The organism is Variovorax boronicumulans, from assembly GCF_029892485.1.
Classification (GTDB): domain Bacteria; phylum Pseudomonadota; class Gammaproteobacteria; order Burkholderiales; family Burkholderiaceae_C; genus Variovorax; species Variovorax boronicumulans_B.
In genome coordinates, this window is the sequence record NZ_JARXVG010000022.1 from 1 (window position 1) to 57,386 (window position 57,386).

A 57,386-nucleotide genomic window follows, 5' to 3' on the forward strand; every position below is an offset into this window, starting at 1 on the left:
AGCGCCAGGTTGTTGCCGACGTTCAGGCGGCCCTGCTTGAGCGCGGTGCCGCCGGCGTAGCTGTTGGCGGCGGTGAGCGTCGTGGTGCCGGCGCCTTGTTTGACGAGCGAGCCGGTACCGCTGATCGTGCCCGACAGCACGAGCGCATCGGAGCGGTTGATGGCGAGGGTCGCGTTGTCGACGATGTCGCCCTTCACCGAACCGGCCGTGCCGCCGTTGCCCAGTTGCAGTACACCGGCGCTGATGGTGGTGAGGCCGGTGAAGGCCTGGTCCTGCGTGAGCGTGAGCGTGCCCGCGCCGGTCTTCTCGATGCCGCCCGTGCCGCTCACCAGGCCCGCGTAGCTTGCGTTGTCGGGCTGGGCGAAACGCACGAGTCCGTTGTCGGCGATCGCTGCTGGCGCGAACTGCGCGCTGCTCTGCAGCACACCGCCCGGGGCGACGGTCATGCTGCCCGTGTAGGCGCTGTTGTCGGCGCCCAGGACCAGCGTTCCGCCAGCCACCGTGGTGCTGGTGATGCCCGCCGTCGCCAGCGCGATATTGAAGTTCCAGGTCCCGCTGTTGTTGACCAGCGTCTCGAAGCCGGCGAGAGACAGCGGCGCGAAGGTGGCGCTTGCGTTGTCGTCGCTGTTGAGCGTGAGCAGGTCCGCGCCCGCACCGCCGGCGATGTTGCCGGTGATCGAGGCGCCCGTGTACCAGCGCAGCGCATTGCTCGCATTGGCGAAGACGAGCGAGCCGAAGAGGCTGCCCCGGTTGGTGAAGTCGACGGCCATGTCACCGCTGGCACCGATGACGGTCGCGGTGGTCGAGTTGGTGCCGGCGCCCGCGATGATCGTGCCGTTGTTCACCACGGTGTTGGCGCCACTGCTCGCCTGGAACCAGATCGCCGTGTGCGCGGAACTGATCGTGCCGTGGTTGGTGATGGTGTTGCCGCTGCCGACCGGATTGATGGCTTCGGTGTTGGTGCCCGCGCCGTTGGCGCTGACGGTCGCACCCGACTCGATGGTGACGGTGCTGTTGTTGTTCACCTCGATCGTGTTGGCGCCGATGCTTGGGTAGGGTGACGCACCGTTGTTGACGGCGTTGTTCTGCACCACCGCCCCGCTCTGCACGACGATGCTCGACGCGTTGCCGATGCTGATGCCCGAGCTGTTGCCGGTGCTGATCGTCGTACCGGACGCGACCGACACCGCCGTGCCTTCCGGCGTCGCCAGTCCGGCGCCCACGGTGGTGTTCTGATCGGTTCCCGTGCAACTGATCGTGTTGGCATTCGTGTCGGTCGTGCACGCGGCCGATGCGGGAAAGCTGGCCGTCGCCAGCGAGGCGACTGCGAGCAGCACGGCGCCCTGCGTCGTCGCGCTCGACCTGCCATGCCCGCGCCCGAATTCGGAAGCAACGGTCCAAAGCGCCAGTGCGCTGTTCCAGATAACGCGAAATATTCTGTTCATGACCTGCATTTGCAATTGATGGCGGCACCGGTTCGACCCGTGCTCTATGCCTCCCTGGCGAGCCGCGGACTTTAATGCAACCAATTGAAACCTCGACCGCTCCAATTGGTAGATTTGTGATGAAATTTGCATTTCCGCAACTATCACGGAGATATGTTGGTTTTTATTGGCATCAAATATGGAATTCACAAACTCATATGTCGATGCAATCCAATTCTTCCAATTCAATGGAGAAATCTTCAACGATGGCAAGCACTTACGTCGTTACGCATTTCAGAAAATCAAACGGATTGCCGCACCATCAAATTTGAAAAATAATTCCACTGCTTTCATCGACAAATAAAACATACTGCAAAAATTGACCAGTCAATCCGGGATGCATTGCCGGCTCGAAATGGCAGGAGGAATAAAAAAACGGCCCTGAAGGCCGTTTTTTCTTGTCGATCAATTGGCGCGTTCACGCGCTGCCCGTTCAACAGGCGGCGGGCTGGTGTTCCTCTTCATTCATTGCAGTGCACTTCGACAGCAGATAGCCCTGCCCATAGACGGCCCTCAACACGAAGCCGTTTTCTTCGCACAGTTCGAGCTTTCTTCGCACGTTGGCCGCGCACACGTCGAACACCCGCGAGTCGCGCCGGGCCGTGGGCCTGCACAGCGCCCGCCAGAGCCAGTCGCGCGTCATCACGCGGCCCATGTTGCGAAACAACTCCAGCGCAAAGTCGAACTGGCGCGGCTGCAGCGGAATCTCGCGATCCCGATGCAGCACGATGCGACGGCCTTCTAGGAACCGGTAGTCGCCCCAGGTGAGGTTGGGCGACTGGGCCGCCTGCGACGAAGCCTTTCTTCTCGCGATCAGCGCGCGCATCCGCCAATCCAGCTCTTCGTCGGTGGTTCTTGCGACGTCGAAGTCGATGGCGTCGCAGCCTTCGAAGTCCTCGTTGTGAAACGGCATCTGCCCCCACTGCGCCCGATCGACGAGCAGGAGCGCCGGCATGCCCACGTCCTCTTCGCCCGCGGCAAGAACCCGCTGGACCAGATCGTCCCGCAAGGGCGCCAGGAGCAAGTCGAATCGCTGGGGTTTTCCCAGCACGCCCAGCAGGTTGTCCATGTGGGTGAATACGACGGTCTGGTGCCCCATCGAACTCAGCTTGTTCTGCAGCGCCGCGCTGCGCATGACATCGTTGTCATACAGCGCGATGAACAGGTCTTGTCGTTCAATCATTCGTGTGTTCAAGCCAGCAGGAAAACCGTCGCCCGGACGATCGCAGGCGACGCGTGAGGTACGCACATCAGATCAGGCGTGAAGGCGCTCTTCGAGCACATAGCCCTCGCCTCGCACGGTGTGCAGCAGCTTCGTTTCGAACGGCGTGTCGAGCTTGTTGCGAAGGCGCAGGATGGCCACGTCCACCGCGTTGGTCCTGCCGTCGAATTCCGTGTTCCATACGCGCTGCGCGAGCAGTTGCCGAGAAAGCACCTCGCCGGGGCTGCGAAGCAGCACCAGCAGCAATGCGAACTCCATCCGGGTCAATTCGAGCTCGATGCCGTCGCGGAAACACCGCGCGGTGCGCTCGTCCAGTTCCAGGTCGCCCAGGCGCAGCACCGGCATGCGGCGCACGGTCGGATGCCGGGCCAGCGCCTTGACGCGCGCCAGCAGCTCGGGAAACGGGAACGGCTTGACCAGGTAGTCGCTTGCGCCCAGCTCCAGGCCCGCCATGCGCGCGGCAACGCTGTCGCGTTCGGTCAGCACCAGCAGGGGCGCATCGGTCTTGCGGCGCAGCGATTGAACCGCGTTGAACCCGGCCGGCCCAGGCCGCATCGAGTTCAGGAGGATGAGCGCGTAGTCCCCCGCGAGCGCCGCGTTCGCCGTGGCGTTGTCGCCGGTGGCGATGTCCACGGCAAAGCCGTTGCTCTCCAGCCCTTCGCTGAACGACCTGCACTGGGTCGACTGGTGGTCGATCAGCAGGACCCGCATCGGGTCCACCTCGTCGTCGAGGTGCGCCATGGCGCCGCCGCCGGCCTGGCCGGCACCGAGGAAGGAGCCGCTCAGCGCGGTCTCGAAGGGAAGCTGGGATACATACAGTCGCACGGGTTCTCCTGTTCCAGCGCCTGGAGGAGCTGTCGTGCTTTTATATGTTTATGACGGATCGTTGACCTAATCCATCATCTCCCCACGATGCGGTATTTCAGCCGCCGGGCATGCGCGGCGGGTGCAGTTCCACGGCCTTGGCGGCCTTCTTGCGCATGCGGATGTTGAGCATCTCCACGGCCAGCGAGAACGCCATCGCGAAGTACACGTAGCCCTTGGGCACATGGTGATCGAAGCCTTCGGCGACCAGCACCACGCCCACCACCACCAGGAAGGACAGCGCCAGCATCTTGATGGTCGGGTGGTTCGAGACGAAGCGGCCGATCGGGCTGGCGAACAGCATCATCAGCAGCACCGAGACGATCACCGCGGCGATCATGATCCGCACGTCGTCCACCATGCCGACGGCGGTGATGATCGAGTCCAGCGAGAACACCAGGTCGATGATGACGATCTGGAGCATGACCGACGCCAGGGTCGCCTTGACCGCGCTGGCCTTCTGCTCGTGCTCGCCCTCAAGCGACTGGTGGACCTCGGTCGTGCTCTTCCAGATCAGGAACAGGCCGCCCAGGATCAGGATCAGGTCGCGGCCCGAGATGCCCTTGCCGAACACCGAGAACAGCGGGGCCACCAGGCCCACGATCCAGGCAAGAACCAGCAGCAGGCCGACGCGCATGAACATGGCCAGGAACAGCCCCGTGCGCCGCGCGAATTCGCGCTGGGCCGCGGGCAGCTTGTCCACCAGGATCGAGATGAAGATGATGTTGTCGATGCCCAGCACCAGCTCGAGCGCCGTCAGTGTGGCGAAGGCGACCCAGGCCTGAGGATTCGTCACGAGTTCAAGCATTGAAGTTCTTTCGATCCGGCCGCGCCGGAGAAGGTTGATCGGATGGAAAGGGCGCGGACCCCGCCGCCCATCGCCCGCCGGCAGCGCGGGGCGTGACGATCCTATCGGAAGCGGACGGCCTGCTTCACTGCACTACCAGCGCGCACGCATGCCGCCGGACCCCTGCAGCGAAGACCGCGCGCGCAGGCCGCCGCCCGTGGCATGGAGACGGCCCAGTTCGCCGTAGACGTCGACGATTTCGGACAACGCAAGGGTGAAGCCGCCTGCCAGTTCCACGCCGCGGTAGCCGGTGGCGGCGGCGATGCGGGTGACGGCCGCCGCGTTGACGAACTGCGCCACGTCGGTGCCCGCGCCGGCGCTGTAGAAGTTCAGGCGCGCATAGGGCTGCAGCAGGCCGGCGGCCGTTGCAATCTCGCCGCGCATGCGCACGCCCAGCCGACCCAGCCAGCCGCCGCCGGTCTGCTGCGAGACGCGTGCGCCGCCGATGACCGTGTCGTCCAGGTCGAGCGTCTGGTGCACCACCTGGGCCTGCGGCTCGATGCGCCAGCCCGGCCAGCCCGGTGAGAGCGCGAACGCCTGCCCGATCTCCAGCGAGGCGACCAGGCTGCGGCCCCGGCCCGCATTGGCCGGATTGCCCATGGCCTCCACGCCGTAGCGGTGGCTGCCGGCCTGCAGCACGGCGTCGGCATAGCGTTCGCTCTCGCCCTTCCATGTGGCATAGGCGCCCAGGTAGCGCGAACGCAGGTCGTTGCTGCCCACTGCACCCTGCACGCCGCGCGCGAAGCCCTGCACGCCGAGCCGGCCCTCGAGCTGGCCGACGTACACGCCGGCGCGCCATGCCGAATCCGCCGGCGCGAACAGGTCCATGCCGGTCTGGAAGCCTCGCATACGCCCTTCGCTCGATGGCGTGACCGTGCCTTGCTGGCGCAGGTCGACGTCGGCATGAACCAGCCGGCCCCATGCGGCGTGCTGGCCCTGCACCGCGGCGCCATCGCCCGTGCGCCGATGGAGGTTGCCCAGCATCGCCAGATCGGCCTGGCGAAGCTGCGACGGCAGTGCGGAGAACAGCGGCACCTCGGCGCGGTAAGTCGCAACAAGAGGCACCGGGGTGGGCGGCGTGCCGGCCACCCCAGCTGCGTCGGATGTGGCCGGGGCCGGCGGACTCGCGACCGCGGGCGTGGTCGAGCGCAGATACCAGTTCTCGCCGTCGCCCGATGCATTCGCGCTGTAGAGCCGGTATTCGTAGGCGCCCGCATCCACATGGCCACCGGCGAGGGAGAAGCCGCTCTTCGTGGTCTGCGCCGTGGTCGTCGCGCCGTTGATCGCGCTCACGAGCATGATCCCGTCGCCCGTTGTCAATGCGCCGAGGCCGCCCGCGTTGCGCACCTGCAGCGTGGTGCTGCCGCTCACGGCGCCGCCGTCGATCACGATGCGGTCGGTCGATGAAGCAGAGTCTCCGAGCGCCGTGCGCAGGGCCACCACACCGCCCTGCCCCACCCAGTTGCCGTTGACGGTGAGCGTCTGCGGCACGAAGCCCGAACCCGGCGGCTGGAAGTCGATGCGCCCTGCCAGCGCAAGGCTGCTCAGCGAGGAGTTGCCCGTCATCGTCCAGTGGCTGGTGCCGTCGATGGCGAGTGCCACCGGGTCGATGCTGCCCGTCAGCGCAGAGCCGTTCAGGAGGCGCATGGAGACGGTGCTGGTGGCGTCCGTCACCACGTTGCCGGTCAACGTGCTGTTGTCGGCGGCGAAGGCCAGGCTGCTGCCGTTCACCGCGTGCAACAGGTTGCCGGTGCTGCTGGCCGTGGCACTCGAATTCTTCAGCGTGAGCGTCGCGCCGGTGGCCGCATCGACGCGCACGAGATCGCCCGATGCGCTGGCGATCGAGAAACCACCGAAGCTCGCGCTCTGGCCCGCGCCCGTGAAGAAGCCCAGCGCACTGCCGGCGGCGGCGATCGAGCCCGTGCCCGTGGCGCTGATCGACGGACTGTCCGCAAGCAACGCAGCGCCGTAGCTGCTCGCATCGGTGGTGGCGATGGCGAGCGAGCTGGTCGCATTGAGCGCACCACCGCCGGTGACCAGGAGGCCTGCTGCGTAGGACTCTTGCGTACCGGCCGGCGTGTTCGCCTGCGTGGCGCCGGTGACCCGTATGTTGGCCGGGCCCGCGAGGTTCACCTGCGATCCCGCATCGCGCACCGAGATGCCGATGCCGTTGATTCCGCTCGATTGGATCGACGTGGTCGACGACGCCGTGGCCGTGGCCACACCGCCCGTGACCGCGCGAATGCCCGAGCCGTTCAAGCCCGCGTTACGCAGGTCAGCCACGCCGGCATAGGTGATGGTTGCGGTGCTGCTGATCTTGAGCGTGGCGGCTTGCGTACCGGTCACGCCCAGGTTCAGGCGGCCATTCAGGCGCACGGTGCTGCCGTTGTCGGAGGTGATCGCATCGGAGCGCATGTCGCCGCCCGTGGTGACGGCCACCGCACCGTTGGCTTCGATGGTGGCGCCGGTGGTGGCGCGGATACCGGGTGCGAAGGCGCCCCCGGCGCCGATGGCGACGCCGACGCTACCGTTCAGCACGACGCGGGTGTTCGCACTCTCCGCATAGATGCCGTAGTTGCTCGATCCGTTGGACAGCGTCATCGACAACGGCCCGTTCACGTTGACCGTGGCACCGTTCGCTGCGCGCAAACCGCGAATGCCGCTACTGGCACCGGGACGAACCAGCGTCAGCCCGCCTTGCAGGTCGATCTGCGAGCCGGCGTCGGTGGCATGCACGCCGTTGATGCCGTTCTGCGACAACGACATGGAGACCAGGCTCGCCGCGTTGACCCCGCCTCCCGTCGACGCACCCAGCGCCGACTGGCCTGCGGGTATCCCGCTGCTGCCGTAGCTGCCGGCCGCGCTGCACACCGAACCCGCGGTGGCCTGCAATCTCGCTCCGGGCGAAGTGACGCAGGCCGCCATTGCATGGCCTCCCACCCACAGCAGCAGCACGCCCGGAAGGGAGTGCGCCAGGCGCAAGCCTCGTGTGCTGCAGCGTGAACCGGCGTTGGTCATTTGCGCTTGCTGTCGGCAATCCAGTCCATGACGGCGAACAGCACGCCCGACACGACGAGCGTGAGATGAATGCCGATGGCCCAGGCCATCTCCGTCGGATTCGACGTGCGCACGTTGAAGAAGTACTTCAACAGGTCGATGGCCGAGATGGCGACGATCGAGCCGATCAGCTTGATCTTCAGGTCCGACAGACCGACGCTGCCCATCCACTTCGGGCGGTCTTCACTCGGGCCGACATCGATCTTGGAGATGAAGTTCTCGTAGCCCGCAAAGATGATGATGAGCAGCAGGTTCGCCACCAGGGCGGCATCGACCAGACCGAGGATGGCGATCATGGCCTCGCCGCTGTTGCCATGGACGATGGGGGCATAGGAAGCCACCAGCGCGCCGGCGAACTTGATCAGCAGGAACCCGATCGCCACCACCAGTCCCAGGTAGAAAGGGACCAGCAGCCAGCGCGTGCGAAACAGCATCAGCTCCAGGAGCGATTCCGTTCTGCGCAGCAACCCCGACTTCGGCTCGTCTCTCATTCGATTCTTCTTGGTGTTGACGCCGCATCTCCGTGCCGGAAGTCGAGCTGGGATGAGCGGCGCAATTGAAACTGCTAGGCAATTTGTATTTTGTTTGTTTTATTGCCAGCAGGAATGAGATGCAGCCTCTCGTTTATCCGTGCAATCGAGCGTTCAGGCCGCCCGCGCCGTGAGCCACTTGTCCGAGGAAAGCGGCGCACCCACGATGCGGATCTCGCCCAGGCTCCCCAGGAAACCCGTGGACATGTTGCCGGCCCACTGGCCGCAGCCGATCGCGATTTGCTGCGTGGGGGCCACGTAGCGGATGCCTTTCATGTTCGTGTTGTTCCGCAGCACCGGAGCGCCTTCCACGTACATGGTCGTCGAATAGGAAGCGGCCGGATCATTGACGATGGCCACGTGCAGCCATTGGCCCGCCGACACGCCGCCGGACCAGCAGGTCAGATTGGTGTTCTGGTCCGTCGGGACGATTTCCCATTGGAATTCCATCAGATTCGAAAAAGCGAACATCAGGGCGCAATCGCCGTCGCCCGAATCGAATCCGGGCAAATTCGATCGCGCACCCAGGCGATACATGATCCCCATCCAGCCGTTGACAGTCGAGTCGAAGGCCGGATCGATATAGACGAAAGCCTCGATGGTGTAGCCATTGGGGAAAGTCTCCACATTCAGTGGCGAATTCTGGTCGGTGGTGAAATAGGACGATTTGCTTTGGGTCGCATTCCGGAAACGCAGGCTTCCGGGTGCCGACGACAATGGGTGATGGCTCTTGGACCACGTCAGATCGCCCGGATCTCCCATCCAGATATTCAATGAAATCGGGTTTTTGGCGTCGATCGATGAATCCGGAATTTGCTGCCCCGCCTGGTAAGGGAACAAATTTCCCTCGGCTGCCGCCGCATTGAAAAATCGCCAATGCGCAAGGGTGCCGGCAACCTTGGGATAATCCTCCGTGCCTGACGGCAGCTTGGCGGCCTTTTGCGGCGGCTGGCTGTAATTCGTCAAGATCAGCTGTTTGGCCGCATCTGTCAATGCCGCGCCGGCCGTTCCTTCGGAAACGGAGAAATTGGCATTGAAGGAAACGAATCTCCTGGCGAAATCGATGTCGATGGAAAACGATTGATTTGTATCCGTCAGCCAGGCCGCGTCGAAATCATTGAGCGCTTCCGCGGGCTTCAAAGGCACCCACGGAGAAAACAAGCTGGCAATGATTTTCTTGTTCGTGAGGTCGAATTCATACATCCGCATGAGGCCGTTGCCGCCCATGTAGGCCATTTGATAATCGACCACCATCAAATGGACGTCGTTGCCGAAAGAATTCTTCTTCACGCTGGCGCAAGAGCCATGGTAATGGCCGCTGACGGCCATGAAGATCTGGTCATTGTTACGGATGAGCTTGTCCCAGATGTAATTCGAATAAGCGGTGTCCGCAGCGGTTTTGCCGTCCGTTCCGATACCCATCAATTGGTGATTCACCAGGATGACCGGAACCGTCTTGTGCGTCTGTATGACCTGGTTCGCCCAGGCAATGGCGTCGTCCGACGCTCTCCACGACATGGAGAGCACGAGGAATTGATTTCCCTCTGCCTGGAAAATATGGTATTCGTGAAAACCGGATGAATGCCGGCCGCCGAAAGTCGACTGTTTCCTGGCGCGATCAGCCGGGAAAACCTGCAAATACGGCTCGAACAGATTTTCTCGATTTTTTCCGCCGTCCTGATAACCGTCGTCATTTGCAAAACCGGACACGCCCACACCCCAATCGGGTCCCCATTGCGTGACCTTTTTGACGGCTCCCACGTCGTGATTTCCGGCACAAATCGAATAGGGACATTTGGCTGCCTCGAGCACCTGCATGGCTTGGCTTGCAAGCTCCCATTCTTTCGTGACCTGGCCATTGCTCAATTGGCCGTTGCTTACAAGGTCGGTCGAATCGCTCCAGGGTGTCGATTTTTCATCCTCGAAATACCAGGACTGGTCCACGATATCCCCGAGATGGATCGTGAACGGCATTTTCAATTGCTGGGCATTTTGCGCAATCCACTGCGTCTGGCTTTTGAATGGATTGTCGTATTGCGGCTTGATCGTCGGATACAGCTTCTGGTAGAGCTCGCCCATTTTTTCCGACGCGTAGCGGGGATAGAACTGGGTGTCCGGCAATACGGAAATGGTGAAGCTGGATACTTTTTGGGCTGGAGGTGTCTGGCCGGGCGGATTCTGACTCCCGGGTGCAGATCCATTGTCTGAACCGCCCACGCCCGCGATTGGAAATGCCCCGGTGCCGCCGCCACCGCCGCCGCCGCAACCGGACAGGGTTGCAATTCCTGCGGCAGAACCGGCAAGCATGAATTTCAGCAATTCACGCCGCCGGTTTTCCGGCACGCGGGCCAGTTCGTTCAAATCAATTGAATTTTCTTTCGCATCTTTACGATTCGTCATTGCATCGAAACCCGTGGGCGTACTGTTATTTACGGGATGCTGGACGATCCCGAACGGCCACGACTCTATCCACGGAATATGATGCTTTGATGAATCCATTCCCGCGAAAAACTACGCATCCACGGGCTATTCACTCAAATTTTCACGAAATCCTTTGACGCACCGGGATTCTTGAAATCGACGAATTTCGCGTGCGTTGCTGCACGGGAAGGACCTAACGGTCCCTGAAAAATTGGAGATGACAGCCGTGAAGAGAATTTGCTGCGGCAGCGAATTTTCCTTCTTGCGTCGCGAAGTGTCAGGTCTTGCTCAGGGTGCAGCGTCCATGCGGAGCGCTGCGCAAGAAGATGCCGGCCGCGCCCGCACAACGGCATCCTGTGCCGCGGCGCGCATGCAGTTCAACCACGCGCTCGCAGGGGCGAACCTATGCTGGACAACGTCATGCCTTTTCATCACGTTGGAGTTTCTTCATGTCCCTGCAAGATTTCAAGGTCCTCACCTTCGACGTCGTCGGCACGCTGATCGACTTCGAGGGCGGCATGCTCGCGTACCTGCGCAGCGTGGCGCCCGACGCGCGCGTGAGCGACGACGACTTCCTGGCCGCCTACCGGCGTGCGCGCGCCGACGGCAATGCCGGCTGGTATCCCGACGACCTGGAGCGCTGCTGGCACGCGGTCGCGCCGGCGCTCGGCCTGCCCGACACCGACGCCGCTGCGCGCGGCCTGCGCGACTCGGTGGCGCAATGGCCCGCATTCCCCGATTCGGTCGAGGCGCTCAAGCGGCTCGGCAAGCGCTTCAAGCTGGTGACGATGACCAATGCGCAAGCCTGGGCGCTCGCGCATTTCAACAAGACATTGGGCTCGCCCTTCGACATGCTGCTCAGTTGCGACGACGCGCTGTGCGAGAAACCCGACGCGCGCTACTTCGCCTATGCACGCGGCCGCTTCGAAGGTGCCTGGGGCTACAGGCAGGCCGACAACCTGCACGTGGCGCAGAGCCAGTACCACGACATCGGCATCTCCATGCAGCTGGGCATCGCCACCTGCTGGATCGAACGCCGCCATGCGCAGAAGGGGTCGGGCGGCACCATCGAATCGAAGCACACGGTGCCCGACCACCACTTCCACACGCTGGCCAAACTGGCCGATGCGGTCGAGGCGGGACGCTGACCCTGCCCCGCTCACCGGCAGAAACGGCCGATGGAGAAGGCTCGGCTCGATCGGCGTCGAAGAGCGCCCCTCAGCGCTCGTGGGGAAACAGCCGTTCGATCGGACAGTGCGTCTTGATGAACGGCGACTTGATGACGATGTAGCTGAAGTACTTCGAGATGCCGATGTTGCGTTCGAGCAGCCCCTCGATCACTTCCTGGTAGTGGTTCACGCCGCGCGTCAGAAAACGCAGCAGGTAGTCGTAGCCGCCGCTGACCAGGTGGCATTCGAGCACTTCGTCCACCTCGCGGATCGCGGCCTCGAAGCGCACGAAGTCTTCGCGGTGATGGTCCTGCAGCGTGACCTCGGTGAACACGGTCAGCGTGTCGCCCAGCTTCTCGAGCCGGAGGTGCGCGCCGTAGCCGGCGATGTAGCCGGCCTGCTCCAGCCGCTTGACGCGGATCAGGCAGGGGCTGGGCGACAACCCGACCGCATCGGCCAGGTCGACGTTGGTCATGCGCCCGTTCTTCTGCAGTTGCGCCAGGATGCGCAGGTCGAGTCGGTCGATCTTGTTGGCTTCTGACATGGCGGTGCCCGATTGCGAGAGGAGTTCCGATTCTGCGTCGGCCGCAGGTTCTTGCGGGCTATTGCAGTGCTTGCGTGTGCGCGCCGGCCTCCCGGCCCCTCAGGCCGCCAGCGCGGCGCGCACGTCGGGCGCCTCGAGCACCTCGTCGAGCGTTTTCTTCAGCCGCGCGAACAGCTGGGCGAATTCGTCCTCGGTGAACGTGAGCGCGGGTGCGAAGCCCAGGATGTGGTCGCCGAAGGAGCGGAACACCAGGCCGTTGCGGTAGCCGGCGGTGAAGATGCGGTCAGCCAGTCCGAGCGCCGGGTCGAAGCGGCGCTTGCCGGCCTTGTCGCTCACCAGTTCCAGCGCCCCCAGCAGGCCGCGGTGGCGCGCGTCGCCCACCAGCGGATGCGCGCGCAGCGCCTCGAGCCCCGCCGCGAAGTGCGCCGCACCGCGCTGGCCGTTGGCGAGCACGCCGCCCTCTTCGTAGAGCCGCAGCACCTCCAGCGCGACCGCGGCGCCGACCGGGTGCGCCGAATAGGTCGCGCCGTGGCCGATGGGAGCGCCCTCGGGCGCGCCGTCGGCGATGCCGGCGTAGACCTTCTCGGACATCATGGTCGCGCCCATCGGCACGTAGCCGGCGGTGAGGCCCTTGGCCATGGTCATCAGGTCGGGCTCCACGCCTTCGGCCTCGCACGCGAACATGGGGCCGGTGCGGCCGAAGCCGGTGATGACCTCGTCCACCACGAAGAGGATGTCGAGCTCGCGCGCGGCCTCGCGCATGGCCTTCAGCCAGCCCTTGGGCGGCACGATGACGCCGCCCGAACCCTGGATCGGCTCGCAGAAGAAAGCGGCCACGTTGTCGGCGCCGAGCTCGGCCACCTTGGCGCGCAGGGCCGCGACCGACGCGGCGATCAGCGCCTCGGGATCGCCGCCCGCGGCATGGCGATAGGCGTAGGGCGATTCGATGTAGTGCTGCGTCGGCAGCGGCAGGTCGAAGCCGCGGTGAAAGGCCGGCAGCGCCGTGAGGCCCGCACCGGTGGACGAGGAGCCGTGGTAGCCGCGCTCCAGCGAAATGAACTGCTTCTTCGAAGGCCGGCCGGTCGCGTTGTAATACTGCACGATGAAGCGCACCGCGGCATCGATCGCCTCGGAGCCGCCCAGCGTGAGGTACACGCGGGTCAGCGACGCGGGCGTGATCTGCACCAGCTTCTCCGCCAGGCGGATGGCCGGCTCGCTGCTGAAGTGGAAGTAGCCGGTCGCGTATGGCAGCCGGCGCATCTGCTCGGCCGCGGCCTGCACCACGCTCTCCTGCCCGTAGCCGACGTTCACGCACCACAGGCCCGCGAAGGCATCGAGCAGTTCGTGACCCTTGCCGTCGGTCAGCCAGGCGCCGCGGCCCGAGGCCAGCACGGTGGGGCCGCGCTGCTCGTGCACGCGCCAGGGCGAGACGGGATGGATGAGGTGCGCGCGGTCGATCGCGTCGAGCGCGGCATGGTGGGGCAATGCGGTGGGATGCGTCATGACGGTGTGTGTGTGGTGCGAGAGCGAAGGAAGCTGTCGATGCCCTCAGCTTAGGCGCCGCACCGCACGACGTGGTGCTGCTTTGGGGGTGCCGCGCGAAGCAGGCTGCGGTTGTGTGCGGCGCGCGCAGCAGATCGTGCGGCGGGCCTTTTTCAGTAGCCGCGCGTGCGGTCGACGCGGCCGAGCATCGGCTCGCCGGCCTCGAAGCGCGCGAGGTTGTCGAGCACCACGTGCGCGGCGCTCGATGGCTGCGTCATGCTCGCGATGTGCGGCGTGAGCTGCACGCGCGGATGGCGCCAGAAGGCATGCGCGGGCGGCAGCGGCTCGGGGTCGGTCACGTCGAGCACCGCATCGCCGATCTGCCCGTCGGCGAGCGCGGCCAGCAGGTCGACCTCGACCAGTTGCGGGCCGCGGCCCACGTGCACCAGGCCCGCGCCACGGGGGAGCATCGAGAACAGCGCCGCATCGAGGATGCCGCGCGTCGCATCGGTGAGCGGCAGCAGGCACACGAGGATGTCGGTGCGCGCGAGGAAGGCCGGCAGTTCATCGGCACCCGCATGGCACTGCACGCCATCGACCGCATGCCGCGAGCGGCTCCATCCCGCGCAATCGAAGCCCAATGGGACCAGCGCCTCGAGCACTGCCTGGCCGAGCGAACCCAGCCCCAGCACGCCCACGCGCCGCTCGCCCGCGGGCCGCACCGGTAGCGGCCGCCACCGGCCTTCCTGCTGCTGGCGCCGGTATTGCGGCATGTCGCGATGCAGGCCGAGCACCGCATGCGTCACGTACTCGACCATGCCGCGCACGATGCCGGGCTCGATCATGCGGACCACCGGCAGCGCCGCCGGCAATGCGGCGAAATCGAACTGGTCGACACCCGCACCGGACGAGAACAGCACCTGCAGGTTCGGAAAGCGCGCGGCCAGGTCGTGCGGCGGCTCCCAGGCCGCGAGAAAGCGCACCTGCGCCGCATCGCCGATGTCGGGCCAGATGCGAAAGTCGATGTCCGGCCGGCGGCGGCCGAACACCTCGGCCCACTGGCGGCCGCGCACCGGGTCGGACTTGTAGAGAAAGGTGAAGGCTCCCACGAACGGCTCCTTCAGCCCACGGCCTGGGTCACGAGGGCGAACAGCGCCGGTGCGTCCGCGGACCGGGCCAGCGGCGCACCGCGCACCATCGTCGTGGGCGCATCCACGCGCAGCAGGCCGATGCTTTCGAGCCATTCGGCCAGGCCGCTGTCGAAGTCGATGTCGATGCGCGTGAAGTTGCCTGCATTCATGCCGGCGAGGTGCGCGATCAGCGCCTTCGCGCCCTCGGCATCGGGCGCGACCACCGGCCCGATGCAATGGCCCCTGCCGAAGCGGCGCAGCATGGCAAAGCCCTTGGGCGCGTTGTCGTGGTCGAGCACCACGCAGGCATCGGCGCTTTGCAGCAGCCCGTCGATGAGCGCGTCGCGCGGCATGCCTCGCGCCGCGGCATCGAGCGCCTGCAGCGCGGGCAGTTCGTTCAGGCCCGCGGGCCGCAGGCGCCAGCCGCGCTGCAACGCGATCAGCGGTGCCGGCTGCGCAAGGCCCTGGTGCTGGCGGACTTCACCGGTCCGCACGAAACCGAGCCGCTCGTACAGCCCCCGTCCTTCCGACGTGGCGTGCAGCAGCACGGTGTGGTCTTCCAGCCCTTCGAGCAGCGCGCTCATGAGCCGATGTCCGATGCGGCGGCCCTGGCATGCGGGCGTGACGATCACCAGGCCGATGGTGGCGTGGCGCTCGCCCCAGCGCCAGCGCAGGGCGGTGGCGACGATCTCGCCGTCGCGCTCGACCACGGTGCCTTCGGCATGTGCGAACACCTGCTGCCAATCGGCCAGCCGGTGCGGCCAGCGCAGTTCGGCGGACAACGCATGGGCATGCGGCAGGTCGGCGGATGTCATCGGTCTGAGCACCACGCCGTCCATGGCGGGTGCGTTCGCAGCGGGTTCGGGCATCGGGAATCTCTCTTGTTGCGGCGGGAATGGCATGTCCATCTTGGACGACATTGCGGCGCCGCACCAGACCGAATCGGCCCTTCGCCGCAACTCGCAAGCTTCGCCTGCCACGCACCCCGGTCTCGCAATTTGCTGCGGTGGCGAGCCCGCATACGCACACAAATGCCGCGTCGATCTGCCTAGCATCGGTCGGCCCATTCCCACATACCGCCGCCCTTCTTCACCACTCTTGCCATGCAAGTCTTCCATCCGCGACATGTGCAGTTGCCTGCGGGCCGCTCCGCTTCAAAAGCGTGCCCATCGACTTCGCCGCGCCGCACCGAGGTGCATGGCCGCACGCCGAAAGGGCAGACCGCACGGCATGCTGTCGCCGCCCCCGCAAACCGCAGCTTCGGTTCGGGCGGCACCGCTTTTCCCTACATCCCCGACGCGACTGCGTGCTGCAATCACTTCGTAATGAGCTTGTCGCAATTCCTCTCTGTTTGCCATCTTTGAAAAAGGACTCGAGACCATGACCTTCCGTCCCAAATACGTGACCTTCGACTGCTACGGCACCCTCACCCGGTTCCGCATGAAGGAGATGGCCGCCGACCTGTTCGCCGACCGCATCCCGGCCGAGCGCATGGCCGAGTTCCATGCCGACTTCACCGCCTATCGCTTCGACGAGGTGCTGGGCGACTGGAAGCCCTATGAGGTGGTGCTGAAGAACGCGGTGCGGCGCCTGTGCAGGAAATGGAAGATCCAGTACTTCGACCTGGACGCGCAGAAGATCTACGACGCGGTGCCCACCTGGACCCCGCACGACGATGTGGCGGCGGGCCTGGCCAAGGTCGCCAAGGAGATTCCGCTGGTGATCCTGTCGAACGCCTCGGACGACCAGATCCAGAAGAACGTGGCGATGCTCGGCGCGCCCTTCCACCGCGTCTACACCGCGCAGCAGGCCCAGGCCTACAAGCCGCGCCTGCAGGCCTTCGAATACATGCTCGACTCGCTGGGCTGCAACCCGGAAGATGTGCTGCACGTGTCGTCGAGCCTGCGCTACGACCTGATGTCGGCGGACGACATCGGCATCGTCAACAAGGTGTTCGTCAACCGCGGCCACGGCCCGGGCAACCCGGCCTACCGCTACACCGAAATCCAGGACATCGGCGGATTGCCCGGCGTTGTCGGCCTCTGATCTCCCGCACTCCATCCATCCGCACCACCACGCCATGAAGCTCGACTCCTACTGGACCGATTCGGCGCCGGCCTTCTCGCCCGCGGTGCATGCGCTGCCGGGCCAGGTCGACGTGGCCATCGTCGGCGGCGGCTTCACGGGCCTCTCGGCTGCGCTGGCCTTCGCAAGGCGCGGCGCCCGCGTCGCGGTGCTGGAGGCCGGCACGCGCGTGGCGGCCGAAGCGTCGGGGCGCAACGGCGGGCATGTCAACAACGGGCTGGCCGTGGACTACGCCGATGTGGCCGCCAAGGTCGGCATCGCCAAAGCCCGCGCCTGGTACCACGCCTACGACGCCGCGGTGGACACCGTGGCACGGCTGGTGCGCGAGGAAGCGATCGACTGCGACTTCATGCGCCACGGCAAGCTCAAGCTCGCCACGCGTGCGAACCAGATGGGCGCGCTCGAACGCAGCGCGCAGCGGCTGATCGACGACGGCGTGGACACCGAGGTCGAGATCCTCGACGCGGCAAGCGTGCGCGGCGAGGTGCAGAGCGAGCGCTTCCATGGCGGGCTGCTCTACAAGCGCAGCGGACAGATGCACATGGGCCGCTTCGCCCAGGGCCTGGCCACGGCCGCGCAGCGCCATGGCGCGCAGATCCACACCGGCACCGCCGTGGAACGCATCGAGCGCCTGGGCCAGGGCCACGCGCACAGGCTGCACACCGCGCGCGGCACCGTCACCGCGCAGCAGGTGCTGCTGGCCACCGGCGCCACGCGCCACGGCGGCTACGGCAGCTTCGGCTGGCTGCGCCGGCGCATCGTGCCGATCGGCAGCTTCATCGTGGTGACCGAGCCGCTCGGCGCAGAGCGTGCGCAAGCGCTGCTGGCGGCGCGGCGCACCTACACGACGGTGGCGAACATCCATCACTACTTCCGGCTCACGGCCGATCACCGGCTGGTGTTCGGCGGACGCGCGCGCTTCGCGATTTCCAGCCCGCAGTCGGATGCCGCGAGCGGCGAGATCCTGCGCGCGGGGCTGGCCGAAACCTTTCCGCAGCTCGGCGCCGTGCGGCTGGACTACTGCTGGGGCGGCCTCGTCGACATGACGCAGGACCGCCTGCCCCACGCCGGCGAGCGCGACGGCCTCTACTACGCCATGGGCTACAGCGGCCACGGCACGCAGATGTCGGTTCACATGGGCGAGCGCATGGCCGCCGTGATGAACGGCGATGCCAACGCGAACCCCTGGCAGGACCGCGCCTGGCCCGCCATTCCCGGCCACTTCGGCGCGCCGTGGTTCCTGCCGGCGGTGGGGCTTTATTACTCGCTCAAGGACAAGCTGGCCTGAGAGGCTGAGCACCCCCCGAGTCCGTCGATTTTCCGTTCCGTGTTTGTTTGTTCTTCAACCCTCAGTCACCGGTCCCACAGGAGTACCCCACCATGAGCGACAGCAGCAACAAGAGGTTCGAAAACCTCGTCGGTCCCGGCGAAAGCCTTCGCGTGATGGATTCGCTGAAACGCGGCGCCTCGCGGCGCGACATCCTGGCAATGCTGATGGCCGGGGGCATGCAGGCCACGCTGGCCGGCAGCCTGGCCGGCATGGCGGTGACCGCCCATGCGCAGACGCCGCGGCGCGGCGGCCGCATCCGGGTGGCGGGCGCCACCGCAGCCGCGACCGACACGCTCGATCCGGCCAAGCAGTCGAACCAGACCGACTACTCGCGCTGCAACATGGTCTACAACGGCCTGACCACGCTCGACGGCAGCCTCACGCCGCAGCCCGCGCTGGCCGAGTCGTTCAGCACCAAGGACGCGAAGACCTGGGTCTTCACGCTGCGCAAGGGCGTGACCTTCCACGACGGCAAGGCGCTCTCGCCCGCCGACGTGGTGTTCTCGGTGATGCGCCACAAGGACCCGGCCACCGCCTCCAAGGCCAAGGCGCTCGCCGACCAGATCGAGAGCGTGAAGGCCAGCGGCCCGAACGAAGTGACGGTGGTGCTCACCGCGCCGAACGCCGACCTGCCGGTGATCCTGGGCACCTTCCATTTCCACATCGTCAAGGACGGCACCACCGACTTCAACGCCGGCATCGGCACCGGCCCCTACAAGCTCAAGGAGTTCAAGCCCGGCATCCGCTCGGTGGTGGTGCGCAACGACGCCTACTGGAAACCGGGCAAGCCGTACCTGGACGAGATCGAGTTCGTGGGCATCGGCGACGAGAGCGCGCGGGTCAACGCGCTGCTGTCGGGCGGCATGGACCTGGTGGGCTCGGTCAATCCGCGCTCGGTGGACCGCGTGAAGGGCACGCCCGGCTTCGGCATCTTCGTCACCCAGTCGGGCCAGTACTCCGACCTGGTGATGCGCAAGGATGTGGGCCCCGGCGCCAACCCCGACTTCGTGCTCGGCATGAAGCACCTGTTCGACCGCGAGCAGATGAAGAAGACCATCGCGCTCGACTACGCGGTGATCGGCAACGACCAGCCGATCGACCCGACCAACCGCTTCCACTTCGCCGGCCTGCCGCAGCGCCCCTTCGACCTGGACAAGGCCAAGTTCCACCTGCAGAAGTCGGGCATCACCGGCAAGGTGCCGATGGTGGCATCGCCCGCAGCGCTGTACTCGGTGGAGATGTCCCTGTTGCTGCAGCAGACCGCGCAGCGCGCCGGGCTGGAGCTGGACATCAAGCGCATGCCGGCCGACGGCTACTGGTCGAACCACTGGCTCAACAGCCAGGTGGGCTTCGGCAACGTCAACCCACGGCCGAGCGCCGACGTGCTGCTCACGCAGTTCTTCCAGTCGGGTGCGGCGTGGAACGAATCGCGCTGGAAGAGCGACAAGTTCGACCAGCTGCTGCTCGCCTCGCGCGCCGAGACCGACCTGGCCAAGCGCAAGCAGATGTATGCCGACATGCAGACCATGATCCACCAGGACGCGGGCATCGGCATTCCGCTGTTCCTGGCCAGCATCGACGGGCACAGCGCCAAGCTCAAGGGCCTCGCGCCGATTCCGCTCGGCGGCCTCATGGGCTACAGCTTCGCGGAGAACGTATGGCTGGAAGCCTGAAGCCGCAGCCGGCGTACGGAAAGCCACGATGAACGGCGTCATTCTCAAGCTCCTGGGCCAGCGCATCGCGCTCGCGCTGCTGTCGCTGCTGGCGGTGTCGGTGATCGTGTTCTCGATCACCGCCGTGCTGCCGGGCGACGCGGCCGAGGAACAGCTCGGCCAGGACGCCACCCCCGAGGCGGTGGCCGCCCTGCGCGCACAAATGGGGCTGAACGTGCCCGCGCCCCAGCGCTATGCGCAATGGCTGCTGGGCATGACCCGGGGCGACCTGGGCCGCTCGGCCACGACGCAGATGCCTGTGTCGGAACTGGTGGCCAGCCGCCTGCCCAACTCGCTGCTGCTTGCGGCGGTGACGGCGCTGTTCTCGGTGCCGATCGCGCTCACGCTGGGCATCGCCTCGGCCGTGTGGCGCGGCTCCTGGTTCGACCGCGTGGCCTCGACCACGGCGGTGGGCGTGGTGTCGGTGCCGGAGTTCCTGGTCGCGACGCTCGCGGTGCTGGTGTTCGCGGTGAAGCTGCGATGGCTGCCCGCGCTGTCCTTCGTCAGCGACATCGATTCGCTGGGCCAGATGCTGCGCGCCTTCGCGATGCCGGTGCTCGTGCTGTGCTGCGTGATCGTGGCGCAGATGATGCGCATGACGCGCGCCGCGGTCATCGACCAGCTGGAGGCACCCTACATCGAGATGGTGCGCCTGAAGGGCGCCTCGCCGATGCGCATGGTGCTCGCGCATGCGCTGCCCAACGCGGTGGGGCCGATCGCCAACGCTGTGGCGCTGAGCCTGTCTTACCTGCTGGGCGGCGTGATCATCGTGGAGACCATCTTCAACTACCCAGGCATCGCCAAGCTGATGGTCGATGGCGTGTCGCAGCGCGACATGCCGCTGGTGCAGACCTGCGCCATGATCTTCTGCTGCGCCTACCTGATCCTGGTGACCACGGCCGACATCTGCGGCATTCTCGCGAACCCGCGGCTGCGGCACCGCTGACATGGAGGCTCTCATGACATCGTCCACGTCCACACCGGCCCTGCCGCCCGGGGCTTCCACAGCCTCCACAACTTCGATGGCGCCCGAGGAGCGGCCGCGCGGCAGGCTCGGCCGCAGCCTGGCCACCCTCGCCGGCTTCGGCGTCACCGGGCTCTTGGGCCTGGTGGTGCTGCTGTTCTGGGCCCTGGCGGCCCTGCTGGGCCCCTGGTTCCTGTCGCAAAGCGGAGCCGGCATGGGCAGCAGCGCGCAGGTGTTCGGCCCGATGAGCGCCGCCCACTGGCTGGGCACCGACTACCTGGGCCGCGACATGCTGGCGCTCATCGTCGAAGGTGCGCGCTACACGATCGGCGTTGCGCTCATGGCCACGCTGCTGGCCAGCGGCACCGGCACCACGCTGGCGCTGCTGGCGGCCACCAGCGGCCGCTGGATCGACACCGGCCTCAGCCGCGGCCTGGACACCCTGACCGCGATCCCGAGCAAGATGTTCGCGCTCATCATGGTGGCGGGCTTCGGCTCCTCGGTGCCGATGCTGGTGGTCACCGCGGCCATCATCTACGTGCCGGGCGCCTACCGCATCGCACGCTCGCTGGCCGTGAACATCAATGCGCTCGACTACGTGACCGTGGCGCGCACGCGCGGCGAAGGCACGCTCTACATCATGCTGCGCGAGATCCTGCCCAACATCGCCGGCCCGATGCTGGCCGACCTGGGGCTGCGCTTCGCCTACACCGTACTGCTGCTGGCGAGCCTGAGCTTCCTGGGCCTGGGCATACAGCCGCCGGCCGCCGACTGGGGTTCGCTGGTGCGCGAGAACATCGGCGCGCTGGCCATGGGCGGGGCCTCGGTGATCGTGCCGGCGCTGGCCATCGCCAGCCTGACCATCGCCGTGAACCTGGTGATCGACAACCTGCCGGGCCGCGCGGCCCGCGAACGAGGAGTCCGCTGATGGGTGCATCACTCACCGTCGAAGGCCTGCGCATCTGCGCCGGTGCCAGCACGCTGGTCGACAACCTGAGCTTCTCGGTGCGGCCCGGCGAGGTGCTGGCACTGATCGGCGAATCGGGCTCCGGCAAGACCACCACCGCGCTCGCGCTGATGGGCCATGCGCGCGAGGGCTGCCGCATCGCGGGCGGCCGGGTGCAGATCGGCGACACCGACGTGCTGGCGCTCGATGCCCGCGCACGGCGCGCGCTGCGCGGCCGCACCGTCGCCTACATCGCGCAGAGCGCGGCCGCATCGTTCAACCCCTCGCGCACGCTCATGGACCAGGTGGTCGAGCCGACCGTGATCCACGGCCTGTGCAAGCGGGCCGACGCCGAGGCGAAGGCGGTGCAGCTGTTCCGCGAACTGGCGCTGCCCGATCCGGAGGGCATCGGCGCGCGCTATCCGCATCAGGTCTCCGGCGGCCAGCTGCAGCGGCTGATGGCGGCGATGGCGCTGATCGGCGACCCCGACCTGGTGATCCTCGACGAGCCGACCACCGCGCTCGACGTGACCACGCAGATCGAGGTGCTGCGCGCCTTCCGCCGCGTGGTGCGCGAGCGCCGCGCCACTGCGGTGTACGTGAGCCACGACCTGGCGGTGGTGGCGCAGATGGCCGACCACATCCTGGTGCTGCGCAACGGCAGCATGCGCGAGCTGAACACGACCGGGCAGATCCTCGCGGCGCCGGCCGACGACTACACGAAGAGCCTGCTGGCCGCCGCGCGGCCGGTGGCGCGCGCCCCGGCACCGGCCGGGAACGACGAGCCCGAACTGCTGCTCGAGGTGCGCCAGCTCTCGGCCGGCTACGGGCCGGTGGATGCACAGGGGCGGCCGGCCAAGCCGATCCTGGAGGGCATCGACCTGAAGCTCTACCGCGGCCAGGCCATCGGCGTGATCGGCGAATCGGGCTCGGGCAAGACCACGCTCGCGCGGGCGGTGGCGGGCCTGCTCAAGCCCAGCAGCGGCAGCGTGCTGTTCCACGGCCGCGAGCTCAAGCCCACGCTGCAGCAGCGCGAGCGCGACGAGCTGCGCCGGATCCAGATCGTGTTCCAGATGGCCGACACGGCGCTGAATCCGTCGCAGACCATCGAACGCATCCTGGCGCGGCCGCTGGAGTTCTACAAGGGCCTGCGCGGCGAGCCGCTGCGCAAGCGCATCCGCGAACTGCTGGACCTGGTGAAGCTGCCGCAGACCGTGGCCGGCCGCCTGCCGGGCGGCCTCTCGGGCGGGCAGAAGCAGCGGGTGAACCTCGCGCGCGCACTCGCGGCCGAGCCGGACCTCATCCTCTGCGACGAAGTGACTTCGGCGCTCGACACGGTGGTCGGCGCGGCGGTGCTGGACCTCATGGCGGAGCTGCGGCGCGAGCTGGGCGTGTCGTACCTCTTCATCAGCCACGACCTGCACACGGTGCGCGCGGTGTGCGACGAGATCGTCGTGATGCAGCACGGCAGGAAGCTCGCGCAGGTGGCGCGCGCCGACTACGACCGCGGCCCGCACCACCCCTACTACGAGCTGCTCGCGCGCTCCGTGCCCGAACTGCGCTGCGGCTGGCTCGACGAAATGGACCGCACCGCGGCCCTCGCATCATCATGAGAAAGACCGAAATGACACCGACCTTCCGGATCGCGCTGATCGCCGGCGACGGCATCGGCAAGGAAGTGATGCCCGAGGGCCTGCGCGTGGTGCAGGCCGCCGCCGAGCGCTTCGGCTTCGAGCTCGACTGCCGCGTCATCGACTGGGCCAGCTGCGACTATTTCGCGCAGCACGGCCAGATGATGCCGGACGACTGGAAGGAGCAGCTCAAGGGCGTCGATGCGCTGTACTTCGGCGCCGTCGGCTGGCCCGCCACCGTGCCCGACCATGTGTCGCTCTGGGGGTCGCTGCTGAAATTCCGCCGCGAGTTCGACCAGTACATCAACCTGCGGCCGGTGCGCCTGTTCGAAGGCGTGCCCTGCCCGCTGGCCGGCCGCAAGCCCGGCGACATCGACTACTTCGTGGTGCGCGAGAACACCGAGGGCGAATACACCTCGCTCGGCGGCGTGATGTACGAAGGCACCGAGCGCGAGATCGTGATCCAGGAGTCGGTGTTCTCCCGCCACGGCACCGACCGCGTGCTGCGCTACGCGTACGAACTGGCCAACAGCCGCAAGCGCAAGCACCTCACGGTGGCCACCAAGAGCAACGGCATCGCGATCAGCATGCCGTGGTGGGACGGCCGCGCCGACACCATTGGCCGCGACTACCCCGAGGTGACGGTGGACAAGCAGCACATCGACATCCTGTCGGCGCGCTTCGTGCTGCAGCCCACGCGCTTCGACGTGGTGGTGGCGAGCAACCTGTTCGGCGACATCCTCTCGGACCTCGGCCCGGCCACCACCGGCACCATCGGCCTCGCGCCGTCGGCCAACCTCAATCCGGAGCGCAAGTTTCCGTCGCTGTTCGAGCCGGTGCACGGCTCGGCGCCCGACATCTACGGCCAGAACATCGCCAACCCGATCGCGATGATCTGGTCGGGTGCGCTGATGCTGGACTTCCTCACACAGGGCCAGGGCGCGGGCCGCGCGGCGCACGACGCCATCCTCGGCGCGATCGAGGCGGTGCTGCGCGAAGGGCCGCGCACGCGCGACCTGGGCGGCACGGCTTCCACGACGGAACTGGGCATCGCCATTGCCGAACGCGTGGCCGCGGCCTGACCTGCAACCATCCCTCATCAATCTTTCGACCATGCCACTCACCCTCCAACGCCAGGACCTGCTGCCGGGCCTTCATCTCATCGGCGCCGAATGGCGCGACGCCAGCGATGCCCGCCGCCTCGACGTGACCGACCCCGCCACCGACAGCGTTTTCGCGAGCGTGCCCGACGGCACGGCCGCCGATGCGCGCGCCGCGGTCGATGCCGCGCACGCGGCCTTCCCCGCCTGGCGCGCCGTGCCGGCCAAGCAGCGCGCGCAGATCCTCAAGCGCTGGAACGACCTGATGCTCACGCACCAGGAAGACCTGGGCCGCCTGATCTCGCGCGAACAGGGCAAGCCGCTGGCCGAGGGCCGCGGTGAAGTGGCCTATGCGGCCAGCTATGTCGAGTGGTTCGCCGAAGAGGCCACGCGCGCCAACGGCGAGGTGATTCCCGCACCCGTCACCGGCCGCCGCATGCTCGCGCTGAAGGAGCCCGTGGGCGTGGTCGCCGCGATCACGCCGTGGAATTTTCCGGCCGCGATGATCGCCCGCAAGATCGCGCCCGCGCTGGCCGCGGGCTGCACCGTGGTCTGCAAGCCGGCCGAGGACACGCCGCTGACTTCGCTTGCGCTCGTGAAGCTGGCGCAGGAAGCGGGCGTGCCGGCGGGCGTGCTCAACATCGTGACCGCCTCGCGCGAACGCACGCCCGAAGTGGTCGATGTGTGGCTGGCCGATGCGCGCGTGCGCAAGATCAGCTTCACCGGTTCCACGCCCGTCGGCAAGCACCTGGCGCGCGCCTCGGCCGATACGCTCAAGAAGCTGTCGCTCGAGCTCGGCGGCAACGCGCCCTTCATCGTGTTCGAGGACGCCGACATCGACGCCGCGGTGGAAGGCCTGATGGCCGCCAAGTTCCGCAACGGCGGCCAGACCTGCGTGTCCCCCAACCGCGTGTTCGTGCAGGCCAAGGTGTACGACGCCTTCGTCGACAAGCTGGCGGGGCGCGTGGGCGCGCTCCAGGTCGGCCCGGCCACCGAGCCCGACTCGCAGATCGGCCCGATGATCAACGCGCGTGCCGTCGACAAGATCGAGCGCCATGTGCGCGATGCCGTGTCCAGGGGTGCACGCATCGCTGTCGGCGGCGAGCGGCTGCGTTCCGCGCGCTGCGACGGGCCCAACTACTACGCGCCGACCGTGCTGGTGAATGCCGACGCCAGCATGGAATGCAGCTGCGAAGAAACCTTCGGGCCGGTGGTGCCGGTCACGCGTTTCGAGACCGAGGCCGAGGTGATCGCCGCCGCCAACGACACGCCCTTCGGCCTTGCCGCGTATTTCTATTCGACCGACGTGCGCCGCATCTGGCGCGTGGCGGAGGCGCTGGAGTCGGGCATCGTCGGCATCAACGAAGGCGCGCTGGCCGCCGAGGCGGCTCCCTTCGGCGGTGTGAAGGAGTCGGGCTACGGGCGCGAAGGTTCCGTGCATGGCCTGGACGACTACATGCACCTCAAGTACGTTTGCCAGGGGCAGCTGTAGCAGGGGCAGTTCCGGCAGCGGCCTTCGGGCCACGGATCACAATCGCAGGCTTGGCTCGCAATCGAGCATTTTCATGACCTGCAGGCAGGGTCCAGCGACCCTGCCTTTCAACTGCGCCCCATGCACGCCGGAAGCAATCATTTAGTGAACAGAGGATCGCCTGCCTCCCAGCACCAGCAACCCGCCCCGCTCCCCAAAGACACATTGGGCTGCACGTCGAGCCAACTTCAAAGAGATCAAAGCATCGGCGCGAGCGGGATCCGGATTCACCGCAAGTCGATGGATGTCCAGCAATCCCACCAGGTCGAGACCGAGGCTTGTGCGCGCGGTGTGCTCGTCGGCATCTCGATGCGCGATGGTCACCGCCGCCGCATCCTCGACGGGCGCCGCGCTGCATGCCACAGCTTCGACAAGGGGTCCGTCTACATCCGCGACTTCTCCGACCGGTACAGGGCGGACATCCAGCGCCCCTTCGACTTCGTGCTGCTCGAGATATCGCAGGCAAGCCTCGACCAGGCCATGGAAGAAAGACCAGGGAAACGCGCCGGCGACCTGGCCCGGATCGCGGGCGACCGCGACGATGTTCTTTTCCACCTCGCAGCCGCATTGACGCCCTCGCTCGCGCATCCGGCCAGCGCGAGCACGCTGTTCGTCGAACAGTTGGGCGTGGTTGTGACGGGCCACCTCGTCGAGACATACGGCGGTGCAGCGACAACGGCACCCCGCACGAACCGGATCCTTTCGCGCTCGCATGAAGCACGCGCGAAAGAGATGTTGCGCAGCAAGATGGACGGCAGCATCTCGATCGCCGACATCGCGGATTCCTGCGGTCTTTCGCGCAGCTATTTCATCCATGCCTTCCGGGAGACCACCGGGCTGACACCGCACCAATGGTTGATTGCGCAGCGGCTGGCGCATGCGCGCGCGCTGCTTGCAGACTTCGAGATGCCGCTGGCGGATGTGGCTGCAGCCTGCGGCTTTGCGGATCAAAGCCACTTCACGCGGGTTTTCTCCCAACATGCCGGCGCTCCGCCCGGCGTGTGGCGCCGTCGCATGCGTATCGAAAGCCAGGTTTGAAGCCCGGGGCGGCGGTCGCCCGCGGTCATGCGCGGGCTCCTCGTGCCCCCGGCTTCAAAGGCCGAGCAGCTTGCGGCCGTCGTCGGCCAGCAGGTCGTGCGTCTCGGGGTGCGCACGCATGTAGGCAGCGAACACCGGACACTGCGGGATCACGCGCAGCCCGCGCTCGCGCGCCGAGGCCAGGCCTGCCAGCACCAGCTGCTTCGCGATGCCCTGGCCTTGCAGCGCCTCGGGCACCAGGGTGTGGATGAAGGTGATGACATCGCCGTCCAGCGAATAGATGGCAACCGCGCGTTCGCCTTGCGACGCGTATTCGAAGCGGTGCTTCGCGGGATTGTCCTGAACCGATGGGGAAGAAGAATCTGTCATGAAAAGCTCTGGCTGCGGGGCGTTTCCATGCAGGCACGGCCGCCCCGGATTGTTCATTGCCTGGGCGACCGGGCCGGGGACACGCAGGCCCTGCGCGCCCCAGGCGAAGGCCGCGTCAGCCCTTGATGAACGCCAGCAGGTCGGCGTTGACCTGCTCGGCGTGCGTGTTGCAGGTCGCGTGCGGCGCACCGGCGTAGACCTTGAAGGTCGAGCCCTTGATCATTTCGGCCGCGAGCTTGCCGGTGGCCTCGATGGGCACCACCTGGTCGTCGTCGCCGTGGATCACCAGCGTGGGCACGTCGATCTTCGCCATGTCGGGGCGGAAGTCGGTCTCGGAGAACGCGGTCACGCAGTCGATGGTTGCCTTGATGGAGGCCTGCAGCGCGATCTGCAGCGTCTGCTTGAACACGCCCTGCGACACCTTGGCGCCCGGACGGTTGGTGCCGTAGAAGAGCGTGCTGAAGTCGTCCAGGAACTGCGGACGGTCGGCAGCCAGGCCGGCGCGAATGCCTGCGAACAGCGAGGCGTCGGGGCCCACGGGGTGGTCGGCCGTTTTCATGAACAGCGGCGTCACGGCGCTGATGAGCGCCAGCTTCGCGATGCGCGCCGTGCCCTTGCGCGCGATGTAGCGCGTCACGTCGCCGCCGCCCATCGAGAAGCCCACCAGGATCACGTCCTTCAGGTCGAGCTTCTCGACCAGCTCGGAGATGTCGTCGGCGAAAGTGTCGTAGTCGTAGCCGGTCCAGGGCTGGCTCGAGCGGCCGAAACCGCGGCGGTCGAAGGCGATGGTGCGGTAGCCGCGTTCCGCGAAGAACAGCATCTGGGCGTCCCACATGTCGGCGCTCAGCGGCCAGCCGTGGCTGAACAGGATGGGCTGGCCCGAGCCCCAGTCCTTGTAGTAGAGCTCGGTGCCGTCGCGCAGGGTGAGAGTGGTCATGGTGGTTTCCTTTTTGCAGTGGAGTGAAGGGAAAGAATGAAACGTGCCGCGGGCTCAGCCCTGGCGCACCGACTCGAACAGGAACCACGTGCGCCGCTCGGCCTCGTCGATCCAGTTCTCCAGCACGCTGGCGGTGGCCACGTCGCCGTGTTCGTCGCACACCGCATGCGTGGCGCGCATGAAGCCGGCCAGGCGCTGGTTGTCCTCGCGCAGCTCGGCCAGCATGCCGATGGGGGTCACGAAGTCGGCGTCGTTGTCCGACAGGCGCTGCAGCCGCGCGGCATGGCCGGTGGAACGCAGCGTGGTGCCGCCCACCTTGCGCACCCGCTCGGCAATGGGATCGACCGTGGCGAAGATCTGGTCGGCCTGCTCGTCGAGCAGCAGGTGGTAGTCGCGAAACGACGGGCCCGACATGTGCCAGTGGAAGTTCTTGGTCTTGAAGTACAGCGCGAACACGTCGGCGAGCAGCACATTGAGCGCCGCGGAGATGTCGCGCGTGGCGTCGGCGCCCAGGTCGCTGGGCGTGTGGAGCGACGCGGTGCGGCGCGCCTTGGTGCTGTCGGCGAGGGCCTTGAGGGACTTGCCTGGCTTTGCGGATTTGGCGGGTTTGGAAGTGGCCATGTTTTTCCTGGGTTGTCAGAGAGAAAGAAAGTGATGCACCGCAGGCTTTTCGGGCCCGATGTGAAAGCGCACGGCCTCGCTTTGCAGGTCGGCGTCGGCATGCGACACGCGGTGGTGCTGGCGCAGATGCTCGGCCCACGACTCGACGAGGAACCACTCCATCACGCGCTCGGCGTCGCCGGTGTGCTCGGTCACGCCCCAGGCGTAGGCGCCGTCGCGGCGGCGCTCCAGCGACAGCCGCTTCATCGCGTCGAGGAAGGCCGGGCGGTCTTCCTTGCGGATGCGGTATTCGACCTGCACCATCACCGGACCGCGGTCGTGCGCGATGGGCTCGGCCACCAGCGGCTCGGGCCAATGGTTCGAGGCCTGCAGGTCCGACTCGCCCGCGGGCAGCCGCGCCCGATGGAACAGCAGCGCCACGACCACGAGGCCGACGGCGCCGGCCACCAGCGTGGCGGGCACGCCGACCTCCTGCGCGATCAGGCCCCAGCCCAGGCTGCCGGCCGCCATCGCGCCGTTGAACACGGTGAGGTACACCGCCAGCCCGCGCCCGCGCACCCAGTTCGGCAGGATGGCCTGGGCCACGCCGTTGAGCGTGGTCAGCGCAATGATCCAGCCCAGGCCCAGCAGCAACAGCAGCAGCAAGGCCAGCCACTTGGGTGGCGCGAACACCAGCGCGCCCATCACGGCGGCGGTGATCAGCGAGGCCAGCAGCACCAGGCCGTCGGCATCGAGCCGCTCGCGCAGCCGCGGCATGACCAGCGCACCGGCAATGGCGCCCGCACCCACGGCGCCCAGCAGCACGCCGTAGAAGCCGGCGGTGCCGCCCAGCATCTGGCGCGCCACCAGCGGCAGCAGCGCCCACACCGAACTGGCGAACAGGAAGAACACGGCCGCGCGCAGCATCACGCGGTGCAGCTCCTTGCTGGCGCGCGTGTAGCGCAGGCCGGCGCGGAAGGCGCCCAGGAAGTTCTCCGACAGGCCGCTGTCCACGGCCGCCGGCCGCTTCCACCACAGCAGCGCCGCGATGACGAACACATAGCTCAGCACGTCGGCGCCGTAGGTCATGGCCGCGCCGAAGCTCGCCAGGAGCAGGCCGCCCGCGGCCGGGCCGATGGAACGTGCGATGTTGATGCCCAGCGAGTTCAGCGCCACAGCGCTCTTGAGGTCGCTGCGTGGCACCAGCTCCGGCACGATCGACTGCCAGGTCGGCCCCATCAGCGCCGCGCCGATACCGCCGACGAAGGTCAGGCCGATCAGGTACTCGACGGTGAGCGAACCGGTGTGCGAGAGCACCAGCAGCGTGCCGCTCACGCCGGCCAGCACCAGCTGCACGAAGATCAGGAAGCGCCGGCGGTCGAGGATGTCCGACAGCACGCCCGCGGGAATCGCGAGCAGGAAGATCGGCAGCGTGGCCGCGGTCTGGATCAGCGCCACCGCCGTCGGGCTGGCGGACAGGTCCGTCACCAGCCACGAACTGGCCACGTCGCGCATGAAGCTGCCGATGTTGCCCAGCACGGTGGCGGCCCACAGCACCGCGAAGACCGGCTGGCGCAGCGGCGCGAAGCTGCCGGCGGGTTTGGCGGTCTCAGCCATGCGCGCGCTCCTTCAGGTCGTGCCAGGCCACCAGCAGGAAGCCGCCGACCAGCCCGAGGTGCTCGAAGAACGAGTTCGCGGCCATGAAGCGCTCCTGCCCCACCGGCATCTCCTAGAAACGCAGCGCCACGAAGGTGGCGAACAGCGTGAACGCGCCCAGTGCCGCGGCGCCCAGCCAGCGGTAGAAGCCCGTGAGGATGAGCGCCGAGGCGCCCAGCTCCAGCACGATGACCGCCGCCGCCATCGGCGCCGCGGGGGACACGCCGAAGTGGTTCATCTCGGCGATGGCCGAGGCGAAGTCCGCGGCCTTGTTGAAGCCGCCCTGCAGGTAGGCGGCGCACAGCAGCAGCAAGGCGATCCAGCGCAGCGCGGGGGTGGTGGTCCAGCGCATCTTCATACCGCCCAGCATGCGCAGCCGAGCGCGCCCCAGAAGCTCTTCAGGTCGGCAATGGGCAGCTTGCTGCTCCAGGCCGTGGCGTGCTGGTGGCCGTGCACGTTGCAGTCGTTGGCGCAGGTGCAGGCCGCTGCGGCCTTGCGCATGGCCTTCTGCAGCGGTGCGCCTTCTTTGGTGTCGGCCCAGCCACCGTAGCCGCCGAAGGTGCGCGCGGGCGACCAGTCGGGCATGGCCACGGGCGGCGCGCCTTCGTCGAGCGGCGCGAAGGGACCGGCGCCGTAGACGACCTTGCCGCCCACCATCGTCAGCAGCGCGGTGGTGTCGGCGATGTCGGATTCGGCGCAGGCGAAGAAGTCGCGGTCGGGCACCATCAGGTCGGCCAGCTGGCCGGCCTCGATGCGGCCCTTCTTGCCGACCTCGTTGGAGAACCAGGTGACCTTTTCGGTCCACATGCGCAGCGCGGTCTCGCGGTCCACGCAGTTGCGCTGGGGGTAGAGCTGCATGCCGCCCACGGTCTTGCCGGTGACCAGCCACGACAGCGACACCCACGGGTTGTACGAAGCCACGCGCGTGGCGTCGGTGCCGGCGGAGACGTTCACGCCCTTCTCGAGCATGCGCTTGACGGGCGGCGTGGCCTCGGCCGCACCGGCGCCGTAGCGCTCCACGAAGTACTCGCCCTGGTAGGCCATGCGGTGCTGCACGGCAATGCCGCCGCCGAGCGCCGCGATGCGGTCGATCGACTTCTCGGAGATGGTCTCGCAGTGGTCGAAGAACCAGTTCAGGCCGGCCAGCGGCGTGTCGCGGTTGACCTTCTCGAACACGTCGAGCGCGCGATCGATGGTCTCGTCGTACGTGGCATGCAGGCGCCACGGCCAGCGGTTCTGCGCGAGCACGCGCACCACCTCTTCGAGCTCGCCTTCCATCTCGGGCGCCATGTCGGGGCGCGGCTGGCGGAAGTCCTCGAAGTCGGCGGCGGAGAACACCAGCATCTCGCCCGCGCCGTTGTGGCGGAAGTAGTCGTCGCCCTGCTTGTACTTGGAGGTCGAGGTCCAGTTCAGGAAGTCCTGCTTTTCCTGCTTGGGCTTCTGCGTGAACAGGTTGTAGGCCAGGCGGATGGTGAGCTGGCCGGCATCGGCCAGCTGCTGGATCACCTGGTAGTCCTCGGGGTAGTTCTGGAAGCCGCCGCCCGCGTCGATGGCGCCGGTCACGCCCAGGCGGTTCAGGTCGCGCATGAAGTGGCGCGTGGAGTTGACCTGGTAGTCCAGCGGCAGCTTCGGGCCCTTGGCCAGCGTGGCGTAGAGGATGGACGCGTTGGGCTTGGCCAGCAGCAGGCCGGTGGGGTTGCCGGCGCTGTCGCGCACGATCTCGCCGCCGGGCGGCGCGGGCGTGTCCCTGGTGTAGCCGACGGCGCGCAGCGCGGCGCCGTTGAGCAGCGCGCGGTCGTACAGGTGCAGGATGAACACCGGCGTGTCGGGCGCCACGGCATTCAGCTCCTCGATGGTCGGCAGGCGCTTTTCGGCGAACTGGTGCTCGGTGAAGCCGCCCACCACGCGCACCCATTGGGGCGCGGGCGTGATGGCGACCTGCCGCTTGAGCATGCCGATGGCATCGGCCAGGCTGCGCACGCCGTCCCAGCGCAGTTCGAGGTTGTAGTTGAGGCCACCGCGAATGATGTGCAGGTGGTTGTCGATCAGGCCCGGCAACACCGTCCTGCCCTGCAGGTCGACCACGCGGGTGCCGCTGCCGGCCAGCGGCAGCACGTCTTCGCCGCGGCCGACGCGCAGGAAGCGGCCGTCCTTGATGGCGACGGCGCTGGCCGTGGGGTTGGCGCGGTCCAGCGTGGTGAAGCGGCCGTTGTGCAGGATCAGGTCGGGGGCGGTGGTGCCGGCCATGTCGGGTTTCCTTTGGGTGGTTTGTGCGCCTGCCGTTCCGGCAAGGGCTGCGGCGCCGAGCGTGCCCAGGCACAGCCGGCGGCGTCGTTCGTCGAGCGGATCGTTCATGCGTCCTTGCGCGCAGCGGCGCCCGGTTCGGCCTTGGCGCATTGCGGCAGTTCGCCGAACACGTGCGGCTTGACCTGCTGGTGCAGCCACGACGTCGCGGTGGCCTGCGGCCTGATCACGCTCTTGACGAGCGGCGGGATCTGCTCGCCGAGCAGGATGCCCAGAAGCCCCACGAGGGCGATGACCGGCGGCGCCGGCGAGCGCACCTGGAACAGTGCATAGATCACACCGACCAGCAGGCCGAGCGCGAGCGACAGGATGTAGGGCTTCATCTTGTTCACCGCGGCGTTCAGCCTTCGTGCGCGCCGAACATGGTCTTGGCGTAGGTCACGCCCAGGCCGTAGGCGCCGCCGAACTTCTTCGCGATGCCGGTGGTCATTTCGTAGGTGTCGGTGCGGGCCCAGTCGCGCTGCAATTCGAGCAGGTACTGCAGCGAGGTCATGGGCTGCGCGCCGGCCTGCACCATGCGGTCCATCGCGCGGTTGTGCGCCTCGGCCGACACGTCGCCGCAGGCGTCGGCAATCACGAACACCTCGAAGCCCTGGTCGATGGCCGACAGTGCCGGGCCCACGATGCAGACGCCGGTCCACAGGCCCGACAGCACGATGCGCGGCTTGCCGATCTCGTTGATGCGCGCGATGACGGCGGCGTCTTCCCAGGTGTTCATCGAGGTGCGGTCCAGCATCTTGTGGCCCGGGAAGGCGTCGGTGATCTCGCTGAACATCGGGCCCGAGAAGCTCTTCTCGGCCACGGTGGTGAGCACGGTGGGCACGCCGAAGCCGGCGGCCGCATTGGCCACGAGGGCTGCGTTGTTGCGCAGCGTGATGGCTTCGATCGAGTGCGTGGCGAAGGCCATCTGCGACTGGAAGTCGATCATCACCAGCGTGTGGTCCTTGGGGGTGAGAAGCCTGGCGCCGGCGGTGGGGGTGGCCTGGATGGGCATGAATGACTCCGTATTGAGGGTGCGAAGAAGAAGAAGAAGAAGAAGAAGAAGGCTAGGGTTTACCCTTTGGCACGCATCCTCGTTGGAGCGAGGGTGCGTGTCTTGTCGATTAGTGAGGCCGTTTGGACATTTGCCTCCGCCCAGGGAGCGGGCGGCTCGTAGGGCCGCGCTCAGATGCGCTGCGAATGTCCGGCATGGTTCACTCCTCGGTACTGAATTCGATTGAATTCACAGTTGGCGTCGGAGGTATTTCCGAGCCATGGGATGAATCTTCGGACTTCCTGCACGGGGTGTTGGCGAAACCTTTTGCCCTTGACGATCGAATTTTTCGATCATCGATTCGAGCGGCACTTCTCGATGCGTCCACCCGCGGCAATCCACGGCCTGGCGCAACGCAAGATGTCACGCGGCTTTACCCGCTGCTTACCCCCTCGGGCGAATCCGGACACCGGTGCATTCTTCAATGCCGGAATGCGCCATGACCGATCCGAGCTGACCGAACAAGAGCTGGCTGCGATCACGGCCATCGCAGCGCACGAGATCGCGGAATCCAGAAGGCTGCGCAAGGCTGCGGCCGCAGCACGCGCCGAGTACGCCAGGATTCGCAGGAACAGATATCTCACGCATCCCGCAAGCATTCCCATGACGTCCGCGCGCGAAGAAGCAGCCCCGCGTCGATGAATAGCGGGGACGATGGGCGCGGCGCCCCAGGGCCGCCCCCGAATCGGGGTGCTACGGGGTGGCCGTCAAGCGCCAGGTCCGCTTGGCGCACCTCTTGAATCGGCACGCGCCGGACCGCCGCCATCGACGGAAGGCCGGCCGCCGCGGCCGGAATTCGCGAGCTGCTCCTGTCGCGCCTTTTCTGCAACGGCGGCGTCGCGCTTTGCCGCTGTTTCTTCAGCCGTGCCCTCCTCTTCGATCGCATCGCGCCGGGCGTCCGGATCGGCGACGAGGACGGGCCTGTTCCCAGGTGGCTTCACATAGTCGGTCATGCAAGGTGCTCCTTCGATGTGCCCGAAGGATCCGCGCTTGGGGACCGGCGGCGTTGTAGGAATGGGCCGCTGGTGTTCGCCCCACGATTCCGACCTCGCGGTCACACGGCGAAGATGTCGCGGCGGGGCATCGAGCCCACTACGGCTTGGAAACGAACAGCCCCAGTTCGGCAAGATCCGTGAGGGTTGCGTCGCCATTGTTGGCTGTGATGTTGAGCCGGTAGTAGCGATAAGAGGCAGGATTCGCGATCGCATAGGTCTTCAGTTCCAGGCGGATGTCGAACGCCTGGTCGTTTTGCGTGTCGAGCGTGGTCCAGGTGGCGCCGTCGTTGGAGGCCTGGAACTGCCAGTCCTTCGGATCGCGCGGGACCGGGTTGGTGGTGCTGGTGACCGTATAGCGCTGGACACGCTCCGCATGGCCGAGGTCGTACTGCAGCCAGCCGGTCGTGCCCACGTAGACCCATTGGGACGCCGAGTTCCGGTCGAAGGCGCGTTTCGCCTGGGTCGCATTGCCCGCGCTGTCGCTTGCGGTGCCGCCGGTGGCAACGTTCACCATCGAACGGACTGGCGTGGCGCTGTCCATGGGAGAACGGCCGCTCGTTCCGGCGGAGTTGCTCGCCGTGACGGTGTAGTAGTAGGTCGTGCCGTTGGTCACGGAGGTGTCCGTGTAGCTGCTGCCCGTGACGCCCGACGCGATGGCCTCGTAGGGCCCGCCGCTGAACTCGGAGCGGCCGATCGTGTAGCCAGTGGCCCCGAAGGACGCCTGCCAGCGCAGCGGCACGGCGCCATCGCCCGGCGAGGCCAGCAGCATGGCGGGCGCCGCCGGGATGACGCGCGGCGCACCACCGTCGCCGCCGGTGATCTGGACGTTGCTGAAGACGCTGTTGTTCAGCTTGCTTGTGACCGACGTGACTACCAATCCGACATAGATCGTGTCGGGAACGGGGGCGACGATGCGGCCGACATCGGTGGCAGCCCAATTGGTGCCATCGGGAGAAACGTAGCCGGTGATGATGTTCCCGATGCGCTCGAGCTTCACCCAGTGAGTGGGCCCGGAGCTCGCACCCTTGTTCGCGTAGTACGAGCCGCCATACACCTGCAGGTTCGTCATGTTCTGCAAGACTTCACTCTTGTAGTTCATCGCCATCCAGGCGCGCGGAGCGCCTGGTTCCAGGCTTGTGCGCATCATCACGCCCGCCAGTGCGGACGGGTGGGTGTTCTCGAGCGACTCGACTTTCGCGATGATGGTGCTGTTGCCGGTGAGGGCCTTGTAGACGAAGTGGGAACTGTCGAGTGCGGTCCAGATACCCCAGCCTGCCCCAGCCACGTTCCACTTGCCGTCGGCGTATGTCGCCGAGCCGGCCGGGCTGGCGCCCCCGATGTCGGCACTGCTGAACCCCGAGGTGATCGAGGTCGCCGAGGGAATGGGCAGCGCCGGTGGCGGCGTCGCCTTCGAAGTGTCGGACTCCCTGAGGAACATGAAGCTGCTGCCGTCCACCGGCATCCGGAGGCGCCTCTGCGCGATGAAGGGTGCCTGGAGTCCCTTGCGCAGGACATAGGCGTTATAGATCTGGTTCAGCGCCGTGATCCCGCCATTGGCGCCGTCCCAGCCGTGCTCGGTGTGGTCGGAGGTGTAGTACGCATCGGTGGTGCCGAAAGGAAGCGCTGTCGTGGGCACGCGCTCGTTCACCCTCGCCCAATACTCACCCGCCGCCAGCAGGCGGTTGTCCAAGTCGGAATAAATGTCGATGCCTTGGGTCCAGAGCGCCTCGGCGAGCACGGTCAGTGACTTGAGCTGCCCATAGGCGTGCCCCTGGTCGCGGAGGTAGTCGCCGAGCATGCCGATGTCATTGGAATTTCGCAGTCCGATGTGGGCCAGCGTGCGGGTCTGATAGACGACCCTGTCCAATGTCTCGATGTCGTCGTTGTAGATCGCCATCAGTCCCAGCGCGGCGAGGGACAGTGCGCCCTTGTTGGCGGCCCCGAACTGACTTTCGCCATAGGGGTTCGCCGCCGGCATCAGCACGTTCTTGAAGTACTTCTTGACGATCGCCGTGTCGGCCTCCTTCCAGCCCGGCCACGTGGTGCGCAGGATTTCCGCGCCGCCCACGAACTGGGGCGCGTAGTCGCCCAGATCGAGCATCGACTCGCGGCCCGAGAACTCCGTGTGGGTGTTGGCCCACCCAAGCAGGAACTTGCTCGCGTTCTCCGCATATCGCTCGTCACGGGTGAAATACCACATCAGCGCGAGATTGGAGATCGCAACCATGTCGCTGCGCCAAGCCCCGAGATTCTCGTCAGGGGCGCGGCTCACTTTCGCGAACGGGCCATACCCTCCGTAGCCGAGCCTGGACTGGGGACTGCCCGCCACTTGCGCAAAGCCGGACGTCCATGGCTCCCTGCCCTGGTCGATGTTTGCCTTGAGCGTCGCGAGATCCGAGAGGGTGACCCCGGCGCCCGGGTGCTTGATCACGCGGGGCACCGGGGTGTCTCCCGGGCCAGCGGGGATATCCGGGTTGCCTCCCGTTCCGACGGGAACCTCCGGGAGGACTCCGCCGACCACAGGCACCTCCGGGGTGCCTCCCGTGGCAACGGGGATACCAAGGGGTCCCCCCGTGACAACAGGGGTCCCCGAGGTGCCTCTCATCCGGCCATCTTCCGCATTTCCGCCACCGCAACCCGGGAGCACGATCGCGCTCAACACGAGCAACGCAGCAGCAAATTTGGTTCTATCAAACATGGGAGTCGTTGGTTGATGCACAAAAGTCGCGGCGCCCGGCACGGGGCGCCAGCTTTCATCGAGGTGGTGATTTCAATGATGAGCCTGCGATCCGCCTTGAAGGCCTTTGGGCTCGCGAGGCCGGCGAATCCCGGCATTCGTCCAGGAAGAGGAAGTGAGCACTGGGGGGTTGATTCTCCCCGACATGAATCCGCCTCTTCGCGAGCCAGCCAGCTCAGGATACAGATCGGCTTTCGGGTTCTCTTGCAGTTGATTGTCTGAATGAGCTCAGTTGGTTACACGGAAGGTGGCATCGGCACGCCCCGTCTGATTGCTGATCGGGTCTAGGCGCAGCTGGTAGGCGTAGTGGCGGATGTAGTAGCCGGGCTGGCTGTAGGCCTGGAAGGAGCTGGCGGTCGCATCCGACAGGCCTGCCCCCTGCTTGAAGGTTGCGTCGGCGGCGAACTGCGGCGATCCGTCATAGGGCGCCAGTTCGAACACGAAGTTCTTGTGGCGCAGGTAGTAGCCCGGCTGGTTCACCGATGCAAAGGACACGTAGTCCGCGTTGTTCGCGAGGCCCTTCACCATCCGGAACTTCGAATCGTCCAGCGGGGACACATCCGGATCGATGCGCACCGTCGTGAAGTCGGCGTGCCGCACATACCGGTCCGGGAAGTTGGCGGACTGCAGGCGGTTGATGGGCGTGGCGCCGCCCCACTGCGCGGTCAGGCGGCTCATCTCCGCGGCGCTGAGGTTCAGGATGCCGCCGTGCCGCTTGCGGTCCGCCCCCAGGTTGTACGAGCCCGACGACGCGATCTGCCAGTTCTGGGCACTGCCCATGTTGATCGACGTCAGTGGCAGATAGCCTTTGTTCGCAGCGTACTGGTCGACCCACAGGCCCCACTTGTTCTCGTCGTTGAACTTGAAGAGGATGGGCCCTTCCACCATGCCGCCCGTGAGGCCGACCTGCGTCAGGTCGCCGATGGTCGTCCAGGCACCCAGCACCGACTGGCTGCCTTCCAGGGTGATCTGGCCGTCGCCGGAGGCGCGCACATACTTGTAGCCGCCCACGCTGCCCGCGACCTCGAGGATCTGCGTGTCGATGATCTGTTGCGTTCCGGGCCGGTCGATGAACATCTGCGGCGCGGTGAAGTTACGGAAGTCGGTCGTCTTCGCGTAGTAGATGCGCGGCTTGTCGATGCCGTTGAGCGGCGAAATGGTCGTCCAGTACACGATGTAGGCGTTCGACGCCGGATCCCAGATGGCTTCGGGTGCCCATGCACAACCTGCGTTCGGAATGGCTCCGGCGATGTCCACAAGGCGCGGCTCGGACCAGTGCACGAGGTCCGAGGATTCCCAGATGACCAGCTTGGTGCTAGCCCGGTGCATCGCGGCGTCCCAGCCCTTGCCGCTGGCAATGCGCAGGTCGGTGGCGAGGATCCAGTATCTGGAGCCGTCGGGCGAGCGCACGATGCTGTGGTCACGCACGCCCTTCTCGCCCACGGTCGACATGAGGACGGGTTGGCTGTTGTTGAGGTCTGTCCAATGCATGCCGTCGGTGCTGACGGCCATGTAGGTCTGCTCGCCTTGCGCGGATTCGCCGGTGAAATGAACCAGCAGGTAGCCCGCCGATTGCGCCTGGGTTGCGCCGAATGCAGCGACCAGCAAGACGGCCGCAAAAGCCGACCGGATCGATTTCAGATATGTCTTCACGCGTGGGTTCCTGTCTCCATATAAAGGCAGCCATTTCGTTCCAACGCCGCCTGCCGGCGAAGGCGTCGAAGGCTTGCCCGGATCCCGTGATCGCCGAACCAGCGTCGTTGAAAGGACGGGTTCACGGCTCGACGGGGCTCGTCGCCTCTCGCTCTTTCGGCGAGTTGGCGCCGGCGATGCTATGGAAGCATCCGCAGGAGTACCAATCGTTTTTTTGCGTGTTGCGATACCAGATCGGCAACCACATTACATCGAGGGCAAGTTATTGAAATCTTTCGCCGTCTCCTCTGGGCGATGCATGTTTACCTTCACCCGCATGACCATTCGCGATCCTGGCATTCCCCCCGGTCGCCGCGTACGCGCGCGCAAGCCGTGGGCCTACACAGGGCTGCGCTTCGTGACGCGGCGCAAGCGCAACAGGCTTCGCTAGATTGCAGGTGCTCACCAATCGATCTTGAACGGCAGCCTCCACGATGCGTACTTCCGAACAAGCTTTGTCACCGAATCTCGAGCCGACGGGTGTGCCCGGGCTCGACGAAGTCACCGCAGGCGGGCTCGCTGCGGGACACCTCTATCTGGTCGAAGGCACGCCTGGCGCCGGCAAGACCACGCTCGGATTGCAATTTCTGCTTCAAGGCCGCGAGCTTGGCCAGAAAGGCCTGTACGTCACGCTGTCCGAGAGCTCGCAGGAACTGGCCGAAGGTGCCCTGTCCCACGGCTGGGACCTGAAGGGCATCGAGGTGTTCGACCTCGTCAGCGACGACGGGCTGAGCGCCGAATCCGAGCAAAGCATCTTCCATCCTTCGGAGTTCGAACTGGGCGAGACCATCCGCGGCATGATGGCCGTGGTGGAGCGGCTGCGGCCGCAGCGTGTCGTGTTCGACAGCCTGTCCGAGCTGCGCATCCTGTCCCAGGACCCCATGCGCTACCGCCGCCAGATCCTGGCGCTCAAGCGCTTCTTCCTGGCCCAGCAATGCACGGTGCTGCTGCTCGACGACAAGGCGCGGGCGGCCGACGGCATGCACCTTCACAGCATCGCGCATGGGGTGATCCAGCTCGAGCAGAACACCGGCACCTACGGCTCCGACAAGCGCCGCCTGCGTGTCGTGAAGCTGCGCGGCGTCAAGTTTCGCGAAGGCGAGCACGACGTCAGCCTGGACCACGGCGGGTTGCACGTGTTCACCCGGCTGGTGGCCAACGAGCATGGACGTGCCTTTGCCAGCGATCCCCTCAGTTCGGGCAACCCCGACCTGGACCGGTTGCTCGGCGGCGGCTTGACCCCCGGCACCAACCTGCTGTTCGCGGGTCCTGCGGGTGTAGGCAAGACCACGACGGCCGTCTGCTGCGCGCGTGCCAGCGTGCAGCGCGGCGGCAAGGCCGCCATCTTCCTCTTCGACGAGGGCGTCAAGACCCTGACGATCCGATCCAGTGCCCTGGCATTGGGCATCGATGAGTACATCTCGACAGGACAGTTGGCCGTGCACACCATCGATCCGGCAGAGGTCTCGGCAGGCCAGTTCTCGCACCGCGTGCGCGAGGCGGTCGAGCGCGAGGGGGTCAGGACCGTGGTGATCGATACGCTCAATGCCTACCTGATCGCGATGCCCGGCAGCAACTTCCTGATGCTGCAGATGCATGAACTGCTCACCTACCTGAACCTGCAGGGCGTCACCACCATCGTCGTGCTCTCGCAGCACGGCCTGACCGGCGAAGCGCCCAACGACGTGGACCTGAGCTACCTGAGCGATTCGATGGTCCAGTTCCGGTATTTCGAGGCGCGGGGACAGTTGCTCAAGGCCATCTCCGTGATCAAGAGCCGCTCGAGCGCGCATGCGACGACCATCCATCAATTCCGCCTCGGCCCGACGGGCCTGGAGATCGGCGACGCTCTCACCGACTTCGAAGGCGTGATGGCGGGACTGCCACGCTATCGCGGCCGAACCGCGCTCCTGGGCGACGCAGAACGGGCGTGACAAGGTGGAGAACCGGATGCTCATCCTCGCGCCGTTCGGGCGCGATGCCCAACTCATCCTTGATGCGCTGGCCGCACGGCGCATCGACGCACATGTCTGCCCGGACGCACGCGCACTGATCCGGGAGATCGGCAACGGATCGGCCGCAACCATCCTGACCGAGGAATCGCTCGACGGCGAGACCGTTGCGGCGCTGCGCGACATCCTCGCGCAGCAGCCGCCGTGGTCCGACTATCCCTTCGTGGTGCTCGCGGCCCGGCAAACCGTTCGCCGGTCGGCGCGTGCGCGGTCGGCGCTGCAGGACCTCAGCAACCTGGTCCTGCTCGAGCGCCCGGTCAATGCCGACACGCTGATCAGCGCGGCGCAATCTGCGCTCCGGGCACGCCAGCGCCAGTACCTCACTCGCAGGCACCTGGCCGAGCTGGAGGCCTCCAAGGCGAGCGTCGAGCAGATGAACGGCGCGCTCGAATCGCGCATCGCCGAACGCACGGCCGACCTGGCCAGCGCCAACGACCGGCTGATGCGCGAGATCCTGGAGCGCGAACGCATCGAGAACTCCCTCGTCCAGAACCAGAAGATGGAGGCGCTCGGCCGGCTGACGGGCGGTATCGCCCACGACTTCAACAACCTGCTGCACGTGGTCAATCTGAACCTGCAGTTGATCGAGCGGCTGAAGGTCGGCGAGGACCGGGTCCGCGACTACGCACGCCGGGCCAAGCAGGCCGTGGATCGCGGCTCACGGCTGACGGGACAGCTGCTGTCCTTCGCGCGCACGCAAAGCCTCGTGCCGAAGCTGCACGACATGAATGCGTTGATCCGCAACATGGCGGAACTTATTTCCATCTCGGTCGGATCGCATGTGAAGCTGACGCTGTCGTTGTGCGAACAGCCCGCGTTCGTGATTGTGGACGCCGCGCAGATGGAGATGGCGATCCTCAATCTGTCGGTCAATGCACGCGATGCCATGCCCCAGGGCGGAACGCTTGAGATCCACACCGAGATTTCGCCGGCGCGTGCGGAAGGCGCCGCCGGCGAACCCGACCATCCCCTGGGCTCCGCCGAAGTGACGGTGCGCGACAGCGGAACCGGCATCCCCGAGAACCTGCTGGACAAGATCTTCGATCCCTTTTTCACGACCAAGCAGCATGCCGGCACCGGACTGGGCCTGAGCCAGGTCTATGGCTTCGCGCGCCAGTCGGGAGGAAACGCTTTCGTCGAAAGCGTGGTCGGCGCAGGAACCGCGATCAAGCTGCGCTTTCCGCTGGCGCCTGCACCGAGCGAGGCCTCGCAGGAGGGGCAAGCCGCCGGGCAGGCGGTCGCGGATGCACAGCAGGCCGAAATCCTCGTGGTCGAAGACGACCCCGGCGTGCGCCGCAGCATGGTCGAGAGCCTGCAGGTACTCGGGTTCCGCGTCCGACAGGCGGCCGATGGCACATCCGGTCTGGTCGAACTGCAAAAGGCAAGGCCCGACCTGCTGTTGGTCGACTACCTCATGCCGCACATGAACGGCGCCGAACTGATCGCCCACGCACAGAAGCTGTTCAGCGATCTCCCGATCCTGATGGCCACCGGCTATGCCGATATGAACGTGGTGGAGCAATTGATCGGCCCGAAGTCCGTGCTCGCGAAACCCTTCGACCTCGACACGCTCGGCAGCGCCGTTGCGGCGGAACTCCGGCGCCGTAAATCGCCGCCGTAGCGTGCTGCCCCTGGGCCAACCATCCGCGCATGGCCGTTGCAGGCTGATTTTCACCGCCCCTGTCCCCGCAGCCGGCGGCATGCCCTGCATTCAGGCATCGGGCAACAGCACGATCTTGCCGAGCGCGCTGCCGCTGTCGAGTACTTCGTGCGCACGGCGCGAATCCGCCAATGCGAAGCTGGTGGCCCTCGGCGCACGCACTCGGCCCGCGGCCATGAGGGCGATCGCCGACTCCATCAGTCCGCGCCGCTGGGTGGCATCGGCATCGATGGCGTGGATCGAGAAGGTGCGCACGGCCAGGCTCCTGCCCAGCAACTTGCGCAACTCCTCGAACACGTCGCCGGCCGGCGGGCCGGTGACGATGTTGTAGGAAACCGCCATGCCGAACGGCGCCAGCGCGCGCAGGCAGGCGATGAAATGCACGCCGCCGAGATGGTCGAAGGCCAGGTCGACGCCACGCCCGCCCGTGAGCTGCATGACCTTCTCGGTCAGGCCCTGGGGGTCGCTCCCGACGACCTCGTGCGCGCCATTGGCCAGCGCGAAGTCCCTCTTCTCCTGTGTGGAGGCCGTCCCGATCACATGCAGGCCGCGATCGCGCGCCACCTGCACCAGCGCCGTGGCGACGCCGCCTGCCGCGCCGGGTATCAGCACGGAAGCCGCAGGCAGGTTGCCGTTGCTCGAGAGCATGGCCAGCGCGAGCTGGAAATTTCCGAGGCTGACGGCATCCTCGAAACCGATCGCATCGGGAAGAACGAATGGCGCGGCCTCGGGCACGCAGATGGCTTCGGCATAACAGCCGCCGCGCTGCGTCAGTTCGCGCGCGCTCACGAACACGCGCTGGCCGACCTGCAGGGCCGTGACACCGGGTCCGGTGGCATCGACGATGCCGGCCATCTCGTTGCCCGGAATCGCCGGCAGGGGCGGCATCCACTTGTAGGTGCCGTTGCGGATCAGCACATCGGGGCCGCCGGCGCCGATGGCCACCGCCTTGACGCGCACTTCGCCCGCCCGCGGCTGCGGCAGGGGAAGCTGCACCAGTTGCAGAACCTCGGGACCGCCGGGTGCCTCGAGCTGGATCGCCTTCATGGTGTGCATCACCGCTGCCCGTCGTGCACGGCGACCTTGTCCTTGGTGAGCCCGCCCAGGCGGGCATGCACCCGCCCTCCCGTGCCCATCACCAGCGCGAACAGGATCTCGTTCGGGCGCGGCGCATCCTGGATGCCCACCTCCATCGAGTTGTAGTGGCTGCGCACGTACGCCGCGTGGATGTAGTGCAGCGGCACCATGAGCCGGTAGCCGGTGGCGGCAACCGCCTTGGCCGAGGGGACGATCGCCTTCGGCTCGCCCAGGATGCTGCGCATGGCCCAGCCCCCGGCTTCGTGCCAGACCGCGCCGTGCTCCAGCTCGCCGTTCACGCCGACGATCGCGGCCTTGCTGTAGACCTCGATGTTGTCTCGCCCGAGCACCTCGACCAGCTCGGCGGCAAGCAGCGTGCCGAGCGAGCGCAGCTCGGTCATGAAGGGCACGAGGTCGGGCTCGTAGCGTCCTGCATAGGGGTTGTGGATGACGGCGCAGGCCGCCGCCAGCCGGAGCGGCGTCGCGACCGGCGGGCCGCCCTCGTGGTAGATCGTTTCGATGGAAAGACTGCGCTTGCGGATCTGGATCAGTGACATGGCGTGAACCTCATTGCTTGGGAATGTGCGCGTCGTTCACGACGGCGGTCCACCGCTTCAGTTCGGCGGCCACCATCGTGGTCATTTCTTCCGGCGTGCTTCCGCGCGCTTCGCCGCCCATCTCTTCCAGGCGCGCACGCACGCCCGGCGACTGCAGGGCCTTGAGCGTCTCGGCCTGCAGCCGATCGACGATCGGGCGCGGCGTGCCGGCCGGCGCCATGAAGCCGGCCCAGGAGCGCACGTCGTAGCCGGGCACGCCCTGCTCGGCCACGGTCGGCAGCTCCGGCATCTGGGGCCACCGCTGCGCGCCGGTGGTGGCCAGCGCCCGCAGCTTGCCGGCCTTGATGTTGGTCATGACGGCCGTGGGCGGCGCGATGATCATCGGCACCTCGCCGCCGAGCAGCGCCGTGAGCGCCGCCGCATCTCCCCGATAGGGAATGTGCAGCATCTCGGCCTTGGCGCTCTTGACCAGCAGCTCGCCGGCGAGGTGGTGCGTGGAGCCGATGCCCGCGGACCCGTACGACACGCTGCGCGCGTCGGCGCGCGCCGCGGCCAGCACTTCGGCGAGCCCCCGGTACGGCGAGTCGGCGCGCACCACCAGCAGGAATGGAAAGTAGGTGATCGTCGAGACCATCTGGAAGTCCGACACCGTCTGGTAGCCGAGCTTGTTGTAGAGGGCGCCGGCGACCGCATGGCCGCCCGTGGCCAGCAGCAGCGTGTAGCCGTCGGGCCTGGCACGCGCCACCGTTGCGGCGGCGATGGTGCCCCCTGCCCCGGCCTGCGCCTCGACCACGAAAGGCTGCGCCAGCCCCTTGGTCATCTCGGCGCCGACCACGCGCGCGATGGTGTCGGCGTTGCCGCCGGCCGCAAAGCCCTGGTAGATCTTGATCGGCTTGTCCGGATAGCCCTGGGCCATGCCGTCAAGAGGTGCCGCGCAGGCCATGGCAAGGCCTGCGGCGACGAGCAATCGTCTGCGCCGCATGGTGTTTGTCTCCGATGATTCTTGTGAGAGGGCTGCTGCGTGTCGTGCGTGCAACCCCGGGCGAAGCGCTTCGCTTCAGTCCTGCTGCACGATCGGGTTGCGCAGCACGCCGATGCCTTCGATCTCGACCTCGCACACGTCGCCCGGCTTCATGAAGCGCGGCGGCTGCTTGCTCCAGCCCACGCCTGCGGGCGTGCCGGTGGCGATCACGTCGCCGGGCACGAGCGTGAAGATCGTCGAGGCGTAGCTGATGAGCTTCGGAATGCTGAAGATCATGTGGCCCGTGTGGCTGCTCTGCACGACTTCGCCGTTGAGCCGGGTCTCCAGCTTGAGCTCGCGGCCGGGTGCGATCTCGTCGGCCGTGACCATCCAGGGGCCGAAGCCGCCGGTCGACTCGAAGTTCTTGCCGGAGGCGATCTGCTTGGCATGGAACTGCCACTCCCGAACGCTGCCGTCGTTGTAGCAGGCGTAGCCCGCCACGTGGTCGAAGGCGTCGGCCTCCGCGATGTTGCGCCCGCCCTTGCCGATGATGACGGCGAGCTCGCCCTCCCAGTCCAGCGATTCCGACACATGCGGCCGCACGATCGGCTGGTTGTGCGCGCACTGCGAACGCCACACGCGCAGGAAGATCGGCGGCTGCTCCGACAGCTCGCGGTGCATGCCGGCGGCCAGCACCTCCTGGTGATGGTCCATGTAGTTGCGCACGGCGCACACGATCTTCTCGGAGCGCGGGATCACCGGCAGGAAAGTGATGTCGGCCAGCTTCGCCGCCACCGGCAGGCCTTCGACGTGCTGCGCCGCCTGCAGGTATTCGCCCGAAGCGATGTAGTCGACCAGGCCCGCATGCTGCGGCCGCGCCTTGCCGAGATCGACCACACCGTCGCCGACGACTGCGCCCCAGGTTTCGCGGCCTTGATGGACAAATGACAAAAGCTTCATGGGAACTCCGGTTGAAATGGATGTGCGTAAAAGTCGGGCTGCGTTCAGGCGGCAGATGCTGCGGGCGAACGCGATTCGAACTGGGCCTGCCACTGCGCAAGCGGCATGAAGGTGGGGTCCTTGCGGCACGCCTCCTCGGTCTCGCGCATGAGCGTCTCGTCGTCCTTCGACAGATCGAGCGGGTCGCCATGCGGTTGCGCCACGTAGAACGGCGTGTCGACGTAGATCTCCACCGTGTTGCCCTCCGGGTCGAGCATGTAGACCGAGAGTGCATTGCCGTGATTGAGGCCGCGGATGCTGGTGGCGCCGCGGGCCTCGGCGCGCGCGGAAATATCCCGCAGGTATTGAATGCTCGGCACCACGAAGGAGATCTGCATCACGGTGCTGAACTTCGCCTCCGCCGGCCGGCCCGAGGCAAGCACCAGCTGGTGGTGCTGGTCCGGGCTGGCGCTGGTGAACACGAGCTGGTTCTTGAACGTGCGGCCTTCGCCGCGATCGGTGATCGTGAGGTCAAAGGTCTCGGTGTAGAAGGCCACCATCCGGTCCAGGTCCGTGACGAAGATTCCGAAGTGCGAGGGCGTGGGTCGGGCGACCTTGAGCATGCTGTCTCCTGTGATCGGGCCGTGGCCCTATGGCTGCATGGACTGGGCTGCCTTGAGTGCAGCCAGCACGTTGCGCTGCGTGCTCAGGATGTGCTCCTCGAGCAGGGCGCATGCCGTGTCGGCATCGCGGCGCAAGGTGGCGTCCATGATCTTCCTGTGCTCGTTCGACTTGCGGCGCGCGGTCTTCCTGTGACGGGCGGAAAACCGCCGGTAGCGCTCCGCCTGGTCGAACAGGCTGGCGCCCCAGACGCGCTGGCGCACCGAGGGGCACGCAGCCACCAGTGCGAGGTGAAAGGCGCGATGCAGTTGCGACCAGTCGTTGTCGAGGATGACCGGGCCGTCGCTCAGGCGGGACTCGACCTTCTCCAGGCGGTGGTACGCCGCCAGGATGTCCGCCTCCCAGGCGTCGTCGCCTTGGGCAATGGCTTCCCGCAGCGCCGGCACGTCGAGCATGACGCGCATGCGCGTGATGTCGGCCAGGTCGTCTTCGGAGATCGGCGCCACGCGGAAGCCCCGGCGCTCGTCGGCGCGGATCAGCCCTTCCTGCGCCAGCCGGCTGAGCGCCTCGCGCAGCGGGCTGCTCGAATAGCCATAGGCGGACTGGAGCTCGTCGAGCTTGAGCTTGGCGCCGGCTTCGAACGTGCCGGCCAGAACGTCTTGCCGCAAGCGGGCGAAGGCCTGTTCGACCAACGGCGGCTCGAATGTGTTGGTTTCTTGTTTGTGCATGGAAGTCATTTTATGCATAAACTCCGTTTTTTTGATTCGGGACATCGACATGGCACACGGCACCTCGGCAACCGGCATCCGCCTGCTCGGCATCTCCGGAAGCATCCGGCGCAATTCCAACTGCACCGCGGTGCTTCGCAGCCTGCAGCCGCTGCTGCCGGCGCCGGCGACCATCGAGCTCTTCGCACTGGACGACGTTCCGATCTACAACGCCGACCTGGATGGCGATGCGCCGCCCGCCGCCGTGGCCCGGCTGAAGGACGCCATTGCGCAGGCCGATGGCCTGGTCCTGTGTTCGCCGGAATACAACTACGGGATGCCCGGCGTGCTGAAGAACGCCATCGATTGGGCGTCGCGGCCCGGCTTCGCCTCGCCGCTCAAGGGCAAGCCCGCGCTCGTCATCACCGCCTCGCCCGGCACCGCCGGCGGCGTGCGGGCGCAGGCGCAGATCCGCGACGCCCTGGCCGCCACGCTGGCACGGCCCGTGGTCCGCCAACATGTGGCCATCGCGAACGTCAACGCACGGCTTCGCGATGGCCAGTTGGTCGACGAAGCCACGCTCGATTTCGTGCGCGCCGCGCTCGCCGACCTCCTTGAGGAAATCGCGTTGCTGGACAAGGCTGCGCTCGGGGCTGCAGTCCGGCGCTGAAGAGAGCATCTGCGACATGTACGGTCCGCTCAGCCCTGGCGCCTGGTGCCCACCAGCACGAACAGCATGGTCGCGGGCTGGTCGCCGAGATTGCGCCAGGCATGCCGGTTGCCGTGCTGCACGGCCACATCATGCTTGCGCAGCAGCACCTGCGCGCCGTCGTCCAGCTCCAGCGTGATCTCTCCTTCGAGCACCACGTCGTAGTCGATGCTGTCGGTGGTGTGCATGCCGGGGTGATCGGGCTCGAAGGTCTCGGCCAGGCCGGGAACCAGGCGGCCGAACTCGGCGCCGAAGGCGGCCGCATCGAAGTCGGCGCGCATCATCACCGCATCGGGCGGAAACCTGACCATCATGAGCCGGGTGCCGCCGCTGGCAGGCACGAAGCCCGCCTCGCCCGTGCGGTCGCCCACGGTGCCGGTGCCCACGCTGTCGGACGCATCGGTGGCCCAGAGCAGCGTCGCGGCGAAGCCGGGCACGGTCGTGAATTCGACGCTGCGCGGCGCCGGCCCATCCGAGATGAATTTCGCCTTGCCGCCGGCACCCGTGCCGGCCACTACGCGCCTGATCTTCATGGTGCCCTTTCAGGGATTGATGACGAAATTGCTGAAACCGCCGTTGCGGCTCGCAATGCCCGAGATCGCTTCGTTGATGCGGTCCAGCGGATAGCACACGTGCTCGAAGATCGAGAGGTCCAGCGTGCCGGCCTCCGCCATGTCGGCCATGTCCTGTCCCTCGCCGGCGGTGAACCAGGCCGAGCCCTCGATGCTCTGCTGCTCGTCCATCATGGTGTGCAGGTCCATGCCCACCATGCCGGCGATCGCGCCGATGTTGTAGGCGCGGCCACCGCGCTTCAGCGCCTGCACGCCTTGCTGGAAGGTCTCGTGCGGCGCGCCGGGGCCCAGCGCGTCGATGAAGGTGTCCACGCCCAGCCCGTCGGTGCGTGTCTTGGCCCACGCGTCGATGGCCTCGCCGTCCGCGCTGGAGAAGACCTCGATCCGATCGGGCGCCAGCGCCTTCACGCGCTCGAGCAACTCGCGGTTGCGCCCGGTGCCCAGGATGCGCGTGGCGCCCATGGCCAGGCCGAGGAGCGCACCGCCGATGCCCAGCGTGCCGCTGATGCCGTTGATGAGCACGCTGCGGCCCGGGCCGACCTGCGCCTTGCGCATCGCGGAGTACATCGTGCCCAGGTAGCCGAAGCGTGCCGCCTGGTTGAAGCTCACGTTGTCCGGCAGCTTCACCAGCGCGTACTGCGGCGCGATCATGTATTCGCACAGGCCGCCGAAGGGATAGTTCTTGTAGAGCTTGAGCGAGTTCTGCGAGAAGCCGAAGTAGCCGCTGAACGCGTAGTGCGTGCAGTTGATCAGGTCGCCGTTGCGGCAGGCGCGGCAGCCGCCGCAATAGAGGCTGGGGTTCACGTAGACGCGATCGCCCGGCTTCCAAGTGTGCACGTGGGAGCCGACCGCCGTCACTTCGCCGGCTGGATCGAGCCCGAAGACCGCGGGCAGCGGAGGCAATGGCAGCTCCGGAAACCAGGTCGTCCAGTTGGCCAGGATGTTGCCGAGATTGGGCACGATGCCGCACGCGCGCACCCTCACCTGCACATCGTTGGCGGCAGGCTGGGGAATCGGAAGCTGCTCGACTTCCATCGGGGCGCCGACCTGGTGCAGTCGGGCGGCTTTCATCGTCGTCATGGTGTCTCCTTGCTGATGGCCATATGCACAAAGCGCGTTTTGTGCATTCTTTTCGACCGCACGGCATGCCGTCATCAGTGATAACCCTTTGCGCATGAAATCATGTTTTATGCACAATTCTAAATTCATGCATTCAACACAGACCATGCTCCAACAGAACCCGGAACCCGTCGACGTGGCGATCATCGGCTTCGGCCCCGTCGGCGCAACGCTCGCCGCGCTGCTCGGCCAACGCGGCTTGCGCGTCGCGGTCTTCGACAAGTCGGAACAGATCTACCCGCTGCCGCGCGCCTTCGCGCTCGACCACGAAGCACTGCGCGTTTTCCAGGAAATCGGCATCGCCGGGGCGCTTGCGCCGCACATGACGCCCTACCGCCCGACGATCTACCAGGGCAGCGACGGCGAACCCATCCAGCACTTCGACATGGGGCCGTCGCCCTACCCGCTCGCGTGGGCGCCGTCGTATACCTTCAACCAGCCGGCGCTGGAAGCCTCGCTGCGCCAGGCCGTGGGCAAGCTCCCCGGCGTGGCTATCCATCTCGGGCACGAGGTGCAGCAGCTGAGCCAGTCGCAGACCCATGCGCTGCTCGACGTTCGCCGGCCCGACGGCACGCAGGCGCAACTGCACGCGCGCTACGTCGTGGGTTGCGACGGCGGCACCAGCCCCACGCGCAAGCAGATGGGCCTGACGCTCAAGAGCCTGGACTTCGACGAGCCCTGGATCGTGGTCGACATGCACGTCGACGAAGACAAGCTCGACCGGCTGCCCGCCACCAATGTGCAGTACTGCCACCCGTCGCGGCCCTGCACCTACGTCGTGGGACCGGGCACGCACCGGCGCTGGGAGTTCCTGCTGCTGGACGACGAGGCCGAGCAGCGCGAGATGCCGCACGAATCCATCTGGAAGCTGCTCGCCCCCTGGATCACGCCCGCGGACGCACGCATCTGGCGCGCGGCGGCCTACCGTTTCCACGCGGTGGTCCTCGGGCAATGGCGCAAGGGGCGCGTGCTGCTGGCGGGCGACAGCGCGCACCAGATGCCGCCGTTCCTGGCCCAGGGCATGTGCCAGGGCTTGCGCGATGCGGTCAACCTCGCCTGGAAGCTTCAATGGGTGCTCGAAGAACGCGCCTCCGAGAGCCTGCTGGACAGCTATGGCGACGAGCGAGGGCCGCAGGTGGAAGACGTGACGGCAACCGTCAAGCGACTGGGACAGATCATCTGCGAGCGCGACCCGGTGCGCGCCGCCGAACGCGACCTTCGCCTGCGCGAGCAGCAAGGTGGGCAGGTGCGGATGCAACTGCGCCAGAGCCTGCTGCCCGGCGTGCGCCACGGGCTGATCGACCGCGACGAGTTGCCCGCGGGCACACCCTTCCCGCAGGCAATGGGAGGCATGGAACCCGGCGTCGCGCCTCGAATGATGGACGACCTGCTGCAGCCCGGATTCCTGCTGGTGTTGCGCCATGCGCCTGATGCAGCGACGGTCCGGGCCTTGGAAACGTCGGTGGCAAGCCTCGGGGCGCAGGTGCTGTGCATCGATGCCGCGACGGCAGCACCCGGCGTGCTGAAGCTGGCCGAGGCCGACGGCGTCCTCGCAGCCTGGTTCGAGCGCCATGGATGCGAGGCCGCGCTCGTGAGGCCGGATCACCTCGTCTACGGCGTGGCACGCAGCCTCGAGGCCGCCGGGGCCTTGATGCAACGAGCCTCCAGGGATATGGGCACCCGATCGCCGACTCGACCCGATACGAAAAACCCTGCTGCCCGGAACGCCGCATGAACGAAGCCACCTCCCCTCCGCCCTCCGACACCGAATCCCTGCTGCTCGATCTCGAAGCGCAGCGATGCGACGCCATGAAGCGCGCAGACTTCGCGCGCCTGCGCGAAATTCTCCATCCGGGTCTCACCCATGTTCATGCCAAGGGGCAGATCGACGACTGCGAGAGTTACTTCCGAACGGGTGGCACCCATGTCGACTACAAGCAGATCGACCGCTCGGAGCTCAAAGTCCAGGTGCTGGGCAGCACGGCCCTCATGACAGGCCGGCAGTTGCTCGTGGCCGTGCGCAAGGACGGCAGCGGCACCGTGCGCATCGACTCGCGCGTGATGCAGGTCTGGCGCCGGGAAGGTGATCGCTGGCGACAGCTGGCATTCCAGACAACGCCGCTGGAGATGAGCGTGACGTGATCCTGCTTCAGAGGTGCCTTCCTGGGGAAGAAATGACTTCAGAAGAATGCCAGCACCTGACGCCGGGTGGAGCGCGAAGCCCAACGTAACGTCGATCTCATGTGGCTTACCGGCCGCCTGACTCCGGCCAGTCGCTTACGGCACATTGGCCTCCGCGCAGAAATAGCCATTGCGGCCGCGTCCTTTTGCCTCGTACAGCGCGTCATCGGCGCGCCGCAGCAACGCTGCGTCGTCGCTATCGCCTGCCTTCCACAAGGCAATACCGATGCTGACTGTGACTTCGAACGACGCACCGGCGAGAACCGTTGGAGCCCGAAGCGCTTCCACCAGCTTGCTCGCCAGCGCCGTGGCATCGTTCCCGTTCCGCAGACCTTCCAGGATGATCGTGAACTCATCGCCGGCCAGCCGAGCGACCATATCGGTTTGCCGTGTGCAGTCACGCATCGTCTTCGCAAAAACCTTCAGCAACTGGTCGCCTGCCTCGTGCCCGAGCGTGTCGTTGATCGACTTGAAGTTGTCAATGTCGATAAAGAGCAGTGCCATCGGCTCACTCGGTGTTGCCCGTGCCATGGCTTGCTGCAAACGCTCGATGAACGACGCGCGGTTCGGCAGCTCGGTCAGCGTGTCGAACTCGGCGCGATGACGCAGCCGCTCTTCGGCAACCTTGCGTGCGTTGATGTCGGCATACGTACCGGCCAGTCGAAGCGCCCTGCCTGCGGCGTCGCGCTCCACGACGCGGCCGCGGGCATGCACCCACAGCCAATCTCCCGTGCGTTTGCGAATCCTGAACTCGGCGTGATAGTGCGGCACTGCCCCCTGCAGGGCCGATTTCATGCTGGCCCGCATCGCACCCAGATCTTCCGGATGCACGAATGACCGAAACACGGCCGGCGATGCCGACTGATCCGACGCGAGATCGTCGCGCATCGCCGAAGCCTGCGCGCTTTGATAGATGCGGTCGGCCTTGAGGTCCCAGTCGAACAGGGCGAGGCCCGAGCCTTCCAGCGCAAGGCTCAGCCGCTCTTCGCTGCGCGCGCGCTGCAACTCGGCCTCGTGGCGGGCCGTGCGATCGATGACCAGTTTGTACACGGCCTGGACGGACCCGTTGCTTCCCATCCGGGGAACGAGCGTGACTTCCACCTGGCGCGTACCACGCGGTGTCACCATCTCGCGTTCGAACACAGCCCGTCTTCCGCTCAGGGCCGCTTCGACGTGGTGACGAAAGTCGTTGTAAGCCTCTTCACCGTAGACCTCTTTCAGGCTTCGCCCCAGAAGCGACGCAGGTTCGATGTCCAGCCAGTCTCGGTAGGCCTGGTTGGCGAAGCCGAAACGCTGCTCCGGGTCCCAGCGCGAGATCAGCACCGGAAGGCTGTCGGTCACTTGTCGGAGTTGTTCCTCGCTGTCGCGCAGCTGCTCTGCGGCATGCTCGAGCTCCGCATCCATGCGGCGGCGTTCGGTGATGTCCAGGTGCGTTCCGACGAACCGCAGCGGCCGGTTGTCGGCGTCGCGCTCGACGACCATCGCCTGGGCCGAGAGCCAGATGTAGTGGCCGTCCTTGTGCCTCATTCGATATTCGGATACGTACGCCGCGGACTTGCCGCGCAGATGCGGCAAGGTCACCGCGTCGACGATCGCGCGATCGTCAGGATGGATCAGATCCCTCCACGCGCCGGCCAGCGGCAGCGGGTCGTTTTCTGAAAACCCGAGGAGCGCCCGCTCGCGCGAGTTGACGATCAAGTCGCCGCTCGGGACATGCAGATCCCAAAGCCCCAGGCCGGCACCTTGCAGCGCGAATTCCAGACGCTCAGCACTCTGTTGTCGCTCGCTGGCGGCCTCCGCTGCCAGGCGATCGAGCTCCCTTCGTCGCTGCTGGCTCGAGTGAAGACCCAAGCTCAGGCCGAGCGTGAGAATCGCGTAGAAAATTCCCCGCCGAACGACCTTGTCGCGCCAAGGCGAGTAGATCGCCGACAGCTCGCGGCTGACTGCGGCCACGATGGGCTTGTCGATATGGAGGTCGGCTCGGTTGAGCGTGTGCATCGCTCTCATGCGATCGTCTCCGGCGGTCACGGCCCTTCCGGTCATCAGGGTCGCAACTTGCCCGCTCTGCTGATGCAAAGTGAACATCGAGCCAGGGCGTGCCAGATTCACGCCGATTGCTTGCGGGTTGACCGGCATGTTGACGAAAACCTCACCGTCGCCGTGCGCGAGCGCGGCGCGCATGTCCGGCGCGTAGAGCACGGACCTCAGCACCACCTGGAAATACTGGGGATCGAGCGTTGCCACGACGACACCGGCAAATCCGCCCTGCGTGCCCGTCAGCACCTTGCCGAGCGCAACCACGCTTTCACCCAGCGGGGACTTGAACGGCGTCGACAGGTACAACACCGCTCGGTCCGGCCGTTGACGGGGTGTGACGAAGAAGTCTCGCCGGCTCGAGTTCACGCCCAACAATTCGGCGCGACTCGAGGCCACGATGACACCGCGACTGTCCATGACCACCAAGGTACGGACTCCGGGCATCGCGTCGCTCAACGCCTCTCGATCCGGAGCGTTCGACCTCGTCACGAACTCCCGTGAGTGCGCTGTTCGCACCTTCCAGTTGACGGACCAGGTTCTCGTCGATGACGCGCGCCTGACTTTGCAGGCGTTCACCCTCCTGCGCTGTCAGCGCCATGTGCTCGACGTACAGCGCAACGGAGAGTATGGCGCCCAGCAGCACCAGCAAACCGCCCAGGGCCAGTCGCTCCCAACCAAAACGCCGAGTGTGTGATGGGATGGAGGGGCTCATGTGAATGGGGAGTGGTAGTCCAGGATTTCGCCAGCACCTCTAACCTGCACCGATGGATCCAATTCGTGGCGGCATCGACAGGCATGGCTCGACCTTCGAGGCTCGGCGACTGCGCGCTGTACTTGGTGCCGGCTTCTCTCCCAAGCCCTAGCCTGCGCGCGAAGCTGCCAGTTCAGGCGCGCTGGCCTTCGCCGAGAGCTCTGCCGTGAAGGGAGTACCGGCCGGAGCGCCCACCTCGAGCGAACACCACGCTGCTGACGCTTTGCCTGTCTCGAGCGAACACCATGCCGCTGCGGGTTTGGCCGACTCAAGCGAGCACCATGCAGCCGCATCCCTGGCGGGCTTGTTTGGAGACGCAGGCGTCGTCTCGCCGAATTCCTCGACGGACAAGCGCTGCATCTCCAGGAAGGCCGTCTGCAGCGCCTTGGCGTCTTCCTCGCCGCGCAGGCCGAGGTACGGAAAGTGGTGCAAAAAATGGCCGAAAGTGGTTTCGCAATCGGCTGCGTACTTTCTCGTGTCGAGGATGTGCATGTGCCAGAAGCGGTCGACGTCCTGCTCGGGAGCGAGCGTCAGGTCGGGGTGCTTGGCGTGCAGTATCAAGTAGCGCTTGTAGGCCACCTCCATCTGGTCCGCGTAGCCTGCCGACCAGCCGTAGCCGTCCTCTTTGCGGCAGGCCTTGAACTTGATCGGCGTGAGGTCGAGCCCCTCGATGGCGGCGATCGTCTGCTCCTGTGTCCTGCATTGGGTCGAATGAATCATGAACGCTCCTGTGAAGTTGCTGGAAGGTCCGGGCGAACGCCTCGGTGACGGGTGTTGATTCCGGAAAGGGAAGCCTTGCATTCGCGGAAGAGAGACGTGCGATCCTCGTGCAGAGGATTGGGAACGATGTTGCGCGCCGCGGCACCGGGCTGGGTTGAGATGGATCAAGCGCGGGTCCAGCCTGTCGATGCATGCAGGCTTGCCAATGTCTGCGCAATCACGTTGCGTGAAAGCTTTGAATTCGGTTGGATCGCAAACCTGCACAGGTTCCGTCGCTCGAGCCTTGACGGCGGGCCAGCCGGTGGCGCTGATGTGTCCGCGCCGGAGTAGAAGTGAGGCACCGCGCCGATTGCCCTCACAAGTGGAGAAACCAGAGCGAAATCGCGCGACCTGGCCTTTAAAAAAACCGTGGAAAGCTGGCCACCAGCTACTTGATCAGATGCGCGTAGCTGCGCCGGTTCGCCCGGTAGCAATCGCACGCCGCGTTTTCCAGTCCTTCGCGGTCCGTGATGGTGATGACGCCTCGGCGATAGTCGATGAGCTGGCGCGTATGCAGCGCCGTCGCGGCATTGGTGATGCCGACCCGGCGCACACCCAGCATGCGACCGAGCACTTCATGGGTCAGCGCAAGGTGTGTGGTGTGCGCGCAATCCTGCGTGGTCAACAGCCATCGCGCCAGGCGCTCCTCGATCTGGTGGAAGCGGTTGCACAGGCCCGAGCGACCAAATTCCATCAAGAGCACGCACACGTAGCGGTTGAGGATGCGCTTGAGCATCGTGTTCTGTTCCAGCTCCTGGGCGAACGATTGCGCCGTCAACCGCCACGCCATCCCGGCACCCTGCACAAGTGCCCGCAGCGGCGCGCTCTGCACATCCAACGACAGTTCGTAGCCCAGGGCGCCCTCGTTGCCCACCATGCCGGTTTGAAGGCCGTCGTGGCCATCCGCGGTGGAAACCAGCGAGACGAACGCGCTGGTGGGAAAGTGGATGTGATGAATGACATCACCCGGCTCGTAGAGGATCTGGGCGGCAGCCAACTCCACGCTGTCGCATCTCGCGAGAAGATGCGCCTTGTCCGCGTGCGGAAGCGCCTCGAGCAAGCGATTGAGAACGGGGCGGGTCGGGGCTGATGTCACGGAACCGCCTGTTGGAGAAAACCAGCGCGGAAATGCGCAGCCGGGCGCATTGTTGCCGACCACGCCTGCCGCGTCTGTGCGCAGGCGTACCAAGAGCGGCCACGACCCGCGGCGGGATCAGGTCGCCAGCTGGCGCGGCAGCAGGCGGTCGGTTTCCCGCCTCACGACCTCATAGCATTCGCACACCTGCTTTTCGAGACCTCGGCGGTCCAGCACCG

Annotated in this window: 50 protein-coding genes and 1 pseudogene (1 of these 51 running past the window's edge); 17 read left to right on the forward strand and 34 right to left on the reverse strand. The window is 66.5% G+C overall.

The window, feature by feature from the left end; genetic code table 11:
- From M2282_RS29775 to M2282_RS29805, 7 genes are all read right to left on the reverse strand, one after another.
- Positions 1-1,445: ESPR domain-containing protein (locus M2282_RS29775; RefSeq protein ID WP_280812373.1), on the reverse strand; the 1,445-nt coding region annotated here is incomplete at its 3' end.
- A 472-nt stretch (positions 1,446-1,917) separates the two neighbouring features.
- A complete protein-coding gene (locus tag M2282_RS29780; RefSeq protein ID WP_280812374.1) occupies positions 1,918-2,667 on the reverse strand; it encodes a winged helix-turn-helix domain-containing protein in 750 nt (249 codons plus the stop codon).
- Positions 2,668-2,739: 72 nt separating this feature from the next.
- Positions 2,740-3,531 carry a winged helix-turn-helix domain-containing protein gene (locus tag M2282_RS29785; protein WP_280812375.1) on the reverse strand — a complete coding sequence of 264 codons (792 nt, stop codon included), beginning with the start codon at positions 3,529-3,531 and terminating at the stop codon, positions 2,740-2,742.
- Positions 3,532-3,628: 97 nt separating this feature from the next.
- The gene (locus tag M2282_RS29790) at positions 3,629-4,378 is read right to left on the reverse strand and encodes a TerC family protein (protein WP_280812376.1); all 750 of its coding nucleotides are present in this window, start codon (positions 4,376-4,378) and stop codon (positions 3,629-3,631) included.
- A gap of 132 nt (positions 4,379-4,510) precedes the next feature.
- On the reverse strand, positions 4,511-7,435 hold the full coding sequence (locus M2282_RS29795) for an autotransporter domain-containing protein (RefSeq protein WP_280812377.1): 2,925 nt from the start codon (positions 7,433-7,435) through the stop codon (positions 4,511-4,513).
- The gene (locus M2282_RS29800; protein WP_280812378.1) at positions 7,432-7,965 is read right to left on the reverse strand and encodes a YqhA family protein; all 534 of its coding nucleotides are present in this window, start codon (positions 7,963-7,965) and stop codon (positions 7,432-7,434) included. The genes M2282_RS29795 and M2282_RS29800 overlap by 4 nt, the downstream gene beginning before the upstream one ends.
- 153 nt (positions 7,966-8,118) lie before the next feature.
- Positions 8,119-10,404 (reverse strand): LamG-like jellyroll fold domain-containing protein, encoded by a 2,286-nt coding sequence (locus M2282_RS29805; RefSeq protein WP_280812379.1) that lies wholly within the window; start codon positions 10,402-10,404, stop codon positions 8,119-8,121.
- A 470-nt stretch (positions 10,405-10,874) separates the two neighbouring features.
- Between M2282_RS29805 and M2282_RS29810 the strand changes: the two genes are divergently transcribed.
- Entirely contained in the window at positions 10,875-11,573 is a 699-nt protein-coding gene (locus M2282_RS29810; protein ID WP_280812380.1) for an HAD-IA family hydrolase, read from the forward strand.
- A 70-nt stretch (positions 11,574-11,643) separates the two neighbouring features.
- Here M2282_RS29810 and M2282_RS29815 read toward each other — a convergent pair whose 3' ends face one another.
- From M2282_RS29815 to M2282_RS29830, 4 genes are all read right to left on the reverse strand, one after another.
- Positions 11,644-12,138 carry an Lrp/AsnC family transcriptional regulator gene (locus tag M2282_RS29815; RefSeq protein WP_280812381.1) on the reverse strand — a complete coding sequence of 165 codons (495 nt, stop codon included), beginning with the start codon at positions 12,136-12,138 and terminating at the stop codon, positions 11,644-11,646.
- A 99-nt stretch (positions 12,139-12,237) separates the two neighbouring features.
- On the reverse strand, positions 12,238-13,641 hold the full coding sequence (locus M2282_RS29820; RefSeq protein WP_280812382.1) for an aspartate aminotransferase family protein: 1,404 nt from the start codon (positions 13,639-13,641) through the stop codon (positions 12,238-12,240).
- Between the two features lie 152 nt (positions 13,642-13,793).
- Entirely contained in the window at positions 13,794-14,729 is a 936-nt protein-coding gene (locus M2282_RS29825) for a 2-hydroxyacid dehydrogenase (protein WP_280812383.1), read from the reverse strand.
- An 11-nt stretch (positions 14,730-14,740) separates the two neighbouring features.
- Positions 14,741-15,619 (reverse strand): GNAT family N-acetyltransferase, encoded by an 879-nt coding sequence (locus M2282_RS29830; RefSeq protein WP_280812384.1) that lies wholly within the window; start codon positions 15,617-15,619, stop codon positions 14,741-14,743.
- A gap of 511 nt (positions 15,620-16,130) precedes the next feature.
- Here M2282_RS29830 and M2282_RS29835 point away from each other — a divergent pair.
- The 9 genes from M2282_RS29835 to M2282_RS29875 all read left to right on the forward strand — a co-directional run bounded on the left by M2282_RS29835 (position 16,131) and on the right by M2282_RS29875 (position 27,087).
- Positions 16,131-16,796: a haloacid dehalogenase type II gene (locus M2282_RS29835; RefSeq protein WP_280812385.1), complete on the forward strand. Its 666-nt coding sequence runs from the start codon at positions 16,131-16,133 to the stop codon at positions 16,794-16,796.
- Positions 16,797-16,830: 34 nt separating this feature from the next.
- Complete coding sequence (locus M2282_RS29840; protein WP_348541753.1) at positions 16,831-18,123, forward strand: NAD(P)/FAD-dependent oxidoreductase; 1,293 nt, start codon at positions 16,831-16,833, stop codon at positions 18,121-18,123.
- Positions 18,124-18,215: 92 nt separating this feature from the next.
- Positions 18,216-19,838: an ABC transporter substrate-binding protein gene (locus M2282_RS29845; protein WP_280812386.1), complete on the forward strand. Its 1,623-nt coding sequence runs from the start codon at positions 18,216-18,218 to the stop codon at positions 19,836-19,838.
- A gap of 28 nt (positions 19,839-19,866) precedes the next feature.
- Positions 19,867-20,823: an ABC transporter permease gene (locus M2282_RS29850; protein WP_280812387.1), complete on the forward strand. Its 957-nt coding sequence runs from the start codon at positions 19,867-19,869 to the stop codon at positions 20,821-20,823.
- Positions 20,824-20,836: 13 nt separating this feature from the next.
- Positions 20,837-21,769, forward strand: a complete 933-nt coding sequence (locus M2282_RS29855) for an ABC transporter permease (RefSeq protein WP_432422954.1) — start codon at positions 20,837-20,839, stop codon at positions 21,767-21,769.
- Entirely contained in the window at positions 21,769-23,400 is a 1,632-nt protein-coding gene (locus M2282_RS29860) for an ABC transporter ATP-binding protein (protein WP_280812388.1), read from the forward strand. Before M2282_RS29855 ends, M2282_RS29860 begins: the two co-directional genes overlap by 1 nt.
- Before the next feature lie 11 nt (positions 23,401-23,411).
- The gene (locus M2282_RS29865) at positions 23,412-24,500 is read left to right on the forward strand and encodes a tartrate dehydrogenase (RefSeq protein WP_280812389.1); all 1,089 of its coding nucleotides are present in this window, start codon (positions 23,412-23,414) and stop codon (positions 24,498-24,500) included.
- 31 nt (positions 24,501-24,531) lie between these two features.
- Complete coding sequence (locus tag M2282_RS29870) at positions 24,532-26,010, forward strand: NAD-dependent succinate-semialdehyde dehydrogenase (RefSeq protein WP_280812390.1); 1,479 nt, start codon at positions 24,532-24,534, stop codon at positions 26,008-26,010.
- 120 nt (positions 26,011-26,130) lie between these two features.
- On the forward strand, positions 26,131-27,087 hold the full coding sequence (locus M2282_RS29875; RefSeq protein ID WP_280812391.1) for a helix-turn-helix transcriptional regulator: 957 nt from the start codon (positions 26,131-26,133) through the stop codon (positions 27,085-27,087).
- 54 nt (positions 27,088-27,141) lie between these two features.
- On the opposite strand, the gene M2282_RS29880 is transcribed toward M2282_RS29875, so the two are convergent.
- The 8 genes and pseudogenes from M2282_RS29880 to M2282_RS29915 form a co-directional block, all read right to left on the reverse strand.
- A complete protein-coding gene (locus tag M2282_RS29880) occupies positions 27,142-27,456 on the reverse strand; it encodes a GNAT family N-acetyltransferase (protein WP_280812392.1) in 315 nt (104 codons plus the stop codon).
- Positions 27,457-27,571: 115 nt separating this feature from the next.
- Positions 27,572-28,393, reverse strand: coding sequence for an alpha/beta fold hydrolase (locus M2282_RS29885; RefSeq protein ID WP_280812393.1), 822 nt, complete (start codon positions 28,391-28,393; stop codon positions 27,572-27,574).
- 54 nt (positions 28,394-28,447) lie between these two features.
- Positions 28,448-29,014 carry a Dps family protein gene (locus M2282_RS29890; RefSeq protein ID WP_280812394.1) on the reverse strand — a complete coding sequence of 189 codons (567 nt, stop codon included), beginning with the start codon at positions 29,012-29,014 and terminating at the stop codon, positions 28,448-28,450.
- Between the two features lie 15 nt (positions 29,015-29,029).
- On the reverse strand, positions 29,030-30,610 hold the full coding sequence (locus M2282_RS29895; protein WP_280812395.1) for an MFS transporter: 1,581 nt from the start codon (positions 30,608-30,610) through the stop codon (positions 29,030-29,032).
- Positions 30,603-31,001: pseudogene (locus tag M2282_RS29900) on the reverse strand (DoxX family protein). Before M2282_RS29900 ends, M2282_RS29895 begins: the two are co-directional and overlap by 8 nt.
- A 2-nt stretch (positions 31,002-31,003) precedes the next feature.
- Positions 31,004-32,896, reverse strand: a complete 1,893-nt coding sequence (locus tag M2282_RS29905) for an amidohydrolase (RefSeq protein ID WP_280812425.1) — start codon at positions 32,894-32,896, stop codon at positions 31,004-31,006.
- A gap of 104 nt (positions 32,897-33,000) precedes the next feature.
- Positions 33,001-33,276, reverse strand: coding sequence for a DUF1427 family protein (locus M2282_RS29910; RefSeq protein ID WP_280812396.1), 276 nt, complete (start codon positions 33,274-33,276; stop codon positions 33,001-33,003).
- Between the two features lie 17 nt (positions 33,277-33,293).
- A complete protein-coding gene (locus M2282_RS29915) occupies positions 33,294-33,947 on the reverse strand; it encodes a hydrolase (protein WP_280812397.1) in 654 nt (217 codons plus the stop codon).
- A gap of 312 nt (positions 33,948-34,259) precedes the next feature.
- Between M2282_RS29915 and M2282_RS29920 the strand changes: the two genes are divergently transcribed.
- Complete coding sequence (locus M2282_RS29920; protein WP_280812398.1) at positions 34,260-34,628, forward strand: hypothetical protein; 369 nt, start codon at positions 34,260-34,262, stop codon at positions 34,626-34,628.
- Positions 34,629-34,693: 65 nt separating this feature from the next.
- Here M2282_RS29920 and M2282_RS29925 read toward each other — a convergent pair whose 3' ends face one another.
- From M2282_RS29925 to M2282_RS29935, 3 genes are all read right to left on the reverse strand, one after another.
- Positions 34,694-34,939, reverse strand: coding sequence for a hypothetical protein (locus M2282_RS29925; protein WP_280812399.1), 246 nt, complete (start codon positions 34,937-34,939; stop codon positions 34,694-34,696).
- A gap of 139 nt (positions 34,940-35,078) precedes the next feature.
- Positions 35,079-37,421, reverse strand: coding sequence for a discoidin domain-containing protein (locus M2282_RS29930; RefSeq protein WP_280812400.1), 2,343 nt, complete (start codon positions 37,419-37,421; stop codon positions 35,079-35,081).
- Positions 37,422-37,946: 525 nt separating this feature from the next.
- On the reverse strand, positions 37,947-39,371 hold the full coding sequence (locus M2282_RS29935; protein ID WP_280812401.1) for a glycoside hydrolase family 43 protein: 1,425 nt from the start codon (positions 39,369-39,371) through the stop codon (positions 37,947-37,949).
- Between the two features lie 473 nt (positions 39,372-39,844).
- Here M2282_RS29935 and M2282_RS29940 point away from each other — a divergent pair, with 473 nt between their 5' ends.
- Positions 39,845-41,344 (forward strand): ATPase domain-containing protein, encoded by a 1,500-nt coding sequence (locus M2282_RS29940; RefSeq protein ID WP_280812402.1) that lies wholly within the window; start codon positions 39,845-39,847, stop codon positions 41,342-41,344.
- Between the two features lie 16 nt (positions 41,345-41,360).
- Entirely contained in the window at positions 41,361-43,043 is a 1,683-nt protein-coding gene (locus M2282_RS29945) for a response regulator (RefSeq protein WP_280812403.1), read from the forward strand.
- Between the two features lie 90 nt (positions 43,044-43,133).
- Here the strand turns inward: M2282_RS29945 and M2282_RS29950 are convergent, their stop codons facing one another.
- From M2282_RS29950 to M2282_RS29975, 6 genes are all read right to left on the reverse strand, one after another.
- Positions 43,134-44,138, reverse strand: a complete 1,005-nt coding sequence (locus M2282_RS29950) for a zinc-dependent alcohol dehydrogenase family protein (protein WP_280812404.1) — start codon at positions 44,136-44,138, stop codon at positions 43,134-43,136.
- A complete protein-coding gene (locus M2282_RS29955; RefSeq protein ID WP_280812405.1) occupies positions 44,138-44,716 on the reverse strand; it encodes an amino acid synthesis family protein in 579 nt (192 codons plus the stop codon). Before M2282_RS29955 ends, M2282_RS29950 begins: the two co-directional genes overlap by 1 nt.
- A gap of 10 nt (positions 44,717-44,726) precedes the next feature.
- Positions 44,727-45,698 carry a tripartite tricarboxylate transporter substrate binding protein gene (locus M2282_RS29960; protein WP_280812406.1) on the reverse strand — a complete coding sequence of 324 codons (972 nt, stop codon included), beginning with the start codon at positions 45,696-45,698 and terminating at the stop codon, positions 44,727-44,729.
- Between the two features lie 75 nt (positions 45,699-45,773).
- On the reverse strand, positions 45,774-46,637 hold the full coding sequence (locus M2282_RS29965; RefSeq protein WP_280812407.1) for a fumarylacetoacetate hydrolase family protein: 864 nt from the start codon (positions 46,635-46,637) through the stop codon (positions 45,774-45,776).
- Between the two features lie 44 nt (positions 46,638-46,681).
- Positions 46,682-47,239, reverse strand: coding sequence for a VOC family protein (locus tag M2282_RS29970; protein ID WP_280812408.1), 558 nt, complete (start codon positions 47,237-47,239; stop codon positions 46,682-46,684).
- A gap of 27 nt (positions 47,240-47,266) precedes the next feature.
- Positions 47,267-47,983, reverse strand: a complete 717-nt coding sequence (locus tag M2282_RS29975; protein ID WP_280812409.1) for a GntR family transcriptional regulator — start codon at positions 47,981-47,983, stop codon at positions 47,267-47,269.
- Positions 47,984-48,014: 31 nt separating this feature from the next.
- Here M2282_RS29975 and M2282_RS29980 point away from each other — a divergent pair, with 31 nt between their 5' ends.
- Entirely contained in the window at positions 48,015-48,614 is a 600-nt protein-coding gene (locus M2282_RS29980; RefSeq protein ID WP_280812410.1) for an NADPH-dependent FMN reductase, read from the forward strand.
- A 29-nt stretch (positions 48,615-48,643) separates the two neighbouring features.
- Here M2282_RS29980 and M2282_RS29985 read toward each other — a convergent pair whose 3' ends face one another.
- Positions 48,644-49,186: a cupin domain-containing protein gene (locus tag M2282_RS29985; protein WP_280812411.1), complete on the reverse strand. Its 543-nt coding sequence runs from the start codon at positions 49,184-49,186 to the stop codon at positions 48,644-48,646.
- 9 nt (positions 49,187-49,195) lie between these two features.
- Positions 49,196-50,305: an alcohol dehydrogenase catalytic domain-containing protein gene (locus tag M2282_RS29990; protein ID WP_280812412.1), complete on the reverse strand. Its 1,110-nt coding sequence runs from the start codon at positions 50,303-50,305 to the stop codon at positions 49,196-49,198.
- A gap of 145 nt (positions 50,306-50,450) precedes the next feature.
- On the opposite strand from M2282_RS29990, the gene M2282_RS29995 reads away from it, so the two are divergent.
- Both M2282_RS29995 and M2282_RS30000 read left to right on the forward strand, forming a co-directional pair.
- The gene (locus M2282_RS29995; protein WP_280812413.1) at positions 50,451-52,079 is read left to right on the forward strand and encodes a bifunctional 3-(3-hydroxy-phenyl)propionate/3-hydroxycinnamic acid hydroxylase; all 1,629 of its coding nucleotides are present in this window, start codon (positions 50,451-50,453) and stop codon (positions 52,077-52,079) included.
- A complete protein-coding gene (locus tag M2282_RS30000; protein ID WP_280812414.1) occupies positions 52,076-52,486 on the forward strand; it encodes a nuclear transport factor 2 family protein in 411 nt (136 codons plus the stop codon). Before M2282_RS29995 ends, M2282_RS30000 begins: the two co-directional genes overlap by 4 nt.
- A gap of 135 nt (positions 52,487-52,621) precedes the next feature.
- On the opposite strand, the gene M2282_RS30005 is transcribed toward M2282_RS30000, so the two are convergent.
- Positions 52,622-54,979, reverse strand: coding sequence for a sensor domain-containing diguanylate cyclase (locus tag M2282_RS30005; RefSeq protein WP_280812426.1), 2,358 nt, complete (start codon positions 54,977-54,979; stop codon positions 52,622-52,624).
- Here M2282_RS30005 and M2282_RS30010 point away from each other — a divergent pair.
- Positions 54,978-55,256 carry a hypothetical protein gene (locus M2282_RS30010; protein WP_280812415.1) on the forward strand — a complete coding sequence of 93 codons (279 nt, stop codon included), beginning with the start codon at positions 54,978-54,980 and terminating at the stop codon, positions 55,254-55,256. The two genes, M2282_RS30005 and M2282_RS30010, sit on opposite strands and share 2 nt — an antisense overlap.
- Before the next feature lie 165 nt (positions 55,257-55,421).
- Here M2282_RS30010 and M2282_RS30015 read toward each other — a convergent pair whose 3' ends face one another.
- The 3 genes from M2282_RS30015 to M2282_RS30025 form a co-directional block, all read right to left on the reverse strand.
- Entirely contained in the window at positions 55,422-56,033 is a 612-nt protein-coding gene (locus M2282_RS30015) for a glycine-rich domain-containing protein (protein WP_280812416.1), read from the reverse strand.
- A gap of 427 nt (positions 56,034-56,460) precedes the next feature.
- A complete protein-coding gene (locus tag M2282_RS30020; protein ID WP_280812417.1) occupies positions 56,461-57,231 on the reverse strand; it encodes a Crp/Fnr family transcriptional regulator in 771 nt (256 codons plus the stop codon).
- Positions 57,232-57,285: 54 nt separating this feature from the next.
- A protein-coding gene (locus M2282_RS30025; protein WP_280812418.1) for a Crp/Fnr family transcriptional regulator crosses the window boundary here: on the reverse strand, positions 57,286-57,386 show its final stretch. Its footprint extends 640 nt past the window's final position; the window shows 101 of its 741 coding nt (coding positions 641-741); its start codon lies off the right edge, out of view; it ends in the stop codon at positions 57,286-57,288.

Coding starts and splice junctions, on each gene's coding strand:
- M2282_RS29780 (WP_280812374.1), bottom strand. CDS start 2,667: ATGATTGAACGACAAGACCTGTTCATCGCGCTGTATGACAACGATGTC.
- M2282_RS29790 (WP_280812376.1), bottom strand. CDS start 4,378: ATGCTTGAACTCGTGACGAATCCTCAGGCCTGGGTCGCCTTCGCCACA.
- M2282_RS29795 (WP_280812377.1), bottom strand. CDS start 7,435: ATGACCAACGCCGGTTCACGCTGCAGCACACGAGGCTTGCGCCTGGCG.
- M2282_RS29800 (WP_280812378.1), bottom strand. CDS start 7,965: ATGAGAGACGAGCCGAAGTCGGGGTTGCTGCGCAGAACGGAATCGCTC.
- M2282_RS29805 (WP_280812379.1), bottom strand. CDS start 10,404: ATGACGAATCGTAAAGATGCGAAAGAAAATTCAATTGATTTGAACGAA.
- M2282_RS29810 (WP_280812380.1), top strand. CDS start 10,875: ATGTCCCTGCAAGATTTCAAGGTCCTCACCTTCGACGTCGTCGGCACG.
- M2282_RS29815 (WP_280812381.1), bottom strand. CDS start 12,138: ATGTCAGAAGCCAACAAGATCGACCGACTCGACCTGCGCATCCTGGCG.
- M2282_RS29820 (WP_280812382.1), bottom strand. CDS start 13,641: ATGACGCATCCCACCGCATTGCCCCACCATGCCGCGCTCGACGCGATC.
- M2282_RS29830 (WP_280812384.1), bottom strand. CDS start 15,619: ATGCCCGAACCCGCTGCGAACGCACCCGCCATGGACGGCGTGGTGCTC.
- M2282_RS29835 (WP_280812385.1), top strand. CDS start 16,131: ATGACCTTCCGTCCCAAATACGTGACCTTCGACTGCTACGGCACCCTC.
- M2282_RS29840 (WP_348541753.1), top strand. CDS start 16,831: ATGAAGCTCGACTCCTACTGGACCGATTCGGCGCCGGCCTTCTCGCCC.
- M2282_RS29845 (WP_280812386.1), top strand. CDS start 18,216: ATGAGCGACAGCAGCAACAAGAGGTTCGAAAACCTCGTCGGTCCCGGC.
- M2282_RS29850 (WP_280812387.1), top strand. CDS start 19,867: ATGAACGGCGTCATTCTCAAGCTCCTGGGCCAGCGCATCGCGCTCGCG.
- M2282_RS29855 (WP_432422954.1), top strand. CDS start 20,837: ATGACATCGTCCACGTCCACACCGGCCCTGCCGCCCGGGGCTTCCACA.
- M2282_RS29860 (WP_280812388.1), top strand. CDS start 21,769: ATGGGTGCATCACTCACCGTCGAAGGCCTGCGCATCTGCGCCGGTGCC.
- M2282_RS29865 (WP_280812389.1), top strand. CDS start 23,412: ATGACACCGACCTTCCGGATCGCGCTGATCGCCGGCGACGGCATCGGC.
- M2282_RS29870 (WP_280812390.1), top strand. CDS start 24,532: ATGCCACTCACCCTCCAACGCCAGGACCTGCTGCCGGGCCTTCATCTC.
- M2282_RS29875 (WP_280812391.1), top strand. CDS start 26,131: ATGCACGCCGGAAGCAATCATTTAGTGAACAGAGGATCGCCTGCCTCC.
- M2282_RS29880 (WP_280812392.1), bottom strand. CDS start 27,456: ATGACAGATTCTTCTTCCCCATCGGTTCAGGACAATCCCGCGAAGCAC.
- M2282_RS29885 (WP_280812393.1), bottom strand. CDS start 28,393: ATGACCACTCTCACCCTGCGCGACGGCACCGAGCTCTACTACAAGGAC.
- M2282_RS29890 (WP_280812394.1), bottom strand. CDS start 29,014: ATGGCCACTTCCAAACCCGCCAAATCCGCAAAGCCAGGCAAGTCCCTC.
- M2282_RS29895 (WP_280812395.1), bottom strand. CDS start 30,610: ATGGCTGAGACCGCCAAACCCGCCGGCAGCTTCGCGCCGCTGCGCCAG.
- M2282_RS29905 (WP_280812425.1), bottom strand. CDS start 32,896: ATGGCCGGCACCACCGCCCCCGACCTGATCCTGCACAACGGCCGCTTC.
- M2282_RS29910 (WP_280812396.1), bottom strand. CDS start 33,276: ATGAAGCCCTACATCCTGTCGCTCGCGCTCGGCCTGCTGGTCGGTGTG.
- M2282_RS29915 (WP_280812397.1), bottom strand. CDS start 33,947: ATGCCCATCCAGGCCACCCCCACCGCCGGCGCCAGGCTTCTCACCCCC.
- M2282_RS29925 (WP_280812399.1), bottom strand. CDS start 34,939: ATGACCGACTATGTGAAGCCACCTGGGAACAGGCCCGTCCTCGTCGCC.
- M2282_RS29940 (WP_280812402.1), top strand. CDS start 39,845: ATGCGTACTTCCGAACAAGCTTTGTCACCGAATCTCGAGCCGACGGGT.
- M2282_RS29945 (WP_280812403.1), top strand. CDS start 41,361: ATGCTCATCCTCGCGCCGTTCGGGCGCGATGCCCAACTCATCCTTGAT.
- M2282_RS29950 (WP_280812404.1), bottom strand. CDS start 44,138: ATGCACACCATGAAGGCGATCCAGCTCGAGGCACCCGGCGGTCCCGAG.
- M2282_RS29955 (WP_280812405.1), bottom strand. CDS start 44,716: ATGTCACTGATCCAGATCCGCAAGCGCAGTCTTTCCATCGAAACGATC.
- M2282_RS29960 (WP_280812406.1), bottom strand. CDS start 45,698: ATGCGGCGCAGACGATTGCTCGTCGCCGCAGGCCTTGCCATGGCCTGC.
- M2282_RS29965 (WP_280812407.1), bottom strand. CDS start 46,637: ATGAAGCTTTTGTCATTTGTCCATCAAGGCCGCGAAACCTGGGGCGCA.
- M2282_RS29970 (WP_280812408.1), bottom strand. CDS start 47,239: ATGCTCAAGGTCGCCCGACCCACGCCCTCGCACTTCGGAATCTTCGTC.
- M2282_RS29975 (WP_280812409.1), bottom strand. CDS start 47,983: ATGCATAAAATGACTTCCATGCACAAACAAGAAACCAACACATTCGAG.
- M2282_RS29980 (WP_280812410.1), top strand. CDS start 48,015: ATGGCACACGGCACCTCGGCAACCGGCATCCGCCTGCTCGGCATCTCC.
- M2282_RS29985 (WP_280812411.1), bottom strand. CDS start 49,186: ATGAAGATCAGGCGCGTAGTGGCCGGCACGGGTGCCGGCGGCAAGGCG.
- M2282_RS29990 (WP_280812412.1), bottom strand. CDS start 50,305: ATGACGACGATGAAAGCCGCCCGACTGCACCAGGTCGGCGCCCCGATG.
- M2282_RS29995 (WP_280812413.1), top strand. CDS start 50,451: ATGCTCCAACAGAACCCGGAACCCGTCGACGTGGCGATCATCGGCTTC.
- M2282_RS30000 (WP_280812414.1), top strand. CDS start 52,076: ATGAACGAAGCCACCTCCCCTCCGCCCTCCGACACCGAATCCCTGCTG.
- M2282_RS30010 (WP_280812415.1), top strand. CDS start 54,978: ATGACCACCAAGGTACGGACTCCGGGCATCGCGTCGCTCAACGCCTCT.
- M2282_RS30005 (WP_280812426.1), bottom strand. CDS start 54,979: ATGGACAGTCGCGGTGTCATCGTGGCCTCGAGTCGCGCCGAATTGTTG.
- M2282_RS30015 (WP_280812416.1), bottom strand. CDS start 56,033: ATGATTCATTCGACCCAATGCAGGACACAGGAGCAGACGATCGCCGCC.